General features: G+C 51.9%; 50 protein-coding genes and 2 pseudogenes (1 of these 52 running past the window's edge). 17 read left to right on the top strand and 35 right to left on the bottom strand.

Annotation, left to right across the window (positions count from 1 at the left end):
- On the bottom strand, window positions 1-1262 hold the 5' portion of the coding sequence (locus tag Q0P86_RS01915) for a phosphoadenosine phosphosulfate reductase family protein (protein ID WP_295037061.1). The gene continues 478 nt to the left of window position 1, outside the view; 1262 of the gene's 1740 nt are visible here — the first part of the coding sequence; it begins with the start codon at window positions 1260-1262; the stop codon falls past the left edge of the window.
- A 484-nt stretch (window positions 1263-1746) separates the two neighbouring features.
- Here Q0P86_RS01915 and Q0P86_RS01910 point away from each other — a divergent pair, with 484 nt between their 5' ends.
- The 4 genes from Q0P86_RS01910 (at window position 1747) to Q0P86_RS01895 (ending at window position 3799) form a co-directional block, all read left to right on the top strand.
- Entirely contained in the window at window positions 1747-1899 is a 153-nt protein-coding gene (locus tag Q0P86_RS01910) for a hypothetical protein (RefSeq protein ID WP_295037059.1), read from the top strand.
- A gap of 52 nt (window positions 1900-1951) precedes the next feature.
- Complete coding sequence (locus tag Q0P86_RS01905) at window positions 1952-2560, top strand: type IV toxin-antitoxin system AbiEi family antitoxin domain-containing protein (protein WP_295037057.1); 609 nt, start codon at window positions 1952-1954, stop codon at window positions 2558-2560.
- Between the two features lie 263 nt (window positions 2561-2823).
- Complete coding sequence (locus Q0P86_RS01900; protein ID WP_295037055.1) at window positions 2824-3141, top strand: hypothetical protein; 318 nt, start codon at window positions 2824-2826, stop codon at window positions 3139-3141.
- Window positions 3142-3253: 112 nt separating this feature from the next.
- Window positions 3254-3799, top strand: a complete 546-nt coding sequence (locus Q0P86_RS01895) for a GSU2403 family nucleotidyltransferase fold protein (RefSeq protein ID WP_295037127.1) — start codon at window positions 3254-3256, stop codon at window positions 3797-3799.
- Window positions 3800-4035: 236 nt separating this feature from the next.
- Here Q0P86_RS01895 and leuS read toward each other — a convergent pair whose 3' ends face one another.
- Window positions 4036-6723, bottom strand: coding sequence for a leucine--tRNA ligase (gene leuS / locus Q0P86_RS01890; RefSeq protein ID WP_295037053.1), 2688 nt, complete (start codon window positions 6721-6723; stop codon window positions 4036-4038).
- Between the two features lie 208 nt (window positions 6724-6931).
- Between leuS and Q0P86_RS01885 the strand changes: the two genes are divergently transcribed.
- Complete coding sequence (locus Q0P86_RS01885) at window positions 6932-7339, top strand: hypothetical protein (protein WP_290991097.1); 408 nt, start codon at window positions 6932-6934, stop codon at window positions 7337-7339.
- Window positions 7340-7383: 44 nt separating this feature from the next.
- On the opposite strand, the gene Q0P86_RS01880 is transcribed toward Q0P86_RS01885, so the two are convergent.
- The 5 genes from Q0P86_RS01880 to Q0P86_RS01860 form a co-directional block, all read right to left on the bottom strand.
- Window positions 7384-8403 (bottom strand): hypothetical protein, encoded by a 1020-nt coding sequence (locus Q0P86_RS01880; RefSeq protein ID WP_295037050.1) that lies wholly within the window; start codon window positions 8401-8403, stop codon window positions 7384-7386.
- Window positions 8400-8888, bottom strand: coding sequence for an FISUMP domain-containing protein (locus Q0P86_RS01875; RefSeq protein WP_295037048.1), 489 nt, complete (start codon window positions 8886-8888; stop codon window positions 8400-8402). The genes Q0P86_RS01880 and Q0P86_RS01875 overlap by 4 nt, the downstream gene beginning before the upstream one ends.
- A 150-nt stretch (window positions 8889-9038) precedes the next feature.
- The gene (locus Q0P86_RS01870; protein WP_295037046.1) at window positions 9039-9212 is read right to left on the bottom strand and encodes a hypothetical protein; all 174 of its coding nucleotides are present in this window, start codon (window positions 9210-9212) and stop codon (window positions 9039-9041) included.
- 377 nt (window positions 9213-9589) lie between these two features.
- Entirely contained in the window at window positions 9590-10378 is a 789-nt protein-coding gene (gene rsmA, locus Q0P86_RS01865) for a 16S rRNA (adenine(1518)-N(6)/adenine(1519)-N(6))-dimethyltransferase RsmA (protein ID WP_295037045.1), read from the bottom strand.
- Window positions 10379-10410: 32 nt separating this feature from the next.
- Window positions 10411-11313, bottom strand: a complete 903-nt coding sequence (locus Q0P86_RS01860) for a LysR family transcriptional regulator (protein ID WP_290991109.1) — start codon at window positions 11311-11313, stop codon at window positions 10411-10413.
- Window positions 11314-11429: 116 nt separating this feature from the next.
- Here Q0P86_RS01860 and Q0P86_RS01855 point away from each other — a divergent pair, with 116 nt between their 5' ends.
- Together Q0P86_RS01855 and Q0P86_RS01850 are read left to right on the top strand one after the other, a co-directional pair.
- The gene (locus tag Q0P86_RS01855) at window positions 11430-11996 is read left to right on the top strand and encodes an FISUMP domain-containing protein (RefSeq protein ID WP_290991112.1); all 567 of its coding nucleotides are present in this window, start codon (window positions 11430-11432) and stop codon (window positions 11994-11996) included.
- Window positions 11997-12068: 72 nt separating this feature from the next.
- Entirely contained in the window at window positions 12069-13751 is a 1683-nt protein-coding gene (locus Q0P86_RS01850; protein ID WP_290991114.1) for a putative transporter, read from the top strand.
- A gap of 108 nt (window positions 13752-13859) precedes the next feature.
- Here the strand turns inward: Q0P86_RS01850 and Q0P86_RS01845 are convergent, their stop codons facing one another.
- The 5 genes from Q0P86_RS01845 to Q0P86_RS01825 form a co-directional block, all read right to left on the bottom strand.
- A complete protein-coding gene (locus Q0P86_RS01845; protein ID WP_072979047.1) occupies window positions 13860-15029 on the bottom strand; it encodes a ribose-phosphate pyrophosphokinase in 1170 nt (389 codons plus the stop codon).
- Window positions 15030-15332: 303 nt separating this feature from the next.
- A complete protein-coding gene (lysA, locus tag Q0P86_RS01840; RefSeq protein ID WP_291022356.1) occupies window positions 15333-16595 on the bottom strand; it encodes a diaminopimelate decarboxylase in 1263 nt (420 codons plus the stop codon).
- Window positions 16596-16759: 164 nt separating this feature from the next.
- Window positions 16760-16927 carry a hypothetical protein gene (locus Q0P86_RS01835; protein ID WP_295037040.1) on the bottom strand — a complete coding sequence of 56 codons (168 nt, stop codon included), beginning with the start codon at window positions 16925-16927 and terminating at the stop codon, window positions 16760-16762.
- 35 nt (window positions 16928-16962) lie between these two features.
- Window positions 16963-17241, bottom strand: coding sequence for a hypothetical protein (locus tag Q0P86_RS01830; protein ID WP_295037038.1), 279 nt, complete (start codon window positions 17239-17241; stop codon window positions 16963-16965).
- A 293-nt stretch (window positions 17242-17534) separates the two neighbouring features.
- On the bottom strand, window positions 17535-18020 hold the full coding sequence (locus tag Q0P86_RS01825; RefSeq protein ID WP_291022358.1) for a glycogen-binding domain-containing protein: 486 nt from the start codon (window positions 18018-18020) through the stop codon (window positions 17535-17537).
- A 125-nt stretch (window positions 18021-18145) separates the two neighbouring features.
- Here Q0P86_RS01825 and rpe point away from each other — a divergent pair, with 125 nt between their 5' ends.
- Window positions 18146-18817 (top strand): ribulose-phosphate 3-epimerase, encoded by a 672-nt coding sequence (gene rpe / locus Q0P86_RS01820; RefSeq protein WP_295037036.1) that lies wholly within the window; start codon window positions 18146-18148, stop codon window positions 18815-18817.
- A gap of 17 nt (window positions 18818-18834) precedes the next feature.
- Here the strand turns inward: rpe and Q0P86_RS01815 are convergent, their stop codons facing one another.
- The 6 genes from Q0P86_RS01815 to Q0P86_RS01790 all read right to left on the bottom strand — a co-directional run bounded on the left by Q0P86_RS01815 (window position 18835) and on the right by Q0P86_RS01790 (window position 28395).
- Window positions 18835-20574 (bottom strand): DUF4832 domain-containing protein, encoded by a 1740-nt coding sequence (locus Q0P86_RS01815; RefSeq protein WP_295037034.1) that lies wholly within the window; start codon window positions 20572-20574, stop codon window positions 18835-18837.
- A gap of 90 nt (window positions 20575-20664) precedes the next feature.
- Complete coding sequence (locus Q0P86_RS01810) at window positions 20665-22611, bottom strand: hypothetical protein (RefSeq protein WP_295037032.1); 1947 nt, start codon at window positions 22609-22611, stop codon at window positions 20665-20667.
- Window positions 22612-22616: 5 nt separating this feature from the next.
- Window positions 22617-23390 carry a PASTA domain-containing protein gene (locus tag Q0P86_RS01805; protein ID WP_295037031.1) on the bottom strand — a complete coding sequence of 258 codons (774 nt, stop codon included), beginning with the start codon at window positions 23388-23390 and terminating at the stop codon, window positions 22617-22619.
- 39 nt (window positions 23391-23429) lie between these two features.
- Complete coding sequence (locus tag Q0P86_RS01800; protein WP_291022366.1) at window positions 23430-24143, bottom strand: Crp/Fnr family transcriptional regulator; 714 nt, start codon at window positions 24141-24143, stop codon at window positions 23430-23432.
- 34 nt (window positions 24144-24177) lie between these two features.
- Window positions 24178-25461, bottom strand: coding sequence for an adenylosuccinate synthase (locus Q0P86_RS01795; RefSeq protein WP_295037028.1), 1284 nt, complete (start codon window positions 25459-25461; stop codon window positions 24178-24180).
- A 174-nt stretch (window positions 25462-25635) separates the two neighbouring features.
- Window positions 25636-28395 carry a TIGR02171 family protein gene (locus tag Q0P86_RS01790; protein ID WP_295037026.1) on the bottom strand — a complete coding sequence of 920 codons (2760 nt, stop codon included), beginning with the start codon at window positions 28393-28395 and terminating at the stop codon, window positions 25636-25638.
- A gap of 636 nt (window positions 28396-29031) precedes the next feature.
- On the opposite strand from Q0P86_RS01790, the gene Q0P86_RS01785 reads away from it, so the two are divergent.
- From Q0P86_RS01785 to Q0P86_RS01770, 3 genes and pseudogenes are all read left to right on the top strand, one after another.
- A complete protein-coding gene (locus Q0P86_RS01785; protein ID WP_291022373.1) occupies window positions 29032-29853 on the top strand; it encodes a hypothetical protein in 822 nt (273 codons plus the stop codon).
- Window positions 29854-29881: 28 nt separating this feature from the next.
- A pseudogene (locus Q0P86_RS01775) lies at window positions 29882-30520 on the top strand (CatB-related O-acetyltransferase).
- A gap of 31 nt (window positions 30521-30551) precedes the next feature.
- Entirely contained in the window at window positions 30552-30680 is a 129-nt protein-coding gene (locus Q0P86_RS01770) for a hypothetical protein (RefSeq protein ID WP_295037019.1), read from the top strand.
- 110 nt (window positions 30681-30790) lie between these two features.
- Here the strand turns inward: Q0P86_RS01770 and Q0P86_RS01765 are convergent, their stop codons facing one another.
- The 5 genes from Q0P86_RS01765 to Q0P86_RS01745 form a co-directional block, all read right to left on the bottom strand.
- Window positions 30791-31774 carry a MoxR family ATPase gene (locus tag Q0P86_RS01765; RefSeq protein WP_295037016.1) on the bottom strand — a complete coding sequence of 328 codons (984 nt, stop codon included), beginning with the start codon at window positions 31772-31774 and terminating at the stop codon, window positions 30791-30793.
- Window positions 31775-32047: 273 nt separating this feature from the next.
- Window positions 32048-32497, bottom strand: coding sequence for a hypothetical protein (locus Q0P86_RS01760; protein WP_295037005.1), 450 nt, complete (start codon window positions 32495-32497; stop codon window positions 32048-32050).
- A gap of 69 nt (window positions 32498-32566) precedes the next feature.
- Window positions 32567-32824, bottom strand: coding sequence for a hypothetical protein (locus Q0P86_RS01755; protein WP_295037003.1), 258 nt, complete (start codon window positions 32822-32824; stop codon window positions 32567-32569).
- Window positions 32825-33016: 192 nt separating this feature from the next.
- Window positions 33017-33883, bottom strand: coding sequence for a hypothetical protein (locus Q0P86_RS01750; protein ID WP_295037000.1), 867 nt, complete (start codon window positions 33881-33883; stop codon window positions 33017-33019).
- A 152-nt stretch (window positions 33884-34035) separates the two neighbouring features.
- On the bottom strand, window positions 34036-34374 hold the full coding sequence (locus Q0P86_RS01745) for a TfoX/Sxy family protein (protein WP_295036998.1): 339 nt from the start codon (window positions 34372-34374) through the stop codon (window positions 34036-34038).
- 292 nt (window positions 34375-34666) lie between these two features.
- On the opposite strand from Q0P86_RS01745, the pseudogene Q0P86_RS01740 reads away from it, so the two are divergent.
- The 3 genes and pseudogenes from Q0P86_RS01740 to Q0P86_RS01730 all read left to right on the top strand — a co-directional run bounded on the left by Q0P86_RS01740 (window position 34667) and on the right by Q0P86_RS01730 (window position 35889).
- A pseudogene (locus tag Q0P86_RS01740) lies at window positions 34667-34998 on the top strand (multidrug efflux SMR transporter).
- Window positions 34999-35220: 222 nt separating this feature from the next.
- Entirely contained in the window at window positions 35221-35694 is a 474-nt protein-coding gene (locus tag Q0P86_RS01735; RefSeq protein WP_294112862.1) for a hypothetical protein, read from the top strand.
- Window positions 35695-35721: 27 nt separating this feature from the next.
- On the top strand, window positions 35722-35889 hold the full coding sequence (locus Q0P86_RS01730; RefSeq protein ID WP_294112864.1) for a hypothetical protein: 168 nt from the start codon (window positions 35722-35724) through the stop codon (window positions 35887-35889).
- 24 nt (window positions 35890-35913) lie between these two features.
- Here Q0P86_RS01730 and Q0P86_RS01725 read toward each other — a convergent pair whose 3' ends face one another.
- From Q0P86_RS01725 to Q0P86_RS01680, 10 genes are all read right to left on the bottom strand, one after another.
- Window positions 35914-36816 carry a BatD family protein gene (locus Q0P86_RS01725; protein ID WP_295036993.1) on the bottom strand — a complete coding sequence of 301 codons (903 nt, stop codon included), beginning with the start codon at window positions 36814-36816 and terminating at the stop codon, window positions 35914-35916.
- A gap of 567 nt (window positions 36817-37383) precedes the next feature.
- Window positions 37384-39156 (bottom strand): cellulase family glycosylhydrolase, encoded by a 1773-nt coding sequence (locus Q0P86_RS01720; RefSeq protein WP_295036990.1) that lies wholly within the window; start codon window positions 39154-39156, stop codon window positions 37384-37386.
- Window positions 39157-39175: 19 nt separating this feature from the next.
- Entirely contained in the window at window positions 39176-40543 is a 1368-nt protein-coding gene (locus tag Q0P86_RS01715) for a glycosyl hydrolase family 8 (protein ID WP_295036987.1), read from the bottom strand.
- Window positions 40544-40748: 205 nt separating this feature from the next.
- Entirely contained in the window at window positions 40749-41729 is a 981-nt protein-coding gene (locus tag Q0P86_RS01710) for a T9SS type A sorting domain-containing protein (protein WP_295036984.1), read from the bottom strand.
- Window positions 41730-41835: 106 nt separating this feature from the next.
- Window positions 41836-42885 carry a glycoside hydrolase family 18 protein gene (locus tag Q0P86_RS01705; protein ID WP_290993029.1) on the bottom strand — a complete coding sequence of 350 codons (1050 nt, stop codon included), beginning with the start codon at window positions 42883-42885 and terminating at the stop codon, window positions 41836-41838.
- Between the two features lie 14 nt (window positions 42886-42899).
- Entirely contained in the window at window positions 42900-43868 is a 969-nt protein-coding gene (locus tag Q0P86_RS01700; RefSeq protein ID WP_295036980.1) for a hypothetical protein, read from the bottom strand.
- Between the two features lie 14 nt (window positions 43869-43882).
- Window positions 43883-46027, bottom strand: a complete 2145-nt coding sequence (locus tag Q0P86_RS01695; protein ID WP_295036977.1) for a hypothetical protein — start codon at window positions 46025-46027, stop codon at window positions 43883-43885.
- 12 nt (window positions 46028-46039) lie between these two features.
- Window positions 46040-48367: a hypothetical protein gene (locus tag Q0P86_RS01690; RefSeq protein ID WP_295036974.1), complete on the bottom strand. Its 2328-nt coding sequence runs from the start codon at window positions 48365-48367 to the stop codon at window positions 46040-46042.
- 12 nt (window positions 48368-48379) lie between these two features.
- Window positions 48380-50611 carry a hypothetical protein gene (locus Q0P86_RS01685; RefSeq protein WP_295036971.1) on the bottom strand — a complete coding sequence of 744 codons (2232 nt, stop codon included), beginning with the start codon at window positions 50609-50611 and terminating at the stop codon, window positions 48380-48382.
- An 11-nt stretch (window positions 50612-50622) separates the two neighbouring features.
- On the bottom strand, window positions 50623-51348 hold the full coding sequence (locus tag Q0P86_RS01680) for a sugar-binding protein (RefSeq protein ID WP_290993042.1): 726 nt from the start codon (window positions 51346-51348) through the stop codon (window positions 50623-50625).
- A 217-nt stretch (window positions 51349-51565) separates the two neighbouring features.
- On the opposite strand from Q0P86_RS01680, the gene Q0P86_RS01675 reads away from it, so the two are divergent.
- Both Q0P86_RS01675 and Q0P86_RS01670 read left to right on the top strand, forming a co-directional pair.
- Entirely contained in the window at window positions 51566-52744 is a 1179-nt protein-coding gene (locus tag Q0P86_RS01675; protein ID WP_291025314.1) for a glycoside hydrolase family 5 protein, read from the top strand.
- Window positions 52745-53038: 294 nt separating this feature from the next.
- Entirely contained in the window at window positions 53039-53269 is a 231-nt protein-coding gene (locus tag Q0P86_RS01670) for a hypothetical protein (RefSeq protein ID WP_295036968.1), read from the top strand.
- A gap of 68 nt (window positions 53270-53337) precedes the next feature.
- Here the strand turns inward: Q0P86_RS01670 and Q0P86_RS01665 are convergent, their stop codons facing one another.
- Window positions 53338-55539 carry a glycoside hydrolase family 5 protein gene (locus tag Q0P86_RS01665; protein ID WP_295036966.1) on the bottom strand — a complete coding sequence of 734 codons (2202 nt, stop codon included), beginning with the start codon at window positions 55537-55539 and terminating at the stop codon, window positions 53338-53340.
- 348 nt (window positions 55540-55887) lie between these two features.
- On the bottom strand, window positions 55888-56655 hold the full coding sequence (gene lpxA, locus Q0P86_RS01660) for an acyl-ACP--UDP-N-acetylglucosamine O-acyltransferase (protein ID WP_295036964.1): 768 nt from the start codon (window positions 56653-56655) through the stop codon (window positions 55888-55890).
- A 96-nt stretch (window positions 56656-56751) separates the two neighbouring features.
- Here lpxA and Q0P86_RS01655 point away from each other — a divergent pair.
- On the top strand, window positions 56752-57671 hold a 920-nt coding region (locus tag Q0P86_RS01655), incomplete at its 3' end, for a glycosyltransferase (RefSeq protein ID WP_295036961.1).

Here is a 57671-nt window from a genome sequence, read left to right as displayed (position 1 = left end):
ACATCGTCTGCAGCGGCCAAACCGTTTCCACCTTGGCGTGCTTTCCATGCTCCCGAATCCACATATTCTTCTGGATCGGGCTTTCCGATTTTTTTAGCAAAATGGATTAAGAAGTCTCGCCATTTCTTAGAATTTTCAGGCATGTAGATTCTACTCAAAAATTGAGCTCGCTGATTGTTGTTCGGACAACACCAGCAACCTACGCGATCGTATCCTAAACGATACGCATCGTTAAAATCAACATTCTCCGCCAAAAGATAAAGCCATATATCGATATCTTTCCAGTCAATGATTGGAGAGGCCACTGTTTGCTTTTGAATTTTAACGGATTCCTTGCCGCTTTCAACACGATTGTACTTGCTTCGGCTAGCGCTTTCTGCGCGACGAATCCCATAGAAGGTCAATATTTGCTGATTCCTATACAGCGAATTCAGCATGCGTGTAATCGGTCCTGTTTTGAACATCGAACAGCACCAACGCATAATTCGTGCCGGAGGACCAATGTCTTCGCAAACATCCATAAAATTTTGATCTTCATTGATAGAAGTTTCAAAAATTGCAAATGGATGGTCCTTCTTAAATCTCTTTGCGTATTCAACCGTTTGCGGAAATTCCAATGTCGTGTTTCCGAAAATATGAACAAGACTCGGATTGCCAAGCGCTTTCGTCACAATATCCGCTGTAACAGTAGAATCCTTACCACCAGAGAACGACAAAACAATATTTTCTTCGGGAAAATTGGAAGCTTCTCGCTTGATAAACGAGTGCGCTTCGTTAATCAAAGCATTTAGGCGATTTTTGTTAGCAGCAATAAATTTGCTTGTGAAGTCTTCAAAACACGCTTGAACTTTCTTAGATTTATTGTCTTTTTCGTTTTCCTTAATCAATGCGGAAAGGACATCGCAATCTTCCGTTCGGAAAGTTTTCGAAGGAATAGATTTCATCTTTCCATCGATATAATAGCGACTGTCTAAAGCCCACACAGAGCACTCCGAATACTTCAAAGGTTGATTGTGAGCTAATAGGAGTTCCAACAGCAGTCTTTCCTCTGGAAAGACCGGGCGCAAATCTGTTGATAGGAATGTTGTTGCTGAATGACAATGCGGACATACGCTTTTGCCATTAACACCATTAATCTGCTCTGGAGGCGTGATTATAGGAACACGACAGGATTGACACCAAAAAACTTGCGCAGATAGAAAACCGGAACTTTCATGCAGTTCCTCATTATCAATACGCAATGATGACTTTTTCTTCGTCAATCAAACCTCTGCCAGCACGCTCTTGTACTGACAGTTGGTAGCGCATTTTCATGAAATAGAAAAGGGGCGCAGGTCCACCCGTCTTAGTCCGAGGCTACCGCTAAGTGCCCAACAAAGAGACAGGCGAAACGACCCACGCCCCAAAATCTTCGCCAAAGGCGAATAAAAGGGCAAAGCACCATAAACCCGCATTGCTACAGGTATGATACAATGGAACACGACGCAAAACGGCATGTCCGCGTGAGCGTTGCCTTGTTCCTCTCTGTTTGAAGTTTTAGCGGTATTTCGAACTAGAGAACAAGAGCAAAACTCTATTTTCTTTAAAAATACATAATAATTTTGACAGTGGAGTGTCAAACCCGAAACTGGAGCCACTTTAGCCAAAAAATTCGCAAAAATCACCCTAAAACACTGATTTTCGCATTTTTCTTATATTGTCATATTCTGACAATTACAGTGTTTATATTTGTACCAGCGAGGTTCTATGCTGGTAACTTTCCTTATCGTGCTTGGCATATTGGCCCTTTTCGGGACTGGCGACGCAGGGGATGCCTGCGCCATCACCTTGCTGTTGAAAGTGCTGCCGTTCCTGATTTTCGTGGGGATTTTCGCGTCTTTAATGTTCTGTAGCGGGTAAAAAGAAATAAAAACTTGCCTTTTCAACCATTTTATTATATATTTGGTTTGAAATGCAAGAAACAAACGAAAAGAAACTGGAAAAATTGCTGAGCGCGAACGGAGGCTATATCACGCGGAAGCAAGTTGATAGCCACGGGATTCCCTCGTGGTTCTTGACCGATTTCGTGAAAAAGCAATGTCTTGTCAAGATAGACAAAGGGTTCTACGCCCAAGAACAATGGATTCTGGACGATTATCTTGTGTTTCAATACAAATATCCCAAATTCATCTTTTCGCACGTTTCCGCACTCTTTTTGCATGGGCTAACAGACCGCCTACCCGATTATTTCGAGGTAACCGGGCCCAAGAATTATAGGCCATTTTCTCCGAACCCTTCCGTCGCAATCCACACGGATTCTCGCGATGAAACCTACAGGCTTGGAATTTGCAAAATCAAGACCTCGCTTGGACATCTGGTGGAATGCTTCGATACGGAACGAACGCTTTGCGACATCATCAAAAACAGCCGAAAAATCGATGCCGAAATTTTCGGCAAGGCGCTCAGGCGTTACGCAAAATCAAAAGACAAGAATACCCGCAACCTGCTCCATTACGCCCAAATATTGAAAATAGAGAACAAAGTGGCGGAACTTATGACGGTGGTACTGAATGAAGATTAACTACGAAAAAAAATCTTCGTTTGCAAAAGGCATCACGTTTGAAGCAACAATTGAAGCATGCAAAGAGATTCTCGATTGCATTTTCTAACATTTCGGGGCTGGCGACGCAGGGGCCGCCTGCGCCATCACCTTACTGTTGAAAGTGCTGCCAATACTCATTTTCGTGGGGATTGTGGCGTCTTTGATGTTCTGTGGAGGATAAAAATGTTGATTTTAGCAAATTTTTACCCTACAATTACTAAAATTTTATATATTGTAGGGTAATGAGCGTTGTGAGCGGAATATTGAAAGAAGAACTCGAACGGCTGGAAAGACTTCAGGCGAAGTATTCCGCCATGCTCGAAGCTCTCCCCAAAGGGTCTCTACGGAAAAAGAAAATCGGACAGAAGATTTACTTTTACCTGGTTTCAAGAAAAGGCGACCGGGTAGTAACGGAATATCTATGCCAAGGCGACAGTCCCAAGGCCAAGTCGTTTGAGGAGCAGGACGCCAAGAGAAGGGATCTCAAATCCAAGGTCAAGGGCGTAAAAGAGGACATTGCAGAAATAGGGAGAAGTCTTGGAAAATTCGCCCGAAAATAACTTTATCGAAATTCTGACGCAACTTCAAGATGCGGGCGCACTGAGAAGACTGATTCTTGTTGGAAGCTGGTGCTTGCTTGTTTACAAACATGTCTAGGACAATGCCCCCGAAATTCCAGCGCTCCGCACGACCGATTTGGACTTTCTGGTTCGTGAACCCAATGTGAATATTCCGAAAATCAACATACCCGATATCCTGGAAAAATTGGGTTTCGAGCCGTTGAATGACATTGCGTCGGGATTGACGAAATACGAATGCGAGGATTTGGAAATTGAATTCCTTGTAGCCAAGATGAGAAATGGCGATAGCGTGATAAAGGTTCCGCACCTGACTCTTTCCGCACAAATGCTCGCCTACATGGACATCGCAAGCAAATATTCGCAACAAGTTTCTTTTGATGGGATTTCTTTGAATGTTCCCGAGATTTCAGCATTTGTCCTACACAAGATTCTCGTTCAACCGTTGAGGAACGATGAAGCCAAGAAAGAGAAAGATGCGGCTACAATCCGTTCCCTGAGCGACCTGATTATCGACAGAAATGATTTAGCACTGCGCACCAAGGAAATTTATTCGGAGTTTCCGCAGAAATGGAGAAAAAAAATTCTTTCGGAAACAAAGTCGAAATATCCGAACATCGTCAAGATACTTGAAGCGTAATTCCCATATTTTTTACCCTACAGTGTCGATTTTAGACGTTTCTGTAAGACAAGTCAATTATCACCGAAAGAACCTATGCCCTTTTGGTGACATCTTTGGTGACATTTTTGGTGACATCTTTGGTGACAAAAAAGACCGCAGCTCAGGTTAGGCTACGGTCTAATTTTTTTGCGGGTCTGGATCCTTCGACTTCGCCCTTACGGGCTCCGCTCAGGATGACGCGACCAAGGGTCGCATTACTTCACCACAACGCTTACGAGTTTACCCGGCACAGCAATGACCTTCACAACAGTCTTACCAGCAGTAAACTCCTTCACTCTTTCATTTTCAAGTGCGAGCTTTTCCAAAGCAGCCTTGTCCATGTCCTTAGCAACATTTGCCTTGGCGCGGACCTTGCCGTTCACCTGGAACACGACCTCGACGGTGTTTTCCACGGCCTTGGAGTGGTCGGCTTCTGGCCAGGCGACGTTCGTGAGCGATTCGTTGTGACCGAGGATACTCCACATTTCTTCGGCGATATGCGGGGCAAACGGGTGCAACAGCTTGACGAAGGTTTCGCACGGTTCGCGGTAGCGCTTGTCCATCTTCATCATTTCGTTGTTGAAGATCATCAGCTGGCTAATCGCGGTGTTGAAGCTCATGTTTTCGATGTCGCTCGTGACCTTGATGACGGTCTGGTGCATCACCTTCTCGATAGCTTCCGGAGCAGTTTCGTCAACGAACACCGGGGCATCATCGCTGTCGCCCACCACGGAACGCCAGGCGCGGCCGAGGAAGCGGTTCATGCCTTCGATGCCCTTGGTCTGCCACGGCTTCACGGCGTCCAGCGGGCCCATGAACATTTCGTACAAACGAAGACTGTCGGCACCGTAGTCGCGGACCACATCATCCGGGTTCACCACGTTCTTCAGGGACTTACTCATCTTCGCCACGATCTGCTTGAGCTCGATGTCGGAGCCCTTCTTGAAGAACTTGCCATTCTTTTCTTCCACTTCGTCGGTGGGGACCTTGGAGCCTGCGGCATCTTCGTAAGCGAAGGCGAGAATCATGCCCTGGTTGAAGAGCTTCTGGAACGGTTCGTCGGTAGAGACGAGGCCGAGATCAAAGAGCACCTTGTGCCAGAAGCGGCTGTAGAGCAGGTGGAGCACGGCGTGTTCGGCACCGCCCACGTAGAGGTCCACAGGCATCCAGTACTTTTCGAGTTCCTTTGCCACAAATGCATCGCCATTGCAGGCGTCGATGTAGCGCAGGTAATACCAGCAAGAGCCAGCCCACTGCGGCATGGTGTTCGTCTCGCGGATACCCTTGCGGCCGTTCTTGTCCGTGACCTGGAGCCATTCGGTGGCGTTTGCGAGCGGTGACTGTCCGCCGTCACCCGGCTTGTAGTCCTTGAGTTCCGGCAAGAGCACCGGAAGTTCGGAATCATCGACGGTAGAGATTTCGCCGTCTTCCCAGTGAATAATCGGGAACGGTTCACCCCAGTAGCGCTGGCGGCTGAAGAGCCAGTCGCGGAGCTTGTAGTTCACGGTAGCCTTACCGATCTTATTTGCTTCCAGCCATTCGATGACCTTCGCGATGCCCTGCTTCTTGTTGAGGCCGTTCAGGCAAAGCGTGTCGTTCTGGCTGTTGATGTAAGTGCCGTCGGCAGCCCAGCAGGCTTCGCCGGCGAGAACCTTCGGGCGAACGTCGACCGGGCAGCTTGCATCGGGTTCCATGATGCAGATGACGGGCAGGTTGAACTTCTTCGCGAAATCGAAGTCGCGGGTATCGTGGGCGGGCACTGCCATGATAGCGCCGGTGCCATAGCCAGTCAAAACGTAGTCAGCCACCCAAACCGGAATCTTGGTGCCGGTCAGCGGGTTCACGGCGTAGCTACCGGTAAACACGCCGGTCTTTTCCTTGGCGAGTTCGGTACGGTCGAGGTCGCTCTTCAATGCGGCGGCGTGCACGTATTCTTCCACGGCGGCCTTCTGTTCGGCAGTCGTGAGTTCCGGCACCATGGCATGTTCCGGGGCGACGACCATGTAAGTTGCACCGAACAGCGTATCGCAACGGGTCGTGTAAACGCGGAGCTTCTTTTCAGTCGGCATGCCGTTAGCATCGGCAATGGCAAAATCTACTTCGGCACCGTAGCTCTTGCCAATCCAGTTCTTCTGCATGTCCTTCACGCCCTGGGGCCAATCCAGCTTGTCCAGGCCCTTCAGCAGGCGGTCGCCATACAGCGGGATGCGCATGAGCCACTGCTTGAGGTTACGGCGTTCTACTTCCTTGGTGCCGCACTTTTCGTGAGAGCCGTCGTTCAAGACTTCTTCGTTCGCGCACACAATCTTGCAGTGCTTGCACCACCACACCTGAGCGTCGGCGTAGTAAGCGAGGCGCTTGGAATCCTTGAACTTGCGAACTTCTGCAGCACCTTGAGCAGCCACGTCGGCGGGGATGGGCAGTTCTTCGATGGGGCGGCCCTTCTGCTGGTCTTCATCGAACCAGGTGCCGTAAAGGCGCTTGAAAATCCACTGAGTCCACTTGTAGTACTTGGGGTCAGTGGTGTTCACTTCCTTTTCCCAGTCGTAGGAAAGGCCCAGGCGCTGGATCTGACGGCGGAAATTGTCGCAGTTCTTCTTGGTGGTAATGGCCGGGTGCGTACCGGTCTGAATAGCGTACTGTTCAGCAGGGAGACCGAAAGCATCCCAACCCATGGGGTGCAAGACGTTAAAGCCCTTGGAGCGCTTGTAGCGGCAAATGATATCCGTTGCGGTGTAACCTTCGGGGTGGCCCACATGGAGGCCAGCGCCACTGGGATACGGGAACATGTCCAGGCAGTAATACTTGGGCTTGGACTTATCGGTGCCCGTCTTGAAAGTCTGATGTTCTTCCCAGTAGGCTTGCCACTTGGTTTCGATCTCTTGCGGATTGTACTTTGCCATTGCTTTATACCTCAGGTTGGTTCTGCCAGACTAGAGACGAGAGACGAGAGACGAGAGACGAGAGAAGTCGTCAGCAGGTCAATCAGCAGCCGTCAACAAAGCCTCATTAAATTTTTCGGGTTAAAATTTAGAAAATTCATTTCCAAAATCATTTGACAATTTTCCCACTCGTATCGATATATAGACGTAACAAAGAAGGAAACGTCACATGAAAAATCAAGCAACCAACACCCAATTCGGCAAAGAAAAGAACCTCAGCGAAGAAGAAATCATGGAATCGCTCCGTTCGTCAACGACCTGCGCCTATATGTTTTCCGCAAGCCATAGCGACATCGATTCAAGCAACCTGATCAACATCGTCAAGACCGACGACAAGACCATCCTGCGGCACACCGTCAACATCGCGGGCATTCCGACCGACACCTCCATCCGTTTCGAAATCAACCACGGCAAGGGCGGCCCCCGCTACAATATTTTCGGGCACCACAACAAGCTGAGCTATATCCGTCGCACATCCGACGCCGAAGTCGCCCTCAAGCACTTCGCAAGCACCGTAAACGAAATCGTGGGCTACTGTTTCGAGCCTCCTGCCACACAAAGCGCCATTTGGCCCTAAAAAAACTCAACAGGCCCTAGGTGGCGCCAATGCCCCTAGAGTAGCTATTTCTTGACGCAACGGACTAGGTACCCATTCTTTTTCACCTCAAGTCTTGCCTCTCCGCTACCATTTTCTCGGAAGATGAATGCTTCGGCCGTAGTATCGGCAAGCTGCACCATGGTCCAATACCCCGTAAGTTCCATGGAGAGTTCTTCGGTATAGTCTATTCCGTTCCTGTAGAAAATCTTGATATAGCCTACCGGCATCGACGAGAAACCGCAAACATCCGTATGCAGGGTATCGTACCCCGTCATTTTCTTGCTCAACCCGCCAACAATGGATTTCTTCCCCTTTGCTGCGGCGCTATCTATCGGAGAAATCGTATGCCAAGCAGTCGTCGTATTCGAAAGAGAGAAGTCGTCATCACAATAGAGGCGCTCTCCCTCGTAACCAACGATGAGTCCGTATTTCCATTTGTAGCGATCATCGCAAGCACCATACATCGCCCACTCCGAAGTGTGCGTCCAAGTCTTTTTACCATCGCCACAGATGACATCAACGCCTGCATATTCCTTCCATGTAAAGCCAGATCCGTCACAGAAACCTAGGGCTTCGTCGGCAGCAGTTACCTCTCTCCAGCGGCTAGGCGAGCATCCATATTTTTTGCCGTTATGCGTTCCAATCTCTCCTCGTATCTTTGAGTCGCACTCCCCATACTTTTCTTCCATTTCGGTAAATCTCTGCCACAAGCCGAATTTTGCACAGAAGAAAGTTACACCATCAAGAACTTCCTTCTGCCCAAGGTTCGACGAATTGCACGAACCTAAGCCCTCCCACAATCCAGCCGAATTCCACAACCCCTTCACGCACTTGAACCCAGATTCCTCGTAACAAAGGACAAATTCACCTTCCCTTTCAGGAGTGCAGTAACCCGCCTTCGCGGCAACCCCCGACAGGCGGTTCCACTTCTTGTTTCGGCAGCCATATTTTTCACCATCGAACTCGACGACTTCGTATTCGCGCGCAGTGGTACACGAATCATGCACCGCAATCAATGTCGGGGTGCCCCACCCCTCTTTCATACAAATATATTCCTTCGATCACCCGTAATCAAATCCGCGGACAAGCCCAGGTGGGAGCAGACAAACTCTCCCTTCCCTTTGACGCAGCTTCCACCCATCTGCGGATTGAATCCGAATTCCGGATCCGTAAGCGATCCCGCAAACCGGACCATGTACTTGTAGTCATCTTCCATAGGCAAGTCATAACCCCGCGGGCAGACACCGGCAATGTATTCTTCCTTGTACAGCACGCCGTAACTTTCGCAATAAACCGAGTCCCTGTCATAGCAATCACCAAAGGACGAACGGCTTCTGTTATCCATGTTTTCGGCCATCCATACATACGGACCGAACTGGATTGTCTTGTAATCCCTTCCGGTTCTGAAATCGTTCAGCACGCCCCTAACGATTGTCGAGGCTCCCATCCCCGAAACGAATCCTTTTCCGATAGCGGCCGTATCCATACAGTCATCGACATTGAAGTCGTCAACCGAAGAACTGGACAAATCGACCTCGTCACTACCGGTCGAGCCACTGTGCCCGCCGCAAGCGCACAGGAAGAAGGAAAAACCTAATGCGCAAATTAACGATAAATTTTTTATACAAAGAAAACAATAAAATCTGGGCATCCCATGACAGGTCCGCTTGACAACTCGCTAGAACTTATTCTTCTTGCGGGCAAATTTCACGCCAAACCACAACGTATTGGCAATATCGGACTTGCTGACATCCTGGGTGTCGGACAATTCCCACTGCCCTTCGATATCCATCGACCAGGCAACACCCACGCCGACATTCCATGTCTTGCCGATGGGGAACAGTTTTCCCATTTCAAACTTCAGGAACAACGGCCCCGAAAATTCGTGGTCCACCAAAGAAGCGTAGTTATCATCGTAGTAATGCAGGCCGACGCCAGCCGAGACTTCTATATACGAATAAAACCGCTGCCGTCAAATTCAGACGACTGGACAATCCTTCCTTCGCCATCCCCGTACGTAATCACTATCCTCGTCATAGCCCTGCCATGTCATATTATAGCCGAGATCGGCACCCATGAACAGCGACACCTTGGATTCGCGTTCTACCGTGGGCGCCGGCGTATACGGGACCTGCTGGGTGGTGTATACAGGCGCTCCGCCTTACTGCGCAAAAGCGCCAGAAGTAAAAGCGAGTACCAATGCGGCACTCGCGAGATATTTTGACATTGTCATTTTTCTTTGTCTCCTATTACCCTATAGAATTCCAAAAACTGCGCGGGGGAAAGTTCCTCGGCGCGGACCGTCGTCGGATAATCCAGCAGCTCGATGGCTTCCTGGATTTTTTTCTTGTCGTAGGCGCGGCCGAAAGAATTGGCGAGCGTCTTGCGTTTCTGCGTAAACGCGGCGCGGACAAAGTCGAAGAAACCTTCGGGAGCCTGCAGCGCATCCGCCTTGGGCGTAAGCAGCATGGTGGCGCTATCGACATTCGGGCGCGGCGTAAAATGTTCGGGGCCAATCTTCCTCAAAATCTGCGTGTCGGCGTAAGCGGATACGAGTACAGACAAACTGCCGTAGTTACTGCTGCACGGAGCGGCACAGATGCGTTCGGCGACTTCCAGCTGCACCATTCCCATAAAACCCTTGGTCAGATGCAGTTTCGGCATCAGCCCCGCGATGATGGCGGTCGACACATTGTACGGGAGGTTTCCCGTCACCCACGGTTTTTCGTGCGCCTCGAGGAATGCCTGGAGGTCGAACTTGAGAAAGTCGATATTCTCGATGCGGAAATTCTCGCGGCCCTGGAATTTTTGTTCCAAAAATTCGACACACTGCTCGTCGATTTCGACAGCAGTGAGTTGCACGGCGCGGTCGAGCAAGTGTTCCGTCAACGCGCCGTGCCCAGGGCCGATCTCCAGCACGGCCTCGCCCGCCTGCGCAGGCAAATCACCCGCAATCATCTGCGCGGTAGGAATATCCAAGAAATTCTGACCAAACTTACGGCGACGTGCTCTATCCATATCGGCAAAGATAGCAAATACCGACGCTCCGCCTAACCGCGCCTGCGGCTGGAGGCGCGCCTTAACAGCCCCGTCAAAAACTGGTAAAAGCGTTCGCTGCGGGAATTATCCTGCTTGTTCTTACGCAGCGTAATCACGATGTCGCGCTTGAATTCGGCATCCGTAATCTTCAGGAGACGGATTCGGCGGTTATTGACGCGCCCCCACGAAAACTCCGGCCAGAACCCCACACCGATGCCGCTCGCGATGGCATCCTTCACGGCAAGCGCATTGTCGCTTTCGAAGGTGATGTGCGTCTTGAAACCGATACGTTCGCAATACTCGTTAAAAATGCTGCGCAGCTGCTTGGAACCGTAAAGGCCGATAAAATTAGTCTTCTGCAATTCCTTGAGGCTGATACTGTCGCGCTTTCGGTATTGGGCCGTATTCGGCACCGCCAAGTAGATATTCTCGGTGCAGACGAAACTTTCCTCTTCGGAATCTTCACCACCGTAGTGGCGGGCAGAAGCCTTGTAATTGGCGTAGGTGCGCACGCAGATATCATAGAGCGTCGTTTCTTCGTTCTGCACCAAGTTAAAACGCAAATCAGGATCATTCCGCTTGTAAAGAATCACCGCATTCGTCACGAAAGAGGACGCCGCAAGCACATTCAAGTTGACCGTCGCGGACTGTTCGTTTTCCATGGCACGGAGCTGAGCCGGAAGCGATTCAATGTCCTCGTAAAGGGGCTTGACTTTCTTATAAAAATATTCCCCGATTTCGGTCAGCTTGATGTTTCGCCCCTGCGTCTTGAACAGTTTTACCCCAAGTTCCTCTTCAAGCTTGTGGAGGGCATGCGTAAGCGCAGGCTGCACAATACAAAGGGTTTTGGCACTCTGCGTCACGTGCTCGGTGCGGGCGACTGCCAGAAAATACTTGAGATGCGTCAATTCCATACGATTTTATTACCAAGAAGAATTCATCAATTTTATTGATTAATTAAATATAAATAATCTATTAGACAATATGAATCGGTAGTTCTAAATTTGCTCGCGAAAACAAAGGAGTACTTATGAAAAAGATTTCCAAGACCATCACGACCATCGCCGCCACCCTGTGCGCCGTAGCCACCTTTACCGCCTGCGAACAGGCCAACACCTGCAACTACGACGAAGCTTCCAACACGCTTTCGTGCCCCGACAAGGTCTACAAAACCGTCAAGATCGCCAACAAGATCTGGACCGCCGAAAACATGGCCGTCTATGTTCCCGATTCCAGCTCCTGCTACGACAACAACCACGCAAACTGCGAGTCGACCGGCCGACTCTACACCTGGAACGCCGCCAATAACAACCTCTGCCCCACCGGCTGGACGCTCCCTACCCTCGAAGACTACAAGGCCGCTTTCGCCGACAAGAACGCCGATGCCCTCAAGGACGCCGCCGGATTCAATCTCCAATTCGCCGGCTTCAAGTACTACGACGGCAAATTCGCCGACAAGGATGCCAGCGCAAGTTTCTGGACCAGCGACAAGTATGACGATTCCAGGGCTTATCTCGCACGCGTCACCAACACCCGCACGACGTTCGAACACTACAACAAGAATATCTTCGCCTCTGTCCGCTGCATTAAGAAATAATTCGGAATTCAAGAATCAGAATTAGATGAAATAAAGTAATATTATTTCAAAAACATTCGGAAAGAGGAAATAATGACCTGGCTCATCGACTTATTTACAAAGCCCTCCGTCGCCCAGCAAGTTATCGCCATCGCCCTCACGGCATCCATCGGTCTCATGGTCGGCAAGATCAAGGTCAAGGGAATCAGCCTCGGGGGTGCAGGGGCACTCTTCGTGGGCATCCTGCTCGGACACCTCGGCCTCCGCGTTGAAGGCAACGTCCTCCACTTTATCCAGGAATTCGGCCTCATCCTCTTCGTTTACACCATCGGCATGCAGGTGGGCCCCGGCTTCATGGACTCCATACGCCGCCACGGCCTGGTCCTGAACGTCCTTTCGACCGGCATCGTTCTCCTCGGAGTCATCACGACGCTCTGCCTGTATTTCTTTACTGATATGCATAACAACGTACCCGTGCTCATCGGAATGCTCTGTGGCGCCGTCACGAACACGCCCTCCCTCGGAGCCGCTAACTCAGCCTTTGCCGCGGCCGGGGTGGACACATCCCTTACGGGTATCGGGTACGCTGTTGCATATCCGTTCGGTGTCATCGGCATCATTCTGGTAATGATCCTGATGCGCGTCATCTTTAGGCAGAATCCGGCCAAGGCTGCCGAAAACTACGCCAAGGACATCGCGGCGAACGCCAAGGAAATCGAATCCTGCAGCCTTACGGTTGACAATCCCAACCTGTTCGGAGTGACGCTCAAGGATATCCCCGACCTGATTTCAAGCGGAGTCGTGGTCACGCGCCTCCTGCGCAACGGGAACATCACTACCCCGAACGGAAATACCGTCATCGTGGAAGGCGACAAGCTGCATATCGTGGGCATGCCCGAAGCGGTCGCCGCCATGGAAAAGATTATCGGACACCGCCTCGAAAAGCCAATCACACATGTAACAAGCAACGCCGACAAGCCGATAGTCGTCAAGACGATCCTCGTCACCAACAAGAAAATTCTCGGCCGCACCATTGAATCGCTTGCACTCGCGGAACGCTACGGAGTCAACATCAGCCGCGTGGTCCGCAGCGGATTCAAGTTCACGGGGCGCCTCGACCTGCGCATCAAGTTCGCAGACAAATTAAGAGTCGTCGGCACCGCCGAAGGCATCGAAGCCGCCGAAAAGGAACTAGGCAACTCGCTCACCGCGCTCGACCACCCCGAAATATTGCCCGCGTTCCTGGGGATCTTCCTCGGAGTCATCGTCGGAAGCATCCCGCTCGCCCTCCCCGGAATGCCGACACCGCTGAAGCTCGGTCTCGCCGGAGGCCCGCTGATCGTGGCCATCCTCCTCAGCCGCAAACGCAAGATTGGCCCGCTGAATTTCTTCATGGCGAACAGCGCAAACCTCATGCTCCGCGAATTCGGCCTCACGCTCTTCCTCAGCTGCGTCGGCCTGAACGCAGGCATCAAGTTCTTCGATGTGCTCCTGAACGGCGACGGACTCTACTACATGGGACTCGCCGCCATCATCACCTTCGTCCCGCTCGCCATCATGGCTACTGTCGGCCACCTGGTCTTCAAGGTCAACTTCCTTTCGCTCTGCGGCGTACTCGCGGGCGCCACCACCGACCCGCCCGCCCTCGCCTTCGCGAACAGCCAGGCCGACAGCGAAGCAGTGAACATCGGCTACGCCTCGGTCTACCCGCTCACCATGCTGCTACGAATCTTGAGCGGACAAGTGCTCGCGATTCTCTTGCTGCAAGCGATGTAGGCGAAACGAATGAAATTCAATCCAACGACGAAACTCTAAGCAGAGTACTCCCTCTAGAAACAGCAAAGGCTCCCCGCAAGGGGAGCCTTTTTAAGATTCACCTACAAATCAAAAGAACTGGGGGGGCCAACGCGGGTTCTTGGAACTCATGTCGATCTTGTAGAAGTCCTTCTCGAAGCGACCGTCATCCAAGCCGTACATCTGCATCACATGGCGTGCGATCCACTTGCCGAGCTTCATCACGGTGAGTTTCTTGCGGAGGCGGCCCTGGCAGTCGCGGTTCATGATATCCGGGAGAGTCGAGGTCGTGAGAATTTCGTCGATTGCGTGGCTGTTGAGCTTTTCACGGGCTTCGGGGCTCGTGTGGAAGTGCGTCACGCCGAAGCACACGCGGTTAGGGTTACCCTTCTTGATGTGTTCGCAGCACTGCACGATCGTCGTACCGGTGCGGACCATGTCGTCGAACACGATCACGTCCTTGCCCTCAATTTCCTCGATGCTGATGTCGGAGAGTTCCGGGTTGAAGGTCATGCTGATTTCACGTTCGCCGGTACGGACCTTGTCCATCACCACTCGCTTGCATTCGGGCAGGTCGAGCGCTTCGTAAACGGCGTTCATGAACGGGCGTGCGCCCTTGTCCGGAGAAACGATTACGAGGTTGTTGCCGTCCTTGCCAGTCTGAACAAAGTTGCTGTTCTTGATGTAGTGGGCGTAGACGTCCGTCGGAATCAGGTTATGGAAATTGTCCTTGCCGAAGATTTCAGCAAACAGGTTCTGCACCTTGATGCTGTGGTTGTGCACCGTGACCACGGCATCGACACCGGACTTTTTGAGGAGTTCGGCGTAGAGAAGGCTCGTGAAGGCCTGGCCGTCGAACTTCTTGAGGTCGATGTCCGGGCGATCCTTCTCGAGTTCACCGATGCGGTGCGGACCGCGGTCCTGGGCGCTGTAGAAAAGGTCCGGTTCAACCAGGACGACCTGTTCGGCACCGTTGTCCTTGGCGGCACGTGCCAAAATGCAGTTACGCATGGCGTAGTCGTTACGGCTTCGTTCATGGTTCGAAACCGAGCAAATCAGCACGATCTTGCCTTCCAGGCGGCGGCCGATATGTTCCATATCGTCCACATCCAGCATGTAGCGGGGGCAGAATTCGGAGTTAGCGAAGGTCTTCAGAGAGACCATGTCGGAAATATCTTCACGGAGTCCGATGTACTGCGCCATATCGATGGCGAACGGATCGTCGGTGAAGTTACCGGTCACGATAAAACGATCTGACATTTTGTTGCCTTGATTTGAGGGTTGAACCATTTGGTATGGGCAAATATAGAATAATTCAATACCCGAATTCAAGGCTGTCTTACAATAGGCGACTTTTCAAAAAAAAAGACTTTCGCCATTTCTGACGAAAGCCTTAAAAATAAAATGATGCTCACATTTTGATATTGATTTAGAAACAAGCAGGACAAGGCGCGAGCTCCCGTAGCGTACTAAAACGTACGTGAGGGAGCGAGCTATACGACACTTGAGGCGTAGCCTCTTAGTGAGAGTTATCCCCTTTGGGGAAACGCCGTAATGCGCCGTTTATAAATCAATAATCCTGTCGTTCTGCAGAAGCTGCTCAAACGTCTGACGTTCGCGCACGACCTTCAGTTCACCGTTGGTGTACATGGTCTCGGCGGCGTAGCGGCGGCTGTTGTAGTTGCTGCTCATGGCGGCACCGTAGGCGCCTGCATCATGGAGAATCAGCAAATCGCCCACCTTCGCCTTCGGGAGCTTGCGGGTCACCACGAAGCCACCTTCTTCCTGCGTGAACACGTCGCCGGATTCGCAGAGCGGGCCTGCAACGACGGCGTCGACCGTTTCGTTGAGTTCGCGACCGTCGCGGGCGATAATCGAAATGGCATGATAGCTACCGTAAAAACTCGGACGAACGAGATCGGTAAAGCCGGCGTCTACCAGGTAGAACAAGTTGTCGCCCTGCTTCTTGACGGCGCGGATTTCAGCCATCAGGTAACCGCTTTCGGCCACCAGATAGCGACCGGGTTCCACTTCAAGGTGAACCTCGTGGCCAATGCTCTGCTGAATGCGCTTGCGGGCATCGTCCCAAAGCTTGTAGTAGGCGTTCACGTCGATGCGGTTGCCCTTGTCTTCTTCGTGGTAAGGAATCGGGAGGCCGCCCCCTGCACTGATGGTGCGCAAGTGGCTACCCAGGCGACGGCTAGCGTCGACCATGGCATCGCAAACTTGAGCGAGGTGTTCAAAATCCGTACCGGAACCGATGTGCATGTGCAGTCCCGTAATCCACATGCCGTTGGCCTGCGCTAGCTTGATACAATCCTTGATCTGTTCGTGCCAAATGCCGTGCTTGGAAAGATCGCCACCGGTGTTAGTCTTGCGGGAGTGCCCATGGCCAAAGCCCGGGTTCACGCGGATGGTGAGTTCGGACTTCACACCGAAATCGGCCAGCTGCTGGATCATGTCCGGCGAGCCCACATTCACGGCGATGTTGTGTTCTTTCACGAGTTCAAGAGCGTCCTTGTCGAAGATGTCTGCTGTGTAGACAATTTCGGGAGCCTTGCCCTTCTGGACTCCGCCCTTGAAACCCGCCTTCAATGCGCGCACGATTTCGCCTGCAGAAACGGCGTCGACCACACAGCCGAGCTTGCGGATAAGCGAAACCACAGAAAGGTTCGGGCATGCCTTCTGGGCAAAGCGAACGGTGTCAAATACCTGGACATCCTTCACGCACTTTTCAATCGTAGCGCGGTCATAAATCCAGAGGGGAGTGCCGTACTGTTCGGCAGCCTTCACAAAAACTTCTTGAGGGATGGAATAATTTGTCATACGGAGAAAATTTAGAAAATGGCTATGAGGTATGAGGTCGCACTGACGTGCTTTGGGGTCACTTCGCTTTGGGGAAAGAGAAATGGATGGCGTGGGATTTGTGCTGACTTTACACAAAATGAAAAATGCCGAGCGATCAGCCCGGCACGTTTGTTACAACCTCATTATTTCGTTTTATGGTTCTCTATATTTTGCAAGCACCCATACAAATGTTTTGCACGAGCATAATGTTGCCCACCTTCGCCTTGTTTAGCCATAGCCCATTCACGGGCCGCTTTCTTTTTCGTAAGAGCCAACAAACGCGCTTTTCCTTCGGGTGTCATTTGTGACATGATATTATCTCCTTATGAAGTAAAAGTTAGTCTTCTTATTTCAACCCCATTTCTTTCAAACGAACCTCAATTTCATCATCATCCAACCCCATATCCTTAAATTGGCGTATGGCATCACGTCTTGCCTGACCTTCTCTATACCGATCAACTTTAGCCTGCATTTCAGCTCTTTGCGCATCACTCAGCCGATGACCATTATAGGATCCAGTACGTGCAGCAGTTTCTGCTTTATCTGCAGCAGCATCAAGCAAAGCCCCACCGGCTTTTCCAATCAATTTAACTGTTCCTACAAGAATATCTCCCAAAATGCCCATAGTAATCTCCTTATAAGAAGTGGACCAACCTATCTGTACTAAATGTAAACAAAAAAAAACAAAGTCAAGTAATTTTTTATTTTTCTTCTATTTTTTTCCTCTTTAGACGCGAAAGAAATCATTTTAGTCCATCTAATTGATTTAATCGACAAAAAAAACGAGAGACGTTTAGTCTCTCGTCTGCAGAGCCAAAGGCCCATTCTTGTGACAATCACCTCGTTCAAGCTTCAAACGCCAACCCCGACCGCGCCCAATCCTGGTTGCTGTCTCGGCTTATGCATTTTCCGCCTAAATTACACGTGCTTGACCTTGTTGTCACCTTCGTCCCAGTATTGACCGTCGCAAACGAACTTGTATTCGTAATCGCCAGCATCGAGGATGATCTTGCCAGTCCAAAGACCGGTCTTCTTGTCTTTCTTGAGCATGTCCTTGTCAACAGCCCAGTTGTTGAAGGAACCAGCAACGGACACGGTCGTTGCGAGCGGGCAGTTGGCTTCGAACACAACCGTCACCTTCTTGGGAGCCTTAGCGACAGCCTTAGGAGCGGCGGGCTTAGCGGCAGCCTTCGGAGCGGCGGGCTTAGTGGCAGCCTTAGGAGCGGCCTTCTTAGCAGCCGGCTTGGCTGCAGCAACTTTCTTTTCGACGGCAGGCTTTGCAGCAACGGCCTTCTTAGCCGGGGCCTTCTTTTCGGCGGGCTTTGCGGCAGCCTTAGGAGCGGCCTTCGGGGCAGCCTTCTTGGTAGCGGGCTTAGCTACAACAGTCTTTGTTCCTTTGGACATATTAATCTCCTTGCGTTGTTTTTGCGCGCAAAGATAGCAAAAAAAAACAGAATTTGTCTAATAAAAGTTTACTTTCCCGACCAATATGCAATTTTGCGTGATGAACGTTTTTCTATATTTGGATTATGCTCAAGCAAATTATCGCCCCTAGCGTTTTAAACGCAAACTTCCTCGAACTCGGCAACGGCCTCAAGGCTATCGAAAACGGTGGTGCAGGCCTCGTCCACCTCGACATCATGGACGGACACTTTGTCCCAAATATCAGCTTCGGCCCGGGAATCTCCGCCTGCGTGGGCAAGGGAACCAAGCTTCCGCTCGATTGCCACCTGATGATCGAAAAACCCGAGAACTACGTGGGCGAATTTGCAAAGGCGGGTGCCGCCATCATCAGCGTGCACGCCGAAACTACGAACCACCTGGACCGTCTGCTGCACCAGATTGCAGAACTCGGCGTAAAGCCCGCCGTGGCCATCAACCCGGCAACCCCGCTCGAAAGCATCAAGTACGTGCTCGACATCGTGGACATGGTTTTGGTGATGTCGGTGAACCCAGGATTCGGCGGACAGAGCCTGATTCCTTACTGCCTCGACAAGATTCGCGAACTGCGCGCCATGAAGCCGGAACTCAACATCCAGATCGACGGCGGCGTGAAACTCGACAACATCCTCGCCTGCAAAGAAGCCGGCGCGAACGTGTTCGTGGTCGGTTCCGCTATCTTCGGCAAGAGCGATCCCGAAGCCGTGTGCCGCGAATTCGTAGTCAAGGTAGGAGCCTACCAAGTAGACGAACGCCGTTAAGCGCCATCGAAAAAAATCTACCTAAGCGTGGCTCCATTTACTTTATAGCGTTTTTCGCCATCACGGATAATCGCATTGTGGCGCTCCCTCTGAACGAAGGGGGCGTTTTTCTTTAGTGAATTGCGTATCGGCAAAGCATGCAAGAAAGCAGACGTTTCTACACGGCTATCCATGACAAATTTTCCGATATGGATTTTTTCGAGTCCATTCGCAGAATCCTCAGACGACATGTTATTTGCAAAGCGAATGCAGTCATCCGTTTTCTTTTCGCTACAAACCTTCAAGTAGGCATCCAGCAGTTTTCCATCCCAGTCCTTATGCATCCCTAGATTTATTTCGAACGCAATTTCGTTGTTGCCGTCAAAGGTCATCACCGTATCGGCGCCCCTGATTTCAATTTTACGGCTATGCACGTTCCTGAAGTCAATAGAATCTAGCGATTTATTGATATTGAGTGCAGCAATTGTATCTAGCGGGCCGAAATCAACCATTCCATGAATGTAAACTGAGGCTTTCATCTTCCGCGTCAAATTTCCAAAGCCCATGTTTTGGATGCGGAGTTTCGCACGCAAAATGCCGTCGTTCCCCACCGTATCGCTCAGCCACGATTCGCGCAGTACAAAGCGGTAGCCCAGGTGGTCGTTGATGTACTTGAAGCCCGAGAGCAAATCGACTCGCGCCGGGTCGTAATCGAAATCCTTCTGCTTGAAGGTCGTCTTTTTCCAACTGTCAATGAGGTTGTTATTCCATTGAATATTCAAATAGCTCGTATGCGTACGGAAACCCTCGTACGCGAGAAATTCCGGTGTGTTGATAACCTCGTAACCGCTCGCCGTCGTCAAGGCCTCGCCGCCGTAGGGGGTATTGATGCCGTACTTCTCGAGCCACGCCACGCCTTCTTCGCGGCAGATGGAAGTCTTGCAATCCGCGCCCCAGGTGCCGTAATCGTACTGCGTTCCGAGATAGCCGTCGTTGAACATTCCCACGCGGTACATGGTGTCGCCTTTCGCCTTCGCAATCTCCGCAAACTTCTCGCCGTCAATGTGGAAGTCGACTCCCCAGTTGTCAAAGCCTAGCACCTTCGCCGAATAGTTTCCTGTGCGGGTCAAAATCTTCAATTCCGGCGGAGTATTGCGAAGCATCAGGTTCACCGCTTCAGCTACGCGATCGTAGGTGATACTCGTATCGCTGTGCATTTCGCCATAAGCACCGTGCATGCCCATTTCGAGCGCCACAATCACATCGGTATTCTTCGAGAGCACTGGCGCCAACTGCTTCACATGCTTCAGCACCCATTCATGGGCCGGAGTCACGTTGCTGCGGCCATTGTACCACGGGTCGTAACAGACGCGCACAATCACATGCCCGCCAAAGTCGCGAATGTTGTCGAAGGTCTGCTGCAAAACGTTCAGGGCATCTTCGGTCAAGTCCTGGCTCACGCCGCGCACCGTATCGCGCTTTCCGCCCGTCGAATCAATCGAAAGCCACGCATTGCTGCTGAATTCCGAAATCTCGGCACGCAAGTGCAACAGCTTGCCATACGGCTTTTCAATCGGCTTGCCGCCCGAAGGTTCTAAATGCAGAACCTGCGGCGTATAGAATCCGCGGTCGAAATTGTCAAGCGTCGCCATCGCGTCGGTCGTATCGATAGACTGTTTCACGAGACCCGCCGCAAAGAGCGGAGCCGTCGCAAACAAGAAAATGCCGAGCACGGCAATCTGCACGACATTCCGCGTAATCACAGAAATTTTCTTCATCGACACCCCCTAATAAAAAACGGACACAGCCTTAAGCCATAGTAATATATATTATTTTAAAGTGGACCGCCGTTTTTATAGCGTTCTATTTTACTTCTTGAAGTATTTCTTCACCGCCGGGTGATGCGGCTGCAATTTTTTCAGTTTTTTGTAGGACGCCTTGGCTTCGGCCGTCATGCCGAGCGCATCCTGGATGGCCGCCATGTGTTCCCAATAGACAAAATCTTCATCGAAACGCGGACTCTTGATTTGCTTCATAGTTTCAAGCGCCTCGGCAAACTTACCCTTGCGGTAAAGGCCCCACGCCCAGGAATCCACATAGGCCTCCGATGGTTCCGAATCCTTGTACTTAGCCGACTGCAAAAGAGCCTTTTCAACCAAAGCAATTCCCTTGTCCAATTCCTCGGGAGTCCGGTTCAAGTCAATCAGGGTGTAGCCATAATAATTCAGGACTTCGGCAACATCAACCTGCGGCTCCGCAAAACCCAGAATGTACTCGAACATCGCAAAGGCTTCGTCGTAGCGGTCCATGCGCTCCAGGTTCATCGCCATCAACACGCGAATTCCGAGATCTGCAGAATCCTTCGCTGCCAATTCCCGATAAAACACATCCGCACGTTCACGCAAGGCAAGCGACTTCTTGACCCTTGCTGAATCACCAATATCCTTCTGCCAAATTTCCTGCGCTTCCACGCACAAAATCCGAGCGTACACGCTACGGAACTGGCGACGGTTGCGTTCCACGTCATGAGCCATGCGTTTCATCGAGGCGGAATCGGCAATGCCCTCCATCGGAGTCCACTTATCCCACACCGCAATCAGAGAATCCAGCATTTTGTAAGCCTTGCCGTACATTCCCGCGGTACCGTAGGTCAAGGCCAGCTGCGCCTTGTCGCCGCCGAGCGCTACGGAATCTGCCTTCTCGGCATAACGCACGGCATCCTTCGGCTTGTTTTCTTTAAAAGCAATCGCAGAAAGCGTATGGTAGGCGCCCGTCACATAGACTCGCTGATCCGCAATGTTCTCGGCAGCATATTTCAAGTGGGCCTTTGCACTGTCCAAGTTGCCAAACAGATGTTCGTAATGTCCCAGGAAGTTTGCAAGAATCGGAGTGCGCACGCCATCATCCAGATATTTCTTCCTGAGCATCGCATAGGCAGAATCACGGTTCGTTTCGGCGAGGGAACTCATCAGGAGCACCACCATCGATTCATCTTCCGGCGAGGATTCCGTAAGCGTATCGACAACCGCCCGCACTTCCTTCAGGCGTTTCTGGAACACAAGCCCCTGCACCATCTGCAAAAGCATCTTCTTGTCGCCAGTCGCCTCGTGGCCCTTCGCAAAAAGTTCCACGACGGCAGAATCCTTATGTTGGTCGAGCAGCAGTTTCAACTGGCGTTGGAACAGCGTCGGCATATAATTTACCTGCGGCAGGAGCAAGTCATAAATGCGCACAAGTTCCTTGCCGTCCTGCACCGCTTCCAAAAAGAGGCTGTAGTCATACAGGAGCGTCATGTCCTGATAGCGGGAGGTATCGAGCGCCGCTTTGAAATACTTGCGGGCCGAATCGGCACGGCCATCCTTCACGTACAAATGAGCGAGCAAGCCGAGCTGCGATGCCGTCGGGCGGCCTTTCAGTCGATTTGCATGCTGGGCCTGCAACAGCGCAACAGAATCCGCTCCCTGCGCCGCCATGATTTCAGCAAGCTTAAAAGCCAAGTATCGGCTATTCGGATCAGATTCCGCGGCGTGCTGCCAGAACACGTTCGCGAGGGCGCGTTCCCCACGCAGTTCCATTTCCTGGGCGCGGATAAACGATTCATGAGCCGCATCAATATTCTGCGGCAACGCAGGTTCTTCGGCGGAAACCTTCTTGATGGAATCAAGTTTCGCATTCACCGCCTTCGCAATCGCAACGGAATCATCGGCCGTCAGGGTTTCGCTTTTTTTTGCAGACGTGGCGCACCCGCCAAACGACAGCGCCATCACCGAAAGCGCTACCACAACCGCAAGCGAAAAGAAACGGGATTTCATCATCAATCCTAGTCCGCGATTACAAAGTCAATTTTGGAATCAGGGGGCAGATAGTCACCATGCTTCGGCATCGTCTCGATAACCGTTCCCGGCTGGCGACCTTCTTCGTCTTTCTTGCGCTTGATCTTGCCCACCTTGAAACCGAGGTTTTCAGCCTTCGTATAAACGTTATCGATGAGCTCTCCGCTAAAATCGGGAAGCAGCGTCTTACCCTGGGTCGCTCCGGCCGAGATGACAACCTTCACCGTATCACCCACGCGGACCTTCTGGCCAGCAAAAGGAATCGTACGGATTACGACCCCGCGGGGAATGCTCTTGTGCGCGCCTTTCACAATCGCGCCCTGCACGAGGCCCGCGCGGCTCAAGGAAATCGAGGCCTGCTTCTGGCTCTTGCCACGAAGATCCGGGATTTCCACTTCGCGAAGTCCCATGCTCTTGGTCAGTTTAACCGTGCGTCCGAGTTTGGCGATGCGACCGGCAGCGGGCATCTGCACCAGCACGAGACCTTCCGGAATCTGGGCGCTGTAGCGGCCTTCTTCGAGCCATTCGTACTTGAACCCCGCATCGGACAAGGCCTTTTCTGCTGCTTCCTGCGTCATGCCTTCCAAATTCGGCACTTCACCCGTCGAGGCGAAATGACCCGAAAAAATCGGCATCACTAACTTGTCGACGGCAAAGGCAAGCACAATCAAAAGAACAATCCAAACGCCAGCGGCCTTCACAACTGGAGTCGTCTTGAGCCACGTCAATACTTTGTTTAAAATCGACTTTACTTTATCCATAACTAATTCTGAATTCCGAAATCCGAACTCCGAATTCACCTATCCTTTAGTAGCCTTTTCCTGCAGGGCGTTTTCGTCGAAAATCACGATATCCTTGCCGGTCATAGCAATCGCATTCGCCTTCACAAGCATCGAGCAAATACGGCTCACCGTTTCACGAGTGGTACCCGACATGTCAGCCAACTGTTGCTGGGTCGGGCGATTGTGGATCACCGTCACCATCTGGCCGTTATCGGTGTGAATGCGCATGCCGCGGTCTTCCATGAGGTTCAGGAGCGTGCCTGCCACGCGGCCACTTACGGACATCGTCGACAAGGAACCGATCTGCTTGTTTGCCTTACGCAGTCTCTTGCTCATTTCAGACAAAAGAGACATCGCAAATTCAGGCGTCTGGCGAATCAGCATCAGGAACGGTTCGCGGTGAATAATCATCAGCTGCGCGTCGGTGACGGTGCGCACCGAGGCAGACCTCGGTTCGCCGTCGATGAGCGACATTTCACCAAAGAAATCCCCGCGTTCCAAGAAACTGAGAATCGTTTCGCGCCCATCGACGCCGGTCATGTAGACCTGCACCGTCCCCGATGCGATCAGGTACAGCGCCTTCATCGAACAGTCGCCTTCGAGCACCACAGTCTCGTCGCGGTTGAAGTCCTGGACAACAACCAAATTGGCAAGCAAGCCAAGTTGTTCTTCTGTCAATTCAGAGAAAAGATCTACGCCCTTCAGCAGGCCGCAAACATCAGTATTGTCCATGTCTACCTCACCTTTCTTTGGCGATTACGCCATCCTAGTCCAAATCAACGATAATGCTCTGGTCGCGCTTGGCACCGATCGAGATCATGCCAATCTTCACGCCCACGAGCTCCGCCATGCGGTTCAGGTACTTGCGAGCGTTTTCCGGCAAATCTTCGAGCTTGCGGCACTTGGTGGTATCGCACTTCCAGCCCGGCATTTCTTCGTAGACCGGCACGCAGCGGCCGACCTTCGAAAGCTGGTTCGGGAAGTTTTCGATCTTTCCACCGTCGCATTCGTAGTGAGTGCAAATCTTGATGGTATCGAAGGCATCAAGCACGTCGAGCTTGGTGATGGCGAGGTGCGTGAGGCCGTTCACCACGGCAGCCTTGCGGACCACGGTCGCGTCGAACCAACCGCAGCGGCGGTTGCGGCCCGTGGTGGCACCATATTCGTTACCAATCTTGCGGAGCGTGTCACCCGTTTCGTCCAAGAGTTCGGTCGGGAACGGACCGTTACCCACGCGGGTCGTGTAAGCCTTTACCACGCCAACGACCTGGTCGATAGCCGTGGGACCAATGCCGGCGCCGCAGCTTGCGTAGCCAGCCACAGTGTTGCTGGAGGTCACGAACGGGTATGTTCCCTGGTCCACGTCGAGGATGGTGCCCTGGGCACCTTCGAACACCAGGCGCTTGCCAGCCTTCACAGCGGCATAGAGCATGGCGCTCACGTCGCACACGAACGGCTTAATCTTCTGGCCGAGTTCGAGGTAGTCCTTGATGACCTGTTCCGGATCAATTTCGGGAACATCGTACATCACCTTGAATTCTTCGTTGTGAACCTTGGCCATCGCTTCGACGCGGGGGCGCAGTTCGCGTTCGTCCATCAGGTCGCCCACGCGGACACCGATACGGTTCACCTTGTCGCTGTAGCAGGGGCCAATGCCACGGCCCGTGGTACCGATAGCCCCCTTGCCGGCCTTCTTTTCCTTGGCCTTGTCGAGGGTAGAGTGGTACGGGAGCACCACGTGTGCGTTGTCGGCAATGAACAGGCGACCTTCCGGGTTGATACCCTTCGTGTGCAAGTCGGCAATTTCGGCCAGGGTCTGCACCGGGTCGAGCACCACGCCGTTACCGATCACGCAAATCTTGTCGTCGTGCATAATGCCCGAGGGAATCAGGTGGAACACGAACTTCTTGTCGCCCACTTCCACGGTATGGCCGGCATTTGCGCCGCCCTGGAAACGCACGATGTAGTCTGCGTCCAGAGTCAGAAAATCAACAACCTTGGCCTTGCCTTCGTCACCCCACTGGGAACCGATTACAACACGATTTGCCATATATCCTTCATTTTTTTTGACCCGGCGAACGAAACCCGAAAAGGCAGCCCGCAGGTCGATTGCTTGTTAAACGACGAAATTCAAACGCAGGGGACTTCCCTGCGCCCTTTTTCGCCATAAAGATAGCAAAGAGAGACAAATCGCACACCTTCCAAAAGTGCCGATTTGCACAAATCAAGGGGCATTTTTCAGCAAGGAATCCAGCCGAGCCGACAGGCGCTCCGCCCCCTGGGCACTCAAATGGTCAAAATCGAAGGCCATCGAGTCCGAATAGTCGTGCGCTCCAAACTTATTTTCGTCCACCAAAATAAAATGAGGATACACCCTAGACAGGGAATCGAAATAATCAAGAGTCTGCTTCGCAAGGCTCCTCTGGGTTCCGTGACGGCCAAAGCTTCCCGTAGACGCATACCGAGGCGATTGCGGATAAACTAACCCAATAATTTTAAAACCTTTATTTTGCGTCGTATCAATAAAGGTCGTCAGGCTATCTACAACTTTCCTGTATATTTTTTCATCCATCTGTGACAGAATCGTATCGCGCATTACCTGCACATCGCTCCCCCAGCCACGCGACTCAAGTTTCAACAGACCCAACGTGCTAACATATTCTAGAGAATCTTCAACGGTATAACGGTTATTCTCGTCAACGATACGAACAAACTCTGCTGGAACGCCATCTTTCCAAAATTGATGGTTGCGGTCATAAATATAACCTGGAGCCTGCCCAAACAAAGTAAGAAACCTAGCACTACGGCTATTACTCATCAGATCAGGAGCTATCTCGATAACGAGGTACTTGAGATTCTTTGCATGCGGCAAGATGTAGTTGTTCACTATATAAAGTTCAGCCCACAAGTCCCCACCTACATAGCCAAAATTAAACGACGGAATCGAGAACTGCAGAGGGTCGATTCCCCTTTCGGTCCTAGAACTTCCTAATGCGATCAACTCAAAGGAATCCTTATTATCCCAGAACATGCGCATCTTCACAGACATCGTCTTTTCGCCCTCTTGGTATACGGCATCGCGATAGGCGCCTGCGCTGTCCAGTTCCAGATTACCCGCCACACTCTTCGACATCGTCCAAAGACACGGATGCCACAACTCTTCACCTTCGACAAGATCGACAATGCTGGAATCTCCTACGTCCACCAACGCAATCTTCCGATGCGCACCAGCGGAATTGACGATGGTGACCACCGCCAAATTTTCGCGGTCAGTCCACTCGGAATGATCAAAGGTATAGCCGTCGGGCGCAGGAATCGCACGCACTAGTTTTCCGCTGCTGTCAGCGACAAGCAGACGCTCGTGCGTCCCATATTTCTTACCCGCGAAATTCCTACCTACCGCGCTGCCAAAATCAAGGAACAGAGTCCTGTCGGAGCCATCACCCGAAAGAGAAGCATTACAGGCCTGCGCCCCGTCATGCCAAACTCTATCCTTTCCATCCACATTCACGCGAAGCCGCTTGGAACCAGACACGGCGCGATGCATGCCGTCGCGACCACGGGACACGCCACCATGATACGCCCCAGAGAAAATCTTTTTCGGTTTACCGAATTGCCCCTGCGAAAAAGGGACACTCCAAGTCGTTTTCGTAAAGAACGCCGCACCATCGCTATTGTCGCCCGCGTCGTCCACGTAGACAATCGATGTATCCCCCGATGCATTCACATACCAGCGTGGAATAGCGGCTCTTTCAACATCAAGCTTTACGAGGCCGCTTCCATCCGCATCCAGGTTGCGCACATAAAGAGCAGACTTTCCCGACACGCCTTCGATTCCCGTACAGAAGGCGACCTTCACCCCGTCCGGAGAAATTTCCGGATGGAATACAGGCAAGGTATCAAAAATTTCAACCACATTCACGCGACCGTCCTTGTAATCTACGAAAGCGAGATTACCCGTCTGGTCGTTCCTGAAAGCAAGCTTGACTCGAGTCGTTCCAACTTTCTGGCGGACATCTGCAGAAGACGCCTTGACCACGGCCAAGTCGCCAACGGCGCGGCCGTTCGACGCCATCCACGACGCATGGGGAATCGCACCAAACGCCAGACGAAAGCCCATATACCCCGTTGTCGTAGATGCCGACACCGTATAGACATCTCCCCGGCTATATAAAGTCATATCGCCAGTCGGCTGAATTATAGATCCGCCCTTGACTACTTTTTCTAGCAACGAATTCCCAACAGGAGCTCCCACATAATTCGTCACGGCGGTATCCCGTAAATTTCCGAGCCAGTCATTCGTCAATTCCAGCACATTCCCCGCCATGTCGCAAAAACCGACGGAATCCACAAAATCGCAAACTTCACGCCGAACTATACCGGAATTCGCGACATTCCAGCTTTGCTCTGGATTCCAGGCGACGGACGCCGCCAAGACCCATTCGGCTTCAGTCGGCAAGCGGAACCCCTCAACTTCAGGGTGGAATGTCAGCCCCTCCAAATAGGCGCACTTCCCATTCTGATCGAACAGCCGATTCAAGTAAGTATAGGCGGTGTCTACCCCCTTCGCCTTTCCATAAGCATTTGCAATAAGAACCGCACCGTAATACGACACGTTGACCTTGGGCACGTTTCCCGCAACACATTCTAGATCCGCGAGCAAGCCATCATCCATTTGAGACGCCAACTCATAATCGGCGCAAGTAAATTCGTGAACCCCCAGCGAAAAAACGTAATCCAGCGTCACCTTCATCCGCGGTTTTTCAGAGGCTTTTGCCCGCTCGTCATCGCTACCGAGGAAAACGGATACTCCCATTGGCTGCACACGCAACATTCCCTCATGAACGGAATCCGCAACGATCTTCACCTGTACGGGGGCATCCTCTGCAGGGGAAACTTCCGCGGAGCCTGAATCATCTCGCTCTGCGCCGATTTCCGAAACAGAATTCGAGCACGCCCCGCAAAATAAAGCGGTCAGCAGCATACAAAGCAAAAGTAATCCGAAGCGTACATTATCCACAATTCAAAAATAATCAAAAAACGGAGCGATTACGCCCAAACCATTTAAATTACGCCCAGCCTATTTGTTTTTCACGCCACCGGCAAAGTAAGGCACCTATAAATTCCCCAATTTGCACTGATTTATAGGTCGCCAAAGAGTACTTTGAATACCCCGTACCTATAAATAGCTCCATTTGCCTACATTTATAGGTACATTTAGAAGATCGTTTCAAGCCCCATACCTATAAACCGACTTTTCTCATTCATTTTATAGGTACATTTCGCCAAAATTTACAACAAATTGTCATTTATTTGATCGCGGGCACCCCAATTCGGAGCGTTTTGGTACCTATAACTGGCACAACAGCTCCATTTTATAGGTACGCACCACTTCAACCAATCGCAATCATACCTATAAATTTCACCCGACCAGGCACTTTATAGGTACGCACCTCCCAAAACAACCATTTAATCGCTCTATCCATCTACAAACAGGATTATCTATCGAGAAAACAGCCTGTTTTGCAAACAGTTGCTAGCAAAATTCACTTTTTTTCGCCATTTGACTCTTTTTTAAATAAAACATTTTATATTACCCATCTTCGCAAAAGGATATTTTATGCAAACACATTTCGAAGACAACTACGCCATAAACGACCCTCTTATTGAAATGCTGATTTCGCGGCAAGAAGAAAACCTCTCCTTACTCACGCAGATTGGAAAGACAAAAAACATCAGCGGAAATCTACGCGTTGACAAATGCAGACAATCCTACCAGTATTACATCGTTACGCAAAAGGGAGACACGAAAGGGACCTACCTCCCGCGCAAGGAAATCCGCAAGGCAAAGGCCCTTGCGCAGCGTGACTACAACAGGGCGGCGGAGGCCATCATCAAGAAGCAGCTCGCGGCCATCGACGCTTTCCTCAAGGCATATCGGCCAAACGCACTTGACCAGGCCTTCACCAAGCAGCATCCGGGCCGCCGCGCACTCATCGCACCGGTGCGTGAACCCGATAGCGAGTTCATCGAAGCGTGGCGGCACTTGCCCTACACGGGCAAGGCCTTCGAAATCAATGCCCCCGAGTTTTTCACCGCAAACGGCGTCCGCGTCCGCTCGAAATCCGAAGTCATCATCGCGGACGCCCTCGACCGCGCAGGCATCCCTTACCGCTATGAATTTCCCACAAGCGTCAAGGGCTGGGGCACGCTCTACCCGGACTTCACCTGTCTGCGCCCCAGCACCCGCGAAGAAGTCATCTGGGAACACTTCGGCCTGATGGGCGAGCCGGACTACGCCGAGAACGCCGTCCAAAAGCTCGCCCACTACGCCGCAAGCGGGTACACCATCGGCAAAAAACTCATCGCCACCTTCGAAAGCGCAGCAACCCCTCTCTCCGTCAAGCAGGTGCAGGCCTACATCAAGGCGCTGCTAACATAAAATTCGCAAATTAATCTATATTCCTTCCATGCCAGCAAAGACTCCCGACCCAAACGTCATCCAGCCTATCGCCAACGTGGAGGCATTGACCTTCGTCAAGCCCGATGTCAAAAACCAAAACATCATTGTGGGCGTTTTCACCTACATCGCCGATTCGGATTTCGAGCGTCACGTCACCCACCATTACGACTTTATCGGGGACAAGCTCATCATCGGCAAGTTCTGCTAGATTGCTGCCGGCGTGGAATTCGTGATGGACGGGGCTAACCACCAGATGAACGCATCCACCACTTACCCCTTCTATATCTTCGGCTCATGGGAGCAGCACGCCCCGGCCCAGAGCGACCTTCCGCTCAAAGGCGATACCGTCATCGGTAACGACGTATGGATCGGGCAGAATGTGACGATTCTCCCAGGCGTCCACATCGGAGACGGAGCCATCATCGGGGCAAACTCCGTCGTAGCAAGCGACGTCGCGCCCTATACCATCGTGGCAGGTAACCCCGCCAAACTCATCAGCAAGCGATTCGATGACGAACTCACCGCACTGCTGCTCAAGTTCAAGTGGTGGGACAAGAGTATCGACGAAATCAATAGTCTCATTCCCATCCTCACCAGCGGTGACCTCAAAAAAGTGAAAGCCGAGCTTAATGCCCGGCTTATGTAAGTGGAAATCCCGCAACGAGTGCGGGATGACAATGTCGGTTAGAGATTACCGCGGCCTTCAGCCTCGCAATGACAATCGAGAAGCGACCCGCGACATTCTCAGCCTGCGACTCGCGACGCTCGCTGCCCGCCGCCCTCGCGACGCTCGCGACCTGCGTTAAAACTTTTACGGCACTTCACGCGACCGCAACGTTCTACCGCAATTGACATGCCTCCGGTCTGAGCGTTGCTCTCGTCGTCGCGGCTTGTTAATACAAGCCGCTTCTCCTCACTACGGCACTTCAACGCTGTCGAGAATCTTCTGCACGACGGTTTCGGCAGAGACTTCTTCCGCTTCGGCCTCGTAGCTCAAGATAATGCGGTGGCGGAGCACTTCCATGGCGACGGCCTTCACGTCTTCGGGCGTCACGTAGGCACGGCCCTGGATAAACGCATGGGCCTTCGAAGCCTGGGCAAGACCGATGGATGCACGGGGCGAAGCGCCCACTTCCACAAAGCCCACCAGGTCGCTGCGCTTGATGCTGCCCGGATCGCGGGTCGCAAGCACCAGGTTCACGACGTATTCGCGCACGCGTTCGTCCACGTACACCTGCTTTACCAGCTGGCGGGCAGCGAGGATATCTTCCTTCGTGGCGACAGCCTGCGGCTGACGGAGCCCCGCACCGGCAACGGCGTCCAGAATCTTCATTTCGTCGGCCTTGTTCGGGTAGCTGACCTTCACCTTCAACAGGAAACGGTCCACCTGGGCTTCGGGCAGCGGGTACGTGCCTTCCTGCTCAATCGGGTTCTGCGTGGCAAGCACCAGGAACGGTTCGTCCAACTTGAACGTCTCGTCACCGATGGTGATATGGCGTTCCTGCATCGCTTCGAGCAAGGCGCTCTGCACCTTCGACGGCGCACGGTTGATTTCGTCAGCCAGCACCAGGTTCGTAAACAGCGGGCCCTTGCGGGTCTCGAACTTCGCTTCCTTCGCGTTGTAAATCGTGGTACCCAGCAAGTCGGCCGGCAACAGGTCGGGCGTGAACTGGATGCGCTTGAAATCCAGCGACACTGCATCGGCAAAAGCCTTCACCGCAGTCGTCTTGGCAAGGCCCGGCAGGCCTTCCAGCAGCACGTGGCCGTCGGCCAAAATACCCGTCAGAATGCTTTCCACCAGAGCCTTCTGGCCAATCACCGCCCCTTCCACTTCACGCAGCAAGTTCATGCAGAATGCGCTCTGCTGGCGCACCTTTTCCGAAAGTTCCTGAATATCCATGCGATTTTACCTCTATGTATATTTTACAAAATTTCAACGACCTCCGTTTTTCGAATATCATCGTTCGTCAGCAAGACGAGAGACGAGAGACGAGAGACGAGAGTTTTTTTCGGATTTTAAGATACAAAATTCCACGGAAAAAGGCAAATGAGACTAGAAAGTGGTTAGTGATTAGTGGTTGGTGGTTAGGAAAGGGGAAAGCCTCCCCCTGGTTCGCACTCCGTTGCTCTCCACCCCCACGCCTAAGGGCTCCGCCCCTAACACCCCATATATTCACCAAGCAAAGAAACTGATGGTCGCAGAATATCGATCTACATCAGAAATAGTCTCATGTCTTTCCGGATAGCTACTATAATCCCTGCGTTTATACGTTAAATCTCTCCCATAACGAAATTCAAGGCTAACCCTTGTTACATAATACGGAATGAAAGATATATACATTCCACATCCTATTTCATCATAAAAAATTGGAGCCGATGGACCAACATGAAGCATCGATGGCGATTCTTCTATAGCCATCGCTTCACGGCCATTCCTAGACAAATGCTGAGTCAAACCTATCCGGAAATTATCACCTATCGGCAACTGTTCTATAAGCGATATGCCACCACCCCATTGGAAATACTTGTGTTCTACTTTTTCCAATTTCCACAGCCATAAATTGCTCCAACCCATCACACCAAAATAATCCGTTACAAGCCCCGCTTGCACATAGGGCGTCACAAAATCAAGACCAAATCCGTACTTGAAATATCCTATACTTTTTTGAAGAGAAAATTTAAAATCAAACGGTCATTCTTCACCATTAGCATAATTATGAGTTTTATACCACTCATCGGAACGTTCTAGCGTCTTTACACCTTCTGCAACATGTTCTCCTACAAAAGTCAAATCGCCCCAATACGCAGAAGCAGAAATATCTTTCACAAAATCGCCATCGCTTTTTTTCCATAAAACTAGCAGCAGATGGCGGACGTATAATGGCAACGCTGCACCCCGCCAAGAGCAGGGGCACACCATCAAAGCAACCCATAAAAACCCACGAAACATTATCTACAAAATAGAATATCTAGGCAAAACCCGGATTCATTCCATCTGCCAATTCGCAAACTTTATCAAATAAAATAGACCACTTTGCTTCTAGGAAGGAGATTCCGGGTCAAGCCCGGAATGACAAGCGTAGCAGCGGACACGACAGGGTAAGAAAACAGATCATTTTCCCAACTACCGGAAAATGATCATCTAATACATGTAAGACAAAGAGAAATGGGTTTGCCAGATGTTATTGGCCGAGGCGGGAGAACGAGTGTAGTAATAGGTTTCCCCTACAGACAACAGAACATGATCAAACAGAGATATGGTCGCCCCGGCGTATTGCGAAAGAAAATACGGGAAATCTATGGTTATGTCGTAATCCCCAGGAACCTCGATATTATCCAATTGGAGCGAACTCCTGAATAACCAAGGCTGATAATAGCCCGTAGAAAAATTCAACGAAAAATGTTCCGTCACAAAGAGACTTGAATAGGCGTACAATCCGAAATTGGCGTTGCTGTAAGAATGCGTTTCTTCAAATTTTCCCTTGACGACGGTATTGAAAAGAACATCATCATCCAAGCTGCCATTTTCTACGTACAAGTACTTTCCAGAATAATTAGCTTTATCCTTGGAATAGCCCAAGCGAGTTCCTACCCCAAATTCACCGACGAGAGAATTAAGCCCCGCAAAAAGAGTAACAGAAGGATATGGATCAACCTCGACCCGGCCCCCTCCCAAGAAAACCCACCTCTTTACAAAAACATCCAAAGAACCGCTAAAGGGACTGTCCTTCAGTTGGTATTCAATGTTCGCATCTTCGTCCGGAAGCGATTCACCACGAGGTCGCCTATACCCTTCATTTGTTAGACCGTCTAGTGGAACTATTTCTTTGTCCCCAACGGTATACGCAATATTTCCCCTAAAGTAGACGGTATTCGGCATTACCCAGACGCCAGTTCCCCAAAACGGTTCGGGAACATCCACATCAAATGTGCCCTTCGTTATATTCGCCTTGTGAACGGAACAGCCATACAACAGGAACACCAATATAATGAGGAATGCAATTCTCATATGTAACAATGATACCTTTTTCCAAAGGAAATCGAGCGCATTCCATCTGCTTGTTTGTGGGTTTCGTCAAAAAAAAAACAGACAAATTCACTTCAGAAAAGGAGATGCTCGCAGACATGACAAGTAAAGCGGCGGGAATGACATACCATCGTTTATTTCTTCTTCGCTTTTGGTGCAGGCAGTTCCGGCAACATCGCATTGAGCAGGCGAACCAACAAATCACCATCTTCAATCTGTTCTGCTGTGACACGCAACATCGGCTTCGCTCCTTCGTAGGGCAATTGCTTTTTCGCGTTCGGCAACAGCTTAAGCGCCGCAGGCACGGGCTTCACCAGCAAGCGGTCATCGTAAATCCCGCCGAAGATTTTCCCGTCGGCATAAAGGACGTACTCGCCCATCATCTTGCGGGTCGTCACGCGGAAACCACCTTCAAGCAACTTTCCATTGAACTGTTCCAAAACATGGTCACGAAACTTTTCAGAACTCGGCATAGTTTTAAATATAAATAAAGCACGGTCAAAAAACTTTTGCCGCGCACCCTTACATACTAAAAGCTCTAATTTCGCACTCCAGTATGTAAAAAAATCCGCAAAACACCCTTTTTGAGAGCATTTTCCCTATTTCAGACAACTTTTCTTCCCTAAAAGCCCCAAAAAGTGACTTTTTCCGGGAAAAATTACATACTAATCAACACAAAACAAACATTCAGTATGTAAGCCTCTCGCGCAAGCATCAAAAACATCGTCGATAGCAGGCCGTACTATTAATTTGTATATTCTCCCTATGCTCAACCACGTATTCCTTATCCTCGCCATTGTCGCAGAAACGCCGGCACCACGCTCCTCAAGATGTCGAAGCAGTTCACCAAGCTCGTCCCGTCCATCGCCTCGCTCGTGTGCTACGTTGCATCGCTTTACCTGCTGAGCCTCTGCCTGCGCACCATCCCCATCGGCATCACGTACGCCACCTGGTCGGCGCTCGGCATCGCGCTCATTACCGTCAGCGGCATTTTCTTTTTCAAGCAGATGCCCGACTTGGGAGCCATTATCGGGCTCGTCCCGATTATTTCAGGCGTCGCCGTGTTGAATCTTTTCTCGAAAATGGATATCCACTAGCGATCAACGCATTTTTTTTTGCAAAATAAAGTCCGAACATCCTTTTTAGTGTTTTTTTATTTCTTTTTAAGAAAGAGAAAATAACGGTCACTAATAATATGGAAAAACAAAGCATCTGGGGAGCACTCACTAACAACGGTTTTACATGCTGGGATTATAGAGTTTTCGCACTCTATATCGTCATCCTGGTTGTCATGGGCATTTTTCTTGCACGCGGTAATTGTGCCGCTCATAATTCAAGACAAAGTCTTTAGCGTTCCGCAATTCTTGCGAAACCGCTACAACAAGGGCGCCGGACTCGGTTTCTCTACCTTTCGGCTATTTCTTTACGTATTTTTCTTGTTCTTGATTGCGGGCATCTACTCTATTTATGGTGGCCTCATATCCGTAGCGTGGACGAACGTCATGCAGGTATTCTTCCTCATTGGCGGAGGACTCGTTACCGCCATCGCAGCGCTTACGGTTATCGCCGAAAACATTCCGAGTATCGACGGAGCTCTTTCGGCACCTGGACATATCAAGGACTACCTTGCGCAAGACGTAGCGGACAGACATTTCAACCTTGTCGTATCGCGCAATCCAGAAGCCTTTCCGCCTATTTTAAATGATCCCTATTTTGACATTCCGGGCATCGTCGTGATTGTAGGGGGAATCTGGCTCACAAACCTAAGCGACTGGGGATGCGTCAATTATTGATTCGAGGCGATATTCTTCTTTGCGACCATGCTTCTCGTATTGTCGATTTACCTAAGATCAAACGCAAAAGACAAGGTCGAAGACATCAAATCCATGGGAATTGACCTAGCGGCTTTCCGTATAGACAAGTTCTTCAACTACGGCGCATTGTGCATTATGGTAATCATTACCATTCTATACGCCTGTTTTTGGTAAAATCAATTTTCGTTCAATGACCGGTTACTCTTCGTCCTCGGAAATACCCATGAGCTTCATGGCTCCTTTCCAGGTTTCCTTATTTTCGAAGCCGTCGCGTTTGCCGCCGCCGTAGCGGGCGTGCGCAAATTCTTCGACGAGGGATTCCCAGCCTTCGAGCTTGCCGTCCTTCACAAGGGCGTCCAAATTGACCGCGGAGGCGGCGGACGCATTCCCTGCAGCAAGCCCTTCGGCAAGCTCGGGGAACTTATTCGCCACGTATTCCTTGCAGATGCTTTCGAGTTCCAGGAGCCATTCGCGACTGTCGGCCGAATTTACACGCTGCTTGAGCACCAGCATTTTCGTCCGAAGAGCGTTTTCGGCGGCGTTCTTGGCAGCAACAGCCTCTCGGGCGGCGTTACGGCGTTTTACACGCCACAAGCCCGCGCAGAGCACGCAAACGGCCACAATTAGGCCCACCACAAGCGGAAGCGGATTAAACGGTTCGTTCACGCGCACATCCACGCTTTCGCTGCGCAAATCGAGCGGTTGTCCCATTTGCGTAGGAATCTCGAAACGCATCGCAGGTACATGCAGATCACCCGTGTCGCCCGCCACAATCTTGTAGGTAAAAGTAATCGAGGCAATTTCCTTGCCGTCCTTGACGGAGCGCGCCGATTCCTGCGACATTCCCACCTGCGTGAGGCCCTTCGCGTTCGCGGATCCTGTCGGCACCACCAGCAGGGCGCTCCCCTGTACGCTCCAGGAGACCGTCACGGGGAATTCAAAGGTATCGCCCACGGTCACCGCGGGCATTCCACCCTGCGGTCCCGCGACAATCGAAATTCCGAGTTGCTCGGGCGAAGGCATCTGGATTTCAGGCGCAACCACGGCGCTATCGGTTGCCACGCTATCAGCATCATTCACATTCAAAGAATCATTTTCCATACGAGGGGTAATATACAAAAAGCCGAGAGTCGTGATGGGGTGCTTGCACACCAGCATGACCGAGGCGCACGTATATGAATTTGCGCAGCAAATTCCATATACAAAAGCCGAGAGTTGTGAGCAAGCTTGCTTGCTCATAACCGAGGCGCCAATTATGAATCTGCGCAGCAGATTCCATATACAAAAAGCCGAGAGTCGTGATGGGGTGCTTGCACACCAGCATAACCGAGGCGCAACTATGGCGGGGACGACGAGTGACTTCTGCTCTGGATCCCCTCCTTCGCTTCGCTCTGTCGAGGATGACAAGAGGGGGACACTTATGTGCTTTTTTGATGTCGAGGATGACGTTAGGGGGGGGGCACGCTTGTGCTTTTTTGATGTCGAGGATGACAAGAGGGGGACACTTATGTGCTTTTTTGATGTCGAGGATGACGTTAGGGGGGGGGCACGCTTGTGCTTTTTGATGTCGAGGAGGACATAAAGGGGGCGCGTTTGTGCTAGAGGATGACATAAGAAAAAAAATGCCGGGGGTAAGCCCGGCATTCAACCTTTTCGCGTTATGGGGCTTTACTCTGTCACCTTAAGCTGCAGGGATGTCTGTCCCTTCGCTCCGCTCAGGACCGCCATGTACACGCCCTTCTTGACCGAGCGATCCAGGCCCACATTAGCCTTGCCCGTCACATCGGCCGAGTAAATCTTGCGGCCCTTTACAGAGAACAAGGAGAGACGTTCGTAGCCTTCCGGAATCACGAAGGAGCGGTTCCTGGCATCAAAACGGAACTGGTCCGACACAGAGGCCTTTGCGGAACCGATCGAGACAATCTGTTCGCCAGCCTTGATTCCGAGCTCCGTGCTATCCGCAGAATCGGCAACGACAACGGAGAACACATCCAATGCGACATCGCCCTTCCAAGACACGCGGATATTGGAAGTTCCTTCAGTCGGCAGAGCAATCTTGTTATAGAAGCCCTTGATGGTCGTGAGGCCACCCGTAGACGTGTATTTCACGGAATCCACGGTTGCTCCTTCATCGACACTGTAGCGGAGGTAGCCATCGCTGTTGGCACCAACCTTGGCATAGAACACATAGTAACCGGCAGCCGGAATATCCATCAACGTATATTCCGCCCAAGCTTCAGATCCGCTATTCTGTGAAGTCAGGTACATTTCATTCTGCACGCCCTTGGCATCGGTTTCGACAGTCTTTGCGTTGGAGGAATCCATGTAGTTTTCACCCTGGATTGCATAGCCGAAGTTCCCCACACCGTTTCGAACAAACTCATACTCTCCGCCACCTTCAAGGATAGAGCAATCGGTATTCGCCGGCTGCAAGCCAACGCTGGAAAGACCCTTACCGGCATTCAGGTTCTTCATCAGGTTCTTAACATACTTGCCCGAAGCGGTCAGGTTACCGTCGTTCCAGTCACCATTAGGACTTGCGCCACCATTCAGTGCAGAAGACGTTTCACCCTTGTCGATGATAGACCAGTTGGCCCAGCTGACTCCAATGGTTTCAATCCAAGACATCCAGGTGTCATTCATGCTCTGGTCGAACTTACCATCACCGCTGGATTCAGAAACGCCCCATTCGGTAATGATAATCGGGAAGTCGTTGCACTTGCCACGCAGCAGGTTATAGCGCAAGGAGCCATGACCACTGGTAGATGCATAGAAATGCAACGTATAGGCAATGTTCTTCTGGCCGGTAATGGGATTGGCGCGGGCCGCTTCCGTTCCCTGGGAATAGTTCGGGGTACCCACGATAATAATGCCGTTCGGGTCGTTCGCACGGATCTTCGGAATCACGGATTCGGCGTAAGATTTGATGGTTGCCCAGCTCGTGAGCGAGCCCCCCGTCCAAGTATCAGTCGCTTCGCTGCAGTTTTCATAAAGCGGTTCGTTGTACAGTTCGTAGAGAACATGCACGTAGCCCTTCTGCTTTACGTAACTTGCGATATTGCCGAAGAAGGTCTGAGCACCAGAAGCATTCTTGTGAGCGCAATGGGAGTGGTAGTCCACAATAATGTAGATACCAGCAGCAGCAGCATAGTCAATCATGGCCTTGGCACGAGATTCATTCAACTGGCTTATTGGCGTTCTAACAACGTTTCCACCCCAGTCGTTTGCAATGGTATTCACCACTCCCGAAGTAAAGAATTTGTCGCCATTCCAGCCCGGCCAATCCCAGAAGAAGCTCATGCCGCGCAAAACATACGGCTGGCCATTCTTGTCGACCACATCAAACCCCTTGAGGGACAACTGCCCATGTTCCGAAATCGGCGAGGCAATCACCCCAATCGCCACAGCAAGCACACCCATCAGAAGCTTTTTCAACACCATTGTATTACCCTATAGTTTATTAATAATTCCAGTACTTGATAAAGTAGCCGTTGATGAACAGCGTGTAGAGCATCTGCATCGAAGGTTCGAAGTAGAGCGAATTCGTCGCCTTGAACGGCGTATTCAGAATCACATCGTTACAGGCAGCGGTATTGGCAGACAATTCCGCGTTAACCGTCCACAGCGAGCAGAATGCTCCGCGGAAATGGGCGCCACCCAAACCGGCCTTGGGCTGTTCACCCTGGTAGATATACCTGATCAGAGTCTTGGTGATATCGCCACCCGTCGAGGTAAAGGCAAAGTTGGCAGCCGTTTCGGCCATGGTCTTTGCACGGTCGTCACCAAACCAGTTGTAGTCCCACATAATGCGAAGCGGGATACGCACGCCTTCGAGACCATAGTAGTCGCAGAGCTTTCCAGTCGAAGAGTTGTTCTCCGGATTCGTCGGAACGCCGTCCGCATTGCTCCAGTCCGGCCAGAGGCCGTTACCGTCAGCCTGAACCTTGAGCATATAGGCGTAAGTCGCATCGAGAACCTGCTGCCAGGCGGCACTGCGTTCCGTGTCGTACTTAATAGCGAGACGGAGGGCTACCAGCGAGAAGTAGCTGGTATTGTAGACATAACCGTCGTTCATGTGCAGGCCGTCGTTACCCGGCATAAACAGGTGCGTGGTCGCATTGACTTCGGTGTTGTAAATGGCACCGGCGATGCCCTTGGCGTAGTTCAGGTATTCAACATTACCCGTTTCTCCATAGGCAAGGAACAAGGCCGTCATTACGTCCAGGTCGGCATCCGTAGCAGAGCCACCCGTTGCGTCGGCGGAGAATCCACCCTTGAATTCGTCGCCCTTGACCATCCACTTCATAAAGAAGAGACCGTCAGCAGCGCTCACCGGATACGCCTGGTAATACTTGAACAACCTGTTGAACTTTTCCCAGTCCTTCATGAAGTAGGTGATCAGCATACCGTAGCCGATACCTTCGGACACCGTGTTCAGCGGAGAGTCGAACTTGATACGGGCGGAACCCTTCAGTTTTTCCACCATCGCGCCAAGGTAAGGTTCTTCCGAGGCCGGGACTTCCTCTTCGTAAGTCACGTAGAACTTGGCAATCCAGTTGTTGTACATCGTCTGCACAGCCAACTGGTTCGGCGTCGGGAATACGGCGTAGTAAGTCGAAGCGCCGGGATCCACCACGGGAGCAGAACTTTCGCTAGACAAAACCAGTCCGGGATTTGCGTCGCTCGAAACAGCGGGAAGGCCCGGATCAACAGATGCGCTGGAAGCAATACCGGGATCAACCGCGTTGGACGGCGAAGAAGAATCGTCGGAACATGCCATCAGCATAGCCGTAGTAACACCCAATACCGGCAGAAGATACTTTTTCATAAATAGCCTCGAAAAAAAGTCAAAACACTCAAGCTACAATTTAATTAAAAAAAACGAAAAAATAAAGTAAAAACGCGTTTGCATGTACACAAATGGAACCGATGTGAATAATCGCACACCGGCAACTAGACCTCGGAACTTTATGGCACAAAAAAAAAGAACCCCGTCCAAAGACGGGGCCCTGAAAGTCTACTTCAAGTAGAAATTACTTGAGGAGAATCTTCTGAGTGAGGTTTGCACCGGCAACGCGAACCATGTACACACCAGCGTCGAGGCTAGCGAGGTTCATTGCGGAAGCGGTAGAACCGCTCATAACAACCTGACCCTGGAGGTTCAGCACTTCAGCCTTGGCAGCCTTAACGCCAGAGAAGGAGAGGGTGCGACCAGAGAGGGTGGCCTTCACAGAAGAAGCCTTGGCAACGCTAGCAATCGGAGCGCTACCACCGGCACCGCATTCACCGGACCAACCGAGTTCGGCGACGGTGAGGGTACCCTTCACTTCGGCAGCAGTAGCGTTCTTCAGACGGATCTTCAGAGAGACAGCCTTGGTCTGAGCAACGGTGATCGGCTGCTTAGCCTTGTCCCAACCGTCCTGCTTGAACTTTGCCCACGGAAGATCGAGGCTGCTGGTCGTAGAGCCCGTAGTAGCAGGCATAGAGGTGTACCAGGAGTCGTAACCGTTAGCAGCTTCGTCCCAGCCGAGTTCCATCTGGAGGGCCTGAGAGCCAGTCCAAGAATAGACAATGCAGTAACCGGTGTGAGCGGAAATGTCGATCGGGGTTTCAGCCTTGGTCCAGTTGAAGCCGATACCAGCGATAGCCGGAGTAGAAGCGGCACCACCAGCGGCAGACATCGTCACCTGGAGGCCAGCACCTTCAACGAGGTTACCGCCCGGGATGATGGAACCATCAGTTGGATCGGTAGTGATGAGCTTGTAGGTACCATCCGGGTTGGTGTCGATCGGATCGAAAGACATCTTCTGGCCGTCCTTTTCGTCGCCAACGTAGGCGAACCACCAACCACCGGTAGACTCGTAGCAAGCTGCACCGTAGTCGTCACCAGTCTTGTCGCAAGCAACCGTTTCCGGGACCTGGACCTGGTATGCATCTACATCCATGTTCCACAGGGAGCCTGCGGCCAGAGATGCGCTAGCGGCAGCAAGGCCGAAAATAGCAAGATTTTTCATAATTCTCTCTCTTTGTTAGGGTTTATTGTTTATGTGGCTATAATATAATTCAAAAAAGGATTTTTGTCTTGCAAAAAAAACTTTACAGGATTATTTGTGGGCAAAATCACTTTTTCTTAGCGTTGTACTTAATTTCGGGCCTCAAGACCTGGCCGACCGTCACCAAAAGGGAGACGACGGGGGCCTTGTGGTCACCCGAAATGTCATAGAGCGCCATTCCGCCAAATCCGTTGTCCTTGACAAAAGTCGCCAGAGACTTCATTGAAGGAATTCCGTTGAAGACGATCGTTTCGGAAGAGCTTACCGCCACCTCGCTCTGGGTCGCCTCGTCGAACGTGACCTGATAGTCAGGAGTGTCGAACACGTTCATCAATTCTTTATAGGTCAGGTAGCCTTCGTTACCACTTCCGGAGCCCTGATGGCTGGAACCGAGGCCCGTAGCCCCCAGGAAGGTCTTTCCGTACATGGGAACGACCGGGACCACCTTGTCAGCGGAAATTCCCGCTTCGGCGTATGCCTTCAGGACTTCCTGCGCATAGGAGAAGTCGGAATTGGGCTTGACACTGGATTCCTCTGCGCTCATCTGGTCGGTCAGCATGACCATCGCCGTAGCGAGCTTGGCAAGGGCATCTGCCGGGTAAAGCTTAGCGGCATCCGGAGAACCGGCCACCGTCGCAGAAACAACCACGCCTGCATCGGCAAGCACCGTCACCAAGGCACCCCAAGAGGCATATTCTTCCTCTTCGGCGGGCATCCAGTCCAGTTCGATGCCGGCAAGACCGTACTGGTCCACCAGGGACTTCGCGGCTTCGGCCAGGGCGGCACGGGCTTCTTCGCTAGAAGCGACAGCCTTCATGACCTCTTCGTTACCGACTCCGCCCACGTTCACCGTGAGGCTAACCTTCTTTTCCTTGGAAAGGCTAGCAAGCTTTTCGAAGTTGGGAATGTCGTTTTCGTCCGAGTTAGAAAGGCTGGAGCCGTCTTCGCTAGGAATGAAGTAGCCGTAATGAATGTTCGTCAGGAATTCGTAACGGACATCTTCGGGGGTAAACTGGGAATACTGGAGCCAGTTCGGGAAATATGTTCCTACCTGAAATTCAGCTGCAAAAAGCAGCGCAGCGGAGCATCCTAATGTTGCAATAAATTTCTTAAACATATCGTCACCCTTTCTTAATTTGCAGGAGTTTCACCAGATTCTTCTGCAGCAGGTTCTTCAGTGGAAGGTTCTTCCGCAGCGGTTTCATCCGAAGCCGTTTCCGCAGTAGCAGGATTCTCTTCTGCAGCGGGTTCGTCCGGTTCGGGTTCAGGAGGGTTCGCTACAAGGAGACTGTCCTGAACTTCGCGGATACGAACAAGACGTTCGCCACCTTCGTCATTCCAAATCGGATAAATCTGGCCATCCGCCGCATTCTGGCAGAAGTAGTAGGAGCTGTAGTCCATGATTCGGGGCTTTGCACCCAAGGTGTCAGCCAGGTTCACGATTGTCGCAATCTGCTTTTCGATTGAGGCTGCCTTCGAAACGACCGTCTTGCCCGCCTGCGGACCAGCCGGAATCGTAATGTCGGCGGCAGCACAGGCACGGTAGGCACGACCGTCAAGGATTCCGAACGCGGCATAATGCATTTCGTAAAGATCCGGGTCGTACACGAAGTTATCAAGATAGGCAACGTCTTCAGCAGCACTGGGAGCACCACCAATCTGCTGCTTGTTGAAGCGGAGCACAATCGACTTCTGTTCCTTGTTGAGTTCGGCAGCACCTTCCCACATGGATTCCGGGTATCCGGCCATCAGGAAAGCCTTCTTGACCAGGGCTTCGTCGGCAAGGAACGCCTCGTTGTCGGCATTGTAGAGCGCCGTAGCCTCGGCCTTGGTATCGTTATTCGCCATGGAATCCAGGCGCGGCTTGTTGTCCTGGTTACGGAGCCTGTCGATAATCTGGAAATACTTGACATCGGGATTCAAAGCGAGATAAGTATCGATGTCAAAATCGGAAGGCATCTTGTAGTAGGCGATGTCATGGACACCGTTACCGGCGTTAGAGGTCTTGACAGCCATATCACCGGAGTCTACGGAGTAATCTGCGCAGGCACCAAGAACCAGGGCCGTTCCGATCAGTGCGAATTTTACTTTTTTATTCATATTCAAATTCCCCCTTAGAAGTTGACCGTCACGTCAGCCATGATAATGTTCTTGGAAATATCGAGCTTGGCCGAACTGGTTGCACCGGTGGCCATATCCATATTCATGTAGTCGATGGAATTCGACAGGCGGCCGTATTGCACGGTAGCATAGGCACCGGCACCCAGCTTGTAGCGAAGTCCAGTCAGGAGCAACATTTCAGTGGACTTGTCCAGGACGCCCATGTACGGCACGCCGAAATCGAGGCTCAGCATCTGGAAACCGGTCAGCAAGGCCACCTGTTTCCAGGAAAGATCCAAGCCGGCCATGATGCGGGAGCTAGAACGTTCCAGGCCATCCTTTTCGTTAGCCATCTCGTAGGAACCGCCCAGCTTGACGCCAAGATCCTTGGAAAGGTTCGCGAGGCGGGCCACGTCGACATTGAGGCCACCGCCTACACGCATATACTGCGTGCCAGTAGCGAAGTCAGTCGGATTTTCCAGGAGGTTGACCGAGTCGGCCATGTAGAGACCGAAGACCACGCGGAGGGCGATAGCATCGTTCCACTTGCCGTTCAGGTCAATATCGCCACCGGTACGGTTCGGAGTAGCGTAACCGTAGGGCATCGCGATGTTCGTAGACGGATCAAGCACCGTTGTCGTAGCGAGCAGGTCGGTACGCTTCAAAGTCACATTGTTGTAACCGTTACGGTAGTACTGCGCGTACTTGAAGTTGTTGTAGAGACGGTAATATTCAGATTCGTATGCAGTCGGATCTTTCACCATCATGTTCGAGGAGTTCAGCGGAACCGATTCGTACATGGAGAAATAGAGGTTTTCGAGAGAACCCGAACGGACACCGGAAAGCAGTTCGTCGGCCATGGGAGTCGAGAAGCTTGCATCGCTGTTGAGCACCGGGATGTTCGACAGCACGGCAGGAGTCATGGCAAGTTCAGCCTGGAAATCCTTGTCGACCTTGATCACGTTCGCCTTGGCATCGAAATCAATGGAGCCCATAGAAGCGTCGGCATAGAGGTTCACCCTCAAGGCACCCTTGTTCTGAGCCGTAGCAATCTGGTCCATGCTAGCCTTGATTTCGGTCGTTGTCCTGTAGCTGAAGTAGCCACGGTCCGCATTGACCGAACCATCGGGATTCACGACAGCGGCAGTATCGACAAACATCGTCTTCTTCTCGGTCACCTTGTATGCATCCTGGTAGACGCTCCAGTAGGACAGGGCATATTCCACATCGATACCGAAGTGGAAATCACCCGGCATCAGGCGCTTGGAATCAAAGCCGAGTTCGAAGCTGAGCACGTTGTTCAGATCGTAGTAAAGAGTATCGAGTGCGGTATACATGTTGACCGAACGGGAGCTACGGACGCGGTCGAAGGTGTAGACTTCGTTCACGCCGATCGTAACGCCGCTCAGGTCCACGCTACCGGCAATGGCCGTCATATAGCGGTCAGACTGGTCAAAGTCGAAGAAGACCTGGTCCTTTTTCTTGGCCACGTTGCGGATACGGGCCAAGGTACCGTGAAGTTTCACGTCATCAAAGGCACCGAGCTGTCCCGTGGTCACCTCGACATTCGCACCCTGCATCAGACGGTCGTTCGAGCCGTCCAGATTCTTGTCGGCCATGACTTCGGCACGGTGTTCAGCGAGGATCGTCGGTTCAAAAATCAGATCCGGCATCGGCTGGTAAACGGTCAACGGAGTGTAACCCACGCGCATGTGACCCAAGTTGAACTTCATGTGCTTATTGAGGCTATAGCCATCATAAGACCACCAAGTCGTAATGGGAGAGTTGTTGCCTTCGCGGTGAGCGTTCTGCCAGTCCTTGTGGAAGCGCAGGTTGAACTTCGCTACGCTTTCGGAGCTGGGGCGAACGGAGAACACCATGTTCATGCGTGTGTAGGCGGACGCTTCGTCCAACTGAGAGTCCTTAGTCAAGTCGTCCGAAGAAATCGTCGAGTGCAGGTAACCCGCCTTGGCATTACCGTTGATGGCAAAGCCGAGCGCATTGGATTCGTAGTTCGTCAGCTTTTCGAGCAGGCTCAGCTGGCGACCTTCGACAGAAGTGGAATCCTTGGCTTCTTCCTGAGCGAAAGCTACAGAAGCAGCAAGCATCGAAGAAAGGAGGACCGATTTATAACCCATAAGCTTCAAATCTTTATTCATTGTTTGCCTCCCTTAGAACTCTACGTTGATTGTAGCCTGAAGGATGCTACGGGTGAATTCATGTTCAAGTTCGGTCGCCTGAGATTCGCGGTTCTCGATAGCGACATAATCAGGAAGGTTCGTCTCTGTTGCCGGCACAAAGCTGTTGTCGCTGGCACTGTACTCGCCACCCAGCAAGGTTCCACCCAGGCCCATGACCGAGTAGGTATTCTTGACGGTAGCCTGTCCGTAATTGATGGCCAACCAGGCATGCGGAGCGAGCGTGTAGTCGAGACCGACCATCCACTGCATCTGCTTACCCGTCATCACAGGAGCCACGGAAACCTTGAGGTTGCTCATGGTCAGTTCCTGCATCAGGGCACCAGCCGCATTGAGTTCAGCGTTGATCATCTGGAAGCCGGCAGAAATACCGAGGCGCTTCCAGTAGCGGGCATAGAGACCGGCATTGATGAAGTCCGTCTTGAACTCGGCACTGGAAATGGAACGTTCGGCATGCTTGTAGCTACCGCTCAATTCCAGCGGCAAGCTAAATCCGAGCAGGCCAAGAACATCGATCTTGGCACCACCGCCGAATTCCGTGTAAGAGGCAGCATCGAGGCCGCCCATACCAGCAACCTGGTCCATCTTGGTGAACAAGCCCTGGACTTCAACCAAGTTATCCTTACCGTAACCTGCCACCAGGTTTGCGCGGACACCGGTACGGTTCGTGGTCGCAAGACCATTGGGCAAGGCCATCTGGATGTTGGCATCAGAGAGTTCGTCGATCAGGGCGAGTTCCTTGCGGGTGTAGGTCGCCGTGGTGTATGAGGTCTTGGAGTACGGAGCGATATTGTAACTCTTGGTCTGGCCATTTTCCATACCGGCATCATCGTTCGTCAGATACTGGGAAACGGGAGAATGCTTCGGCGTAAAGAAGTAGAGAGCGTCGAAGGTGGAATACAGCGGAGCGTACGGACCGTACTTGGTCAGGTCGGCATCCTTGTCGGAGTTCATGACGCGAGTCGCGATGAAGGACGGGGACTGAGCAAGAGAGTTGTACCAGCTAGAGTCGTTGCGGATGTAATCCACGGAGACCTTGGCCATCCAGCTATCCGTCTTGTAACCGACATTCAGGTTCGCATTAATGGCGAGACCCTTCTCGATTTCGTCTTCGGAGGTAATGGTACGGAGCGTATCGTAGATGTTTCCGGCATCATCCCTGAAAACAATGGGACCTTCGGCCATAGCGGGATTACCCGCTTCATCGAGAACGGGCAAGTTGAATTCGTCATACTGAGGCACCATGCCAACGGCAACCACCGAAGCTTCGGTGTAAATCTTGTCCATCGAGTAGGCGACTTCACCGGTCAAGTCGGCGATCAAGCTCTTGTTGCCCATGAGTCCGGCAATGTCGGCACCGATACGGCCAGCAATCACCTGGGTGGACTGAGGCAGGGAGTCATGGAAGTTGATCGGCTTCCTGATATAGGTATACCTGGAATCAGAACCACCGTTAGCCTTGTAGAGGTCGTTCTTGTAGTAGGTGTAGGCCTTGGAGTCTTCGTCATCCCAGACATCCAGGAAGGTCACACCGAGCATCAGGTTCTTGTTCAGAGGATACAGTTCCAAGTTGGCCGCCAAGGCGTACTTGTCAAATGTACCTGCCTGAGAAGCGCCCCAGATATCTTCGCCGGGGAGGAGGTTGCCTTCGGCACCGGTCGTATCGAGACGCTCGGCGCGGCGGAGGCGGGCAAAGAAACCTTCAGCACGGAGTTCACCCAAGGTCGGGCCCATGTCCGCACGGAACTGGAGGTTGAGGCCCTGCAGATTGCGCTGGTTGCCTTCGATAAAGGCTTCCTTCTGAGCCATCTCGCGATTACGTGCAAAAATCGTCGGTTCGTACATGATGTCGACACCAGGCATGTACACGGTCAACGGAGAATACTGCTGACGGAAATCACCCGCGATCCAATGGAAATTCTTACCGATGTTGCCTTCGAGGTTAATCCAGGGGGCATTCACCATGGTAGCGGAGTTCGCGAAGTAGTCCTGCATGCCTGCACCCAGGCGGAGCACGATATTCGCCCCCACAAAATCCCACGGACGGAAGTGCATATCCAGGTCTAACTGGACAAATTCAGCAATTTCGCGGTCCGGGAGCGTGTTGAAACCGTTCACGTCCTGGTCGGATTCCACGTTGGACTTGTTATAGACGGCACGAACCGTACCGCCGATATCGACACCCTTGCGGGACTCGATGGCCTCTACGGTACTGTCTATCTTAGCCTGATTGTCGGCAATTGCGGTAGCAGAAGCGATTGCGGAAACAGAGAGCAAACCAAAAATGAGTCTTTGTAACATACTTAACCTCTACTAGAACCACATCTTTGTTTCAACAGCGAAGTAATGGCCCTTCCAGTCGTTTTCCGGGAGGAATTCGTCGGAGCTGGTCATCCACTTGTAGCGGAAATGCAAGCCTGCGCGGGGAGTGAAGTCCCAGTCGAGACCGAAACCAAGAGCTGTCTGTGTAATGTTAATCGGGGCTTCTTCGTAAATGAAGGCACCGTTCTTATAAGCGGCCGTATAAGTCGAACCCTGCTTCGGCAGGTTGGCGTCGACCGTACGGATAACATAGGCGTTGGGGGCGCAGATCTTTTCGAGGCCGAGGATCAGCAAGCCGTGAATCGTGGAGGTGATGGCCACAGCCGGTTCAGACTGAATGAACCAGTCCCAAGCGAGCATATCCTTCTGGTTTGCGCTGTAGGCAAGCGGAGAGAAGGAGGTGGAAACGCCGGACAGAGCCGTATAGACGGACATCATGATATTACGCTGGATACCGAAGAAGTGACCCACTTCGTAACCGGCATCGAGAACCAGGCTGACGTTCCACTTGACATGCTGCGGAGCTTCTTCGGTAGCAGCTTCTTCGGCGGAGTTGTAAGGCACGAAGCCTTCCCAGAGTTCCCAGGTACCGCCGCGGAGACCGCCTTCGAGGTTGTTGAGCTTATTGGTGGACTTGGCACCCACGCGAGCCACATTACGGGCATTGTCGTTACCGTTACCGGAGTCAGCCGTATAAAGGGTCTTGAACTTGGTCCAGGAGTTGGAGGATTCCCACATGGCACGGCCGTTCAGGTTGTACTTGAAGTCGATCATGTCGTCGCCCTTTTCGATCTGGCGATGAATGCCGTACTGCACATCGAAACGGCCGAGTTCAATCTGCGGTTCCACCTTGATGTTGGCACCGACCATGTTCGGACCGTAGCGGAAGGTACCCGCGCCGACATAGAACTTGTCCTGGCGCCAAGTGCGGTAGCGGGACGGATCAGTCATACCGAAGGGAGAATAGAAGTCCGGAGTCAAGTAGACTGCTTCGAGAGTAATGGGCTCCCAGTGCTTGTCCTGAGCCTTGATATAGAGGCCGAAAGCCGGAGAGGAACTACCGCTGGAGTAGTATTCCTTTTCGTTCTTGGCATAAATTTCGTCACTTTCGATCTGCTTGAACTTCGTGGAATCGTCCCAGCTCAAGGCGAGGTCCATCATCAAGTAGAACTTAGGAGTGAGGTTACCCTTGATGTCGATAGAGGCCACATGGTTGTCGACAACGTAGGCGTTTCCGTCGGCATCCTTGAAGGAGTATTCCGGTTCGTAGATGGCGGTATTTTCGAAATCGACACCCATATAGTTCGCACCGACGGTCATTTCGGCACCGGCCACCTGGATCTTTTCCTTGGCGATGCGGCCGTGATAGACCATACCGTCAAAGTCGTAGGTACCGACCATTTCCAGTTCGCCCGGCTGGCCACCCAACATCCTGGTACCGTCGCGGGTCGCGATGTCGGCATCCATCGGCTGGGACAGCATAAACTGAGCCTTCATATTGTACGGCAAGGTGTGCACATCGAGGAAGATACCACCGAAGGAACGGTTGGTCCAGAATGCACGGCCACCTTCCTTGACCGGGTGGAAGTTCTTTTCTTTATAGTAGGTACTCACGACCTTTTCGTCTTCGAAGGTTTCGTACTGCGAAGCGAAGCGGGCCATGGTTTCGCGTTCCCACATGGTAAGGGGGCTACTGTTCGCCCAGATCACGCCACCGGCCTGGAGGGTCGCACCAAAGCTACCGGCACGGACGTCGATACCGGCCAGCATGTTTTCGTTGGTGGAAATACCGTAGTAGTCGGTCCAGTGGTCAAACGGGACGCGCTGTGCCTGGTTGAATTCGCCGGAGTTCGGAGCAGTCGCGTTGCTGTTCTCGAAGTAGCCGGAGAAGTCGAACGGCAGGTAGAGGTTGGAGAACACCGTCAAGAACGAAGACGGGGAAACGACGATACCCACGTTCAGTGCAGACTGGATGAGCGTACGCTGACGGTCGTTCATCTGCAAGTCGGAAGATTCGTAATAGTCGAAATGCTTGAGGCGGATGGTCAGGTCGCCCGAGATGGCAACCGGACGGTCGTCCTTACCGACAACGGTAGAAGCGGCATATTCCGCCAAGGAGTCCATGCGGGCATCCACACGTTCCAGTTGTTCTTCGGGAGTTTCGACAGCCCATGAAGCAGCGGCCAATAAGCCCAAAGCTAAGCAGCTTATTCTTTTATGCATGAAAATCCTCATTAAAACTCATTGCGGAACGGATAGTTAGCCGGGCCCATGTATTCAGGCATCGTCTTCTTGATGACGATATCATCCAGCCAAACCTTAAACGCGGTGTTTTCGTCTTTACGGACTTCGATACGGAAACCCTTGAAGTTTGCCCAGCTGAACGGGAGCATGACTTCGCGGGTGTTCTTGGCATCCCAGTACACACCGGTTTCGCCGAAGGTCTTGAGGGGGATGCTGAAGTGTTTCCATTCCTTGGTAATGTCACCGAAGCTCTTGGAACGGAGCTTCACCTGGAGGGATTCGCCGTTGCTCTTGACGCCGTCGTCCAGAAGCACGAACAGGGCGTTTTCACCGCCTTCGGCACCCTTGATCCAGAATTCCAGGGCACCATCTTCAAAATACGGGGTCAGGTCAACAGAACCCGCAATACAGATAGCCACGCCGGAATAGTCGCTGGCAATAAGTTCGACCTGCATCGCTAGATCGCCTTCCATGGCACCGGCGGCATCGGTCATAAACGGTTCGGGGTTTTCACGGGGATACTGGTAGGTGTATCCACCGCCACGAGGAATGCCTTCGCGCATCACAATCGAGGCGACATCCTTATTCTGCTGGAACGGCTTAGGTTCCTTGGGAGTAAAGCGCAACACGTCACGGTCGCGGTAATCACTAAAACTAGCCGAAGCAATGGACACTGAAGCCAAAACTGCAGCGATAGCAAAAGATGGTATTCGCATAGAAAATCTCCAATCATGCGAAAATTTAACTTATTTTTCTCATAAACGAGTGTTAAATTACTTTAATAAGCCACTTTTCCGCACTTTTAGCCATGGTAAGTATAGATTTTTAAAGGCGACAAACAATCATCGCCTAGCACATTTGCGTTTACACAGGTAAACCACAAAAAAACAGCCGGACATTCCCTTTGTAAAAAAATAAATTTAGATTAAGACTATGAATATCAAGAATACATCCCTTATTTTATTGGCGGCGCTTGCTTTCTCGCTTAGCGCCTGTGGCGGCTCCGATGGCGGTGGCAACATTACTGCCCCCAACAAGGCAAATTCCTCCGCCAGCGAAAATGACCCCGGAACACAGACATCGGGATCCTCAACAGCGGTGACTATCGACTATTCCTTGGGCAAGGCCATGAACGCCCGAATCGGCAAAGGCATCAATCTCGGAAATACCTTCGACGGCACTTGCGAAAGCTGCTGGGGCGGCGGTCCTGTCAAAGAGGAATATATTCAGGCCATTGCACAAGCCGGATTCAACTCCATAAGACTCCCGGTCCGCTGGGACCTGGAAGCTGAAAACGAAGCGCCCTACACCATCGCCCCCGAATATCTCGCCCGCGTGAAGGAAGTCGTGGGATGGATCAACGCCGCAGGACTCGTGGCCATTATCAATATGCACCACCACCAGTCGTTCCTGACAGACGTCGCAAACCCTGATGCCGACGTGAAAAACCAGACGCCAAACCTGGAAAATGCAGAGAAACACCTCGCCCGCATCGATGCCATCTGGACGCAAATCGCGACCTACTTCGCCGATGTCCCGAACGACATGCTCGTTTTTGAGCTCTTCAACGAACCGAGAGCAGGCGTATCCGCAGATCTCCACAACCAGATGATTGCAAGAGTCCACCCCATCATCCGCGCCACGAATCCGGGCAGGACCATCATGTTCGGCAGCAACAACTACAATGCCTACACCGGCATCCGCTCCTTGAAGCTCCCTGCCGACGGAAACATCATCTTCACCCCGCACTATTACGTTCCGGCCCAATACGCGTTGCAGGGCGAAAACTACAACTGTCCTGAAAATATAACGACATGGGAAGGCACCACGGCAGAAAAAGAAGCCATGCAAAAAGACTTTGACAACATGGTTGCACTCGCCGACCAGTACTACCCAGGCGGACTTCCCATCAACATCGGAGAATTCGGCGCCACCGAATGCGGCGGAATCACATCGAGAGTCAAGTGGGTAACGCACTTTGTAAAACTCGCAAAGGAACACGGATTCAGTTGGAACTACTGGGGATTTGCAAATGTCGGTGGCTACGAAATCTTCGACAAGACGCTTGGAACTTGGGCCGATACCGAAACGCTGAACGCACTGCTTAAGTAAGAAAAAATTCTTGTATACATGCACCCCGGCAGAGCCGGGGTGTTTTTTTGCGTGGAAGGTTCCCTAAAGTCATCCTAATTGTCTGGACAATCACATAAGTGTCCCACTTTCATCATCCTCGACTGAGCGACGCGAAGGAGCGGGTCCTGTCCCACTTCAGTCATCCTCGAATGAGCGACGCGAAGGAGGGGGGCCTGTCCCACTTCAGTCATCCTCGAATGAGCGACGCGAAGGAGGGGGGAGCCTGTCCCACTTCAGTCATCCTCGACTGAGCGACGCGAAGGAGGGGATCCAGTGAAGGACATACTTATGATTTCCGACGGGGGGGATTGTTGCGAGGATGACTATGCCTGGATCCTCCCCCATGCGGGGACCATGCGCACTAAGGCAACACGTTGCCAAGTGCTGTCTGCCGTCGGTTCTAGCCCATTCCTGGATCCCGTCGGTCCTGCGGACCTCCAGGATGACGTGAGGGGGGGGGCGGGCAGACTGGATGACGAGAAAGAAGGCGGGCAGACTGGATGACGTGAGGGGAGTATAAATAGAGAAGCCCGCACGAGTGCGGGCTTCATCTTAAGTTCTAGGGGTACCGATTAGCGGTTCACGAACCACTGAGACTTGGTGATCGAACCCTGGCGCATGCGCACGATGTAGGTGCCAGCCGGGATGCTCGAAGCATCGAAACCAACGGAGTGCACACCGGCAGAGAGGTTCTGGTCAAGCAGGTTCTTGACACGGAGACCCTTGACGCTGTAGACATCCACGGTAACGCGGCCAGACTTGACGAGGCCCAGGGTCACGTTTTCGCGACCGACCTTGAGGCTGGAAGCGATAGACGGTGCGGCCACCTGCTTGATCGATACCGGCACATACACATTGGCAGGAATCGTCGTCGGAGCCACCACAGAAATCGGCGAACCGCTACCCGTCAAGTTGAACACTGCAGAACCAATCTTGGAATCGGCAATACCATCGGTCAAGATAGACAGGATAGTCACACTACCCGTATGAGCGCCATCGGGGGTATAAATGAGCTTGGTGCTGTCTTCGCTCATGGCAAGGGTTCCCGGATAGTTCGGGTCCAGATAACCGATCCTGAACTTGACTGCATCGCCGTCGGCATCGTTTGCACGCATCGTCACGAGCGTAATTTCGACAGGAGCGGTATTGGGTTTGCTACCCATATTGGCCTTAGCATAAATCGTCGGAGCCATGTTGCCGCAAATGAGAGTGACCTTACCCGTCGCGGAGCCCTTATCATTCTTAGCGGTATAGGTCAAGGTCACTTGACCTTCGCCAGCCGGAGTAAAGACGATGGTATCACCCACAACGGCAGCCTGACCGGCAGTCACTTCGGCAGCAGTCACCGAAAGACCAGATGCACCCTTGGAAAGCGGGTTGACAGCACCGAGCTTTGCAAGCGTGAGCTTAGTAGCCTTCTTGTAGCTGACAGCAATCGTAGTATCCTTGAGAATCGGCTTACGGTCCGTGATCGTGATCACGATGCGTTCCTTGGTCGTAACGTCTCCGGAAGTCACAGAATAATTGATAACAATCTTTTCAGGAGAACCGAATTCAGCACTCTGGAAAGTAATGGAGTTGTCCGTCTTGGTTACGGTACCGGAATTCGTGGATACCTCGGAAATCGTACCGCGGATACCAAGTTCTACCGAGAAGGTCTTGGAAGCACCTTCGGCAACGGAAGCCTTGATGGTATTACCCATCGGATGAGAAGATGGCACGAAAGAAGTCCACTTGTTGGTCCCCATAAAGGCCGCAAAGACGCCTGCCGTGGAGCTCGTTCCAGAGAAACGGCTCAGGTAGTTATCTAGGTTTGCCGTGTTGGCACCAGTCGGGAACATGGCAGAAGTTTGGTCATCTGCACCGGCAAACCACATACAGCCGCTCACCTTGTTCTGGTCCATCCAGGAGCGCCATCCAGAAGCATCGCTCACGCCGCCATTACCATCGGCACCGGTTGCACCCCATTCCGTAATAAACGTGGGAGCACCAGACGCCTTGTTACTCTGATAGCTATTATGGTTTGCAGCAGCATAGAAGTGCAGAGTATAGGCAATATTCTTGTATTTATTGTGCAAACCTTGCTGAGCCTGTTCATTGGGCTTGGAGGAATAGAAATTCGTACCGACAATCACCAGGTTTTCGTTACCCGTACCACGGATAGCCGCCGTTACGGTCTCCGCATAGGAATTGATCTGGCTTGCAGAGGCGCTAACCGGTTCGTTATAAATTTCCCAAATCAGGTTCGGGACATCCTTGTATTCCGTGGCCATTTCCTTAAAGAAATTGGCGGCTTCATTGGTTTCAGAATGTGCATTATGGGAATGCCAGTCCACAATCACGTAGATGTCGTTTTCAATAGCGGCATTCACAATCTTCTTGATCAAATTCTTGGTCAAGAGCTTATAGTCGTTACCGCCATCGGGCGTAGAGAGGTAACCATAGCTCGTCACCATCTTGTCGGCGCCATCGGATGCAGCAATCGGCTGAGAATTTTCGGCATAGTACTTGATCGCCATCGGGGCACGAATGACACTGATTCCGAAATTGAGCGTGAACCAGTCCACCGTAATCGGATCAAAAAGGACGGCCGGATCGCCCGTAGACCAGAAAAGGCTAGGTCCCTTGAGCTGAATGGGAGTGGATGTACCCGTTTTTTCACCACAGATGTTGGCTCCGCAAGACACCAGTTTGCCAAAGTGGCTAACCGGACCCGCAAACGAGCACAAGGATGCCGCCAGGAGGAAGCCGGTCATTTTCTTTGCTATGGACATAAAAACCTCTTATAAAAACTTGCCTAGTAAAAATAATCACTTATTTTTTATTTAGGAGGCGTTTTTTGTAAAAACTCTGTTTCTTACTGTAAACACCGGGCATTTTCCGTTTTCAAAGTGTTCCCAGTGATATATATCACGGGTATGTAAATATTTGCACATCAAAAAGATGCTGATTTTTTAGTAGGATTGCAGCTCTTGGATCCTATCGGGCCTACGGCCCTCCAGGATGACAGAAATGGAAAGGGGAATATCTTTAGTAGGAGAGGAGATCCCAGCCTACGCGGGGATGACAGGGAAGGAGCTGGGATGACATAAGTGGGGATGACAAATGTGGACAAGAAATGGCTACGGACGCACGAGTGTGCCGCCCCAGTGTTCGTCGAAAAATTCTCGAAAAAGGGGCTCTGGGCCGTTCCGGAATTCCTCGATGACCTCGGCAACGGGGCGCCCGCTGCGGTAAAGTTCGCGGTAGGCGCGGGAAAGCGCCTGGATGCGTTCCTCGGGAAAACTTTCCGGATGCAGCCGCAGGGCATGCAGGTTCAACGCACCGAAGCGGATGGGGTTGCCGGACGCCTTGGCACACGGCGGAACGTCGCGGTCGACCTTGTGGGTGCCACCCACGAATGCGTAGGCACCCACCTGATTGCGCTGCTGGATGGCGGTAACGCCACCGATAGTCGCATATTCACCGATGCGCACATGGCCGCCAAGCTGACAGCCGTTCGCGATGACGACGCCCGTTCGGATATCGCAGTCATGGGCAATATGCGAATAGGCCATCACAAGCACCTTGTTTGCCACACGGGTGCAACCGCCCCCCTGCACCGTACCGCGGTTTAGCGTACAATATTCGCGAATCGTGCAATTTTCGCCAATTTCGAGACGGGTCGATTCGCCCGCATACTTCAAGTCTTGCGGAGGGCCACCGAGGATTGCACCGTCATATACATGCGTATTCTTGCCGATGGAAACCCCTCCGTAAACATGTACGCGAGATTCCAGAACGACTCCTTCAGCAATTTCGGCGTGGGCATCGACCAGGCACCAGGGGCCAATAACGGCGGATTCGTGGACTTTGGCCTGCGGATGAACAAATGCGGAAGGATGGATCATACTTATGAATTCAGAATTCGGAGTTCAGAGTTAAAAATTAGAAAATACAATTCCGAATTCCGAAATCCGAATTCCGATTTTTCTAACTTTAAGCACATGGGTGGTATTATCATCGCGAGCCTTACCGCATTATACGTGCTGTTGTTCCTATTCTTTATCATAGGGGTTATCCGCACGCACCGTTACAGGGGCCCGAAGGCTACTCCGAGTGTCACGATCGTAGTGCCGATGAGGAACGAAGAGGAATTCGCGCAACGCACCCTAGAAGCCCTAGCCGAACAGGATTATGCGGGCGAATGGGAAGTCATCTGCGTCGACGACCGCTCCACCGATTCCACCAAGGAAATTCTCGAGAAATTCGCGGCAACACACCCGAAATTCAGGGTGCTCTCGCTCTCGCCCGATTTACCGCAGATTGCAAGCCCCAAGAAGCGCGCCCTGGAAAGCGCCTTCAAGATTGCTAAGTACGAAGTGCTTTTGACCATGGACGCCGACTGCATCCCGCGCAAGAGCTGGATTACCGCGATGGCGGGCCGCTTTGTAGACGGAATATGCATTGTGCAGGGGCCCAAGCAGAACAACGGTAGCCGTACGATGCCGCACCTGTACCAGAAACTGGAAACGCTCGGCTACACCGCCATGGAAGCGGCCGGTTTCAGCTGGGGGCGCCCCATTGTGGCGAGTGCCGCCTGCCTCGCCTATAAAAAAGATTTGTTCTTTGCAGTGGGCGGTTTCGGCGACCTGGTGAACCTTTCGAGCGGCGACGACGACATGCTCATCCACAAGATGATGAAAATCCCAGGCACCAAGGTCTGTTACAACCTGGACAAGGACGCCGTAATCGAAACGGCCCCGGTACACACCTGGAAGCAGCTCTTTAACCAGCGCGCCCGCTGGAGCAGCAACGGCACCAACTACGAGAGCAAGGCGTACATCCTGATGCTCACGCTGATTTACACCTACTACATCTGGATGTTCATCAGCCCCTGGTGCGTGCTCTTTTTGGATTGCCCGTG

The organism is uncultured Fibrobacter sp., from assembly GCF_946062555.1.
GTDB lineage: Bacteria > Fibrobacterota > Fibrobacteria > Fibrobacterales > Fibrobacteraceae > Fibrobacter.
The sequence above is the reverse complement of the archived record's forward strand: the minus strand, read 5'-3'. Positions and strand labels throughout refer to the sequence as shown.

Bases quoted from the DNA above. Each gene is read 5' to 3' on its own strand.
- Q0P86_RS01910 (WP_295037059.1), top strand. From the start codon at position 1,747: ATGCTGGTAACTTTCCTTATCGTGCTTGGCATATTGGCCCTTTTCGGG.
- Q0P86_RS01905 (WP_295037057.1), top strand. From the start codon at position 1,952: ATGCAAGAAACAAACGAAAAGAAACTGGAAAAATTGCTGAGCGCGAAC.
- Q0P86_RS01900 (WP_295037055.1), top strand. From the start codon at position 2,824: ATGAGCGTTGTGAGCGGAATATTGAAAGAAGAACTCGAACGGCTGGAA.
- leuS (WP_295037053.1), bottom strand. From the start codon at position 6,723: ATGGCAAAGTACAATCCGCAAGAGATCGAAACCAAGTGGCAAGCCTAC.
- Q0P86_RS01885 (WP_290991097.1), top strand. From the start codon at position 6,932: ATGAAAAATCAAGCAACCAACACCCAATTCGGCAAAGAAAAGAACCTC.
- Q0P86_RS01880 (WP_295037050.1), bottom strand. From the start codon at position 8,403: ATGAAAGAGGGGTGGGGCACCCCGACATTGATTGCGGTGCATGATTCG.
- Q0P86_RS01870 (WP_295037046.1), bottom strand. From the start codon at position 9,212: ATGGGAAAACTGTTCCCCATCGGCAAGACATGGAATGTCGGCGTGGGT.
- rsmA (WP_295037045.1), bottom strand. From the start codon at position 10,378: ATGGATAGAGCACGTCGCCGTAAGTTTGGTCAGAATTTCTTGGATATT.
- Q0P86_RS01860 (WP_290991109.1), bottom strand. From the start codon at position 11,313: ATGGAATTGACGCATCTCAAGTATTTTCTGGCAGTCGCCCGCACCGAG.
- Q0P86_RS01855 (WP_290991112.1), top strand. From the start codon at position 11,430: ATGAAAAAGATTTCCAAGACCATCACGACCATCGCCGCCACCCTGTGC.
- Q0P86_RS01850 (WP_290991114.1), top strand. From the start codon at position 12,069: ATGACCTGGCTCATCGACTTATTTACAAAGCCCTCCGTCGCCCAGCAA.
- Q0P86_RS01845 (WP_072979047.1), bottom strand. From the start codon at position 15,029: ATGTCAGATCGTTTTATCGTGACCGGTAACTTCACCGACGATCCGTTC.
- lysA (WP_291022356.1), bottom strand. From the start codon at position 16,595: ATGACAAATTATTCCATCCCTCAAGAAGTTTTTGTGAAGGCTGCCGAA.
- Q0P86_RS01835 (WP_295037040.1), bottom strand. From the start codon at position 16,927: ATGTCACAAATGACACCCGAAGGAAAAGCGCGTTTGTTGGCTCTTACG.
- Q0P86_RS01830 (WP_295037038.1), bottom strand. From the start codon at position 17,241: ATGGGCATTTTGGGAGATATTCTTGTAGGAACAGTTAAATTGATTGGA.
- Q0P86_RS01825 (WP_291022358.1), bottom strand. From the start codon at position 18,020: ATGTCCAAAGGAACAAAGACTGTTGTAGCTAAGCCCGCTACCAAGAAG.
- rpe (WP_295037036.1), top strand. From the start codon at position 18,146: ATGCTCAAGCAAATTATCGCCCCTAGCGTTTTAAACGCAAACTTCCTC.
- Q0P86_RS01815 (WP_295037034.1), bottom strand. From the start codon at position 20,574: ATGAAGAAAATTTCTGTGATTACGCGGAATGTCGTGCAGATTGCCGTG.
- Q0P86_RS01810 (WP_295037032.1), bottom strand. From the start codon at position 22,611: ATGATGAAATCCCGTTTCTTTTCGCTTGCGGTTGTGGTAGCGCTTTCG.
- Q0P86_RS01805 (WP_295037031.1), bottom strand. From the start codon at position 23,390: ATGGATAAAGTAAAGTCGATTTTAAACAAAGTATTGACGTGGCTCAAG.
- Q0P86_RS01800 (WP_291022366.1), bottom strand. From the start codon at position 24,143: ATGGACAATACTGATGTTTGCGGCCTGCTGAAGGGCGTAGATCTTTTC.
- Q0P86_RS01795 (WP_295037028.1), bottom strand. From the start codon at position 25,461: ATGGCAAATCGTGTTGTAATCGGTTCCCAGTGGGGTGACGAAGGCAAG.
- Q0P86_RS01790 (WP_295037026.1), bottom strand. From the start codon at position 28,395: ATGCTGCTGACCGCTTTATTTTGCGGGGCGTGCTCGAATTCTGTTTCG.
- Q0P86_RS01785 (WP_291022373.1), top strand. From the start codon at position 29,032: ATGCAAACACATTTCGAAGACAACTACGCCATAAACGACCCTCTTATT.
- Q0P86_RS01770 (WP_295037019.1), top strand. From the start codon at position 30,552: ATGTCGGTTAGAGATTACCGCGGCCTTCAGCCTCGCAATGACAATCGA.
- Q0P86_RS01765 (WP_295037016.1), bottom strand. From the start codon at position 31,774: ATGGATATTCAGGAACTTTCGGAAAAGGTGCGCCAGCAGAGCGCATTC.
- Q0P86_RS01755 (WP_295037003.1), bottom strand. From the start codon at position 32,824: ATGTTTCGTGGGTTTTTATGGGTTGCTTTGATGGTGTGCCCCTGCTCT.
- Q0P86_RS01750 (WP_295037000.1), bottom strand. From the start codon at position 33,883: ATGAGAATTGCATTCCTCATTATATTGGTGTTCCTGTTGTATGGCTGT.
- Q0P86_RS01745 (WP_295036998.1), bottom strand. From the start codon at position 34,374: ATGCCGAGTTCTGAAAAGTTTCGTGACCATGTTTTGGAACAGTTCAAT.
- Q0P86_RS01730 (WP_294112864.1), top strand. From the start codon at position 35,722: ATGCTTCTCGTATTGTCGATTTACCTAAGATCAAACGCAAAAGACAAG.
- Q0P86_RS01725 (WP_295036993.1), bottom strand. From the start codon at position 36,816: ATGGAAAATGATTCTTTGAATGTGAATGATGCTGATAGCGTGGCAACC.
- Q0P86_RS01720 (WP_295036990.1), bottom strand. From the start codon at position 39,156: ATGGTGTTGAAAAAGCTTCTGATGGGTGTGCTTGCTGTGGCGATTGGG.
- Q0P86_RS01715 (WP_295036987.1), bottom strand. From the start codon at position 40,543: ATGAAAAAGTATCTTCTGCCGGTATTGGGTGTTACTACGGCTATGCTG.
- Q0P86_RS01710 (WP_295036984.1), bottom strand. From the start codon at position 41,729: ATGAAAAATCTTGCTATTTTCGGCCTTGCTGCCGCTAGCGCATCTCTG.
- Q0P86_RS01705 (WP_290993029.1), bottom strand. From the start codon at position 42,885: ATGTTTAAGAAATTTATTGCAACATTAGGATGCTCCGCTGCGCTGCTT.
- Q0P86_RS01700 (WP_295036980.1), bottom strand. From the start codon at position 43,868: ATGAATAAAAAAGTAAAATTCGCACTGATCGGAACGGCCCTGGTTCTT.
- Q0P86_RS01695 (WP_295036977.1), bottom strand. From the start codon at position 46,027: ATGAATAAAGATTTGAAGCTTATGGGTTATAAATCGGTCCTCCTTTCT.
- Q0P86_RS01690 (WP_295036974.1), bottom strand. From the start codon at position 48,367: ATGTTACAAAGACTCATTTTTGGTTTGCTCTCTGTTTCCGCAATCGCT.
- Q0P86_RS01685 (WP_295036971.1), bottom strand. From the start codon at position 50,611: ATGCATAAAAGAATAAGCTGCTTAGCTTTGGGCTTATTGGCCGCTGCT.
- Q0P86_RS01680 (WP_290993042.1), bottom strand. From the start codon at position 51,348: ATGCGAATACCATCTTTTGCTATCGCTGCAGTTTTGGCTTCAGTGTCC.
- Q0P86_RS01675 (WP_291025314.1), top strand. From the start codon at position 51,566: ATGAATATCAAGAATACATCCCTTATTTTATTGGCGGCGCTTGCTTTC.
- Q0P86_RS01665 (WP_295036966.1), bottom strand. From the start codon at position 55,539: ATGTCCATAGCAAAGAAAATGACCGGCTTCCTCCTGGCGGCATCCTTG.
- lpxA (WP_295036964.1), bottom strand. From the start codon at position 56,655: ATGATCCATCCTTCCGCATTTGTTCATCCGCAGGCCAAAGTCCACGAA.